The organism is Pseudovibrio sp. Tun.PSC04-5.I4 (genome assembly GCF_900104145.1).
In the GTDB taxonomy this organism is placed as follows: Bacteria; Pseudomonadota; Alphaproteobacteria; order Rhizobiales; family Stappiaceae; genus Pseudovibrio.
The window spans coordinates 3,780,172-3,837,842 of sequence record NZ_FNLB01000006.1; the positions used below are offsets into that span (position 1 = coordinate 3,780,172).

The 57,671-nt window shown below is 50.4% G+C and carries 49 protein-coding genes and 1 tRNA gene (2 of these 50 only partly in view); 35 read left to right on the forward strand and 15 right to left on the reverse strand.

Annotated elements, in window-relative coordinates:
* From BLS62_RS22855 to BLS62_RS22865, 3 genes are all read right to left on the reverse strand, one after another.
* On the reverse strand, positions 1-76 hold the start of the coding sequence (locus BLS62_RS22855) for an ABC transporter permease (protein ID WP_093186616.1). It extends 644 nt beyond the left edge of the window; 76 of the gene's 720 nt are visible here — the first part of the coding sequence; its start codon is at positions 74-76; its stop codon lies off the left edge, out of view.
* An 87-nt stretch (positions 77-163) separates the two neighbouring features.
* Positions 164-967, reverse strand: a complete 804-nt coding sequence (locus tag BLS62_RS22860) for a transporter substrate-binding domain-containing protein (RefSeq protein ID WP_093186620.1) — start codon at positions 965-967, stop codon at positions 164-166.
* A gap of 19 nt (positions 968-986) precedes the next feature.
* Positions 987-1,781, reverse strand: coding sequence for an arginine deiminase family protein (locus BLS62_RS22865; RefSeq protein ID WP_093186625.1), 795 nt, complete (start codon positions 1,779-1,781; stop codon positions 987-989).
* Positions 1,782-2,217: 436 nt separating this feature from the next.
* Between BLS62_RS22865 and BLS62_RS22870 the strand changes: the two genes are divergently transcribed.
* The 9 genes from BLS62_RS22870 (at position 2,218) to BLS62_RS22910 (ending at position 10,575) form a co-directional block, all read left to right on the forward strand.
* Positions 2,218-2,931 (forward strand): Crp/Fnr family transcriptional regulator, encoded by a 714-nt coding sequence (locus tag BLS62_RS22870; RefSeq protein ID WP_093186629.1) that lies wholly within the window; start codon positions 2,218-2,220, stop codon positions 2,929-2,931.
* A 170-nt stretch (positions 2,932-3,101) separates the two neighbouring features.
* Positions 3,102-3,554 (forward strand): c-type cytochrome, encoded by a 453-nt coding sequence (locus BLS62_RS22875; RefSeq protein WP_093186633.1) that lies wholly within the window; start codon positions 3,102-3,104, stop codon positions 3,552-3,554.
* Positions 3,555-3,565: 11 nt separating this feature from the next.
* Positions 3,566-4,957, forward strand: coding sequence for a cbb3-type cytochrome c oxidase subunit I (locus BLS62_RS22880; protein ID WP_093186637.1), 1,392 nt, complete (start codon positions 3,566-3,568; stop codon positions 4,955-4,957).
* Entirely contained in the window at positions 4,957-5,754 is a 798-nt protein-coding gene (locus BLS62_RS22885) for a CbbQ/NirQ/NorQ/GpvN family protein (RefSeq protein WP_093186641.1), read from the forward strand. Before BLS62_RS22880 ends, BLS62_RS22885 begins: the two co-directional genes overlap by 1 nt.
* Before the next feature lie 5 nt (positions 5,755-5,759).
* Positions 5,760-7,703: a nitric oxide reductase activation protein NorD gene (locus BLS62_RS22890; protein ID WP_200798563.1), complete on the forward strand. Its 1,944-nt coding sequence runs from the start codon at positions 5,760-5,762 to the stop codon at positions 7,701-7,703.
* Positions 7,704-7,706: 3 nt separating this feature from the next.
* Positions 7,707-7,898 carry a hypothetical protein gene (locus tag BLS62_RS22895; RefSeq protein ID WP_093186650.1) on the forward strand — a complete coding sequence of 64 codons (192 nt, stop codon included), beginning with the start codon at positions 7,707-7,709 and terminating at the stop codon, positions 7,896-7,898.
* Positions 7,895-8,143: an NnrT protein gene (locus tag BLS62_RS22900; RefSeq protein WP_093186653.1), complete on the forward strand. Its 249-nt coding sequence runs from the start codon at positions 7,895-7,897 to the stop codon at positions 8,141-8,143. The genes BLS62_RS22895 and BLS62_RS22900 overlap by 4 nt, the downstream gene beginning before the upstream one ends.
* Positions 8,144-8,294: 151 nt before the next feature.
* A complete protein-coding gene (locus tag BLS62_RS22905) occupies positions 8,295-9,503 on the forward strand; it encodes a carbohydrate porin (protein WP_208991043.1) in 1,209 nt (402 codons plus the stop codon).
* Positions 9,504-9,810: 307 nt separating this feature from the next.
* Positions 9,811-10,575 carry an SDR family NAD(P)-dependent oxidoreductase gene (locus tag BLS62_RS22910; RefSeq protein WP_093186656.1) on the forward strand — a complete coding sequence of 255 codons (765 nt, stop codon included), beginning with the start codon at positions 9,811-9,813 and terminating at the stop codon, positions 10,573-10,575.
* A gap of 12 nt (positions 10,576-10,587) precedes the next feature.
* On the opposite strand, the gene BLS62_RS22915 is transcribed toward BLS62_RS22910, so the two are convergent.
* Positions 10,588-11,166: a hypothetical protein gene (locus BLS62_RS22915; protein ID WP_093186660.1), complete on the reverse strand. Its 579-nt coding sequence runs from the start codon at positions 11,164-11,166 to the stop codon at positions 10,588-10,590.
* Positions 11,167-12,201: 1,035 nt separating this feature from the next.
* On the opposite strand from BLS62_RS22915, the gene BLS62_RS22920 reads away from it, so the two are divergent.
* The 4 genes from BLS62_RS22920 to BLS62_RS22935 all read left to right on the forward strand — a co-directional run bounded on the left by BLS62_RS22920 (position 12,202) and on the right by BLS62_RS22935 (position 22,379).
* Positions 12,202-17,064: a beta strand repeat-containing protein gene (locus BLS62_RS22920; RefSeq protein WP_093186663.1), complete on the forward strand. Its 4,863-nt coding sequence runs from the start codon at positions 12,202-12,204 to the stop codon at positions 17,062-17,064.
* A gap of 77 nt (positions 17,065-17,141) precedes the next feature.
* Entirely contained in the window at positions 17,142-19,085 is a 1,944-nt protein-coding gene (locus BLS62_RS22925; RefSeq protein WP_093189462.1) for a hypothetical protein, read from the forward strand.
* A gap of 22 nt (positions 19,086-19,107) precedes the next feature.
* A complete protein-coding gene (locus BLS62_RS22930) occupies positions 19,108-21,009 on the forward strand; it encodes a type I secretion system permease/ATPase (RefSeq protein WP_208991044.1) in 1,902 nt (633 codons plus the stop codon).
* Positions 21,010-21,038: 29 nt separating this feature from the next.
* Entirely contained in the window at positions 21,039-22,379 is a 1,341-nt protein-coding gene (locus BLS62_RS22935; protein ID WP_093186665.1) for an HlyD family type I secretion periplasmic adaptor subunit, read from the forward strand.
* A gap of 166 nt (positions 22,380-22,545) precedes the next feature.
* On the opposite strand, the gene BLS62_RS22940 is transcribed toward BLS62_RS22935, so the two are convergent.
* The 3 genes from BLS62_RS22940 to mnmA all read right to left on the reverse strand — a co-directional run bounded on the left by BLS62_RS22940 (position 22,546) and on the right by mnmA (position 25,593).
* Positions 22,546-23,814 (reverse strand): COG3904 family protein, encoded by a 1,269-nt coding sequence (locus BLS62_RS22940; RefSeq protein WP_143521590.1) that lies wholly within the window; start codon positions 23,812-23,814, stop codon positions 22,546-22,548.
* Between the two features lie 204 nt (positions 23,815-24,018).
* Positions 24,019-24,095 (reverse strand) — tRNA-Met (locus tag BLS62_RS22945).
* A gap of 295 nt (positions 24,096-24,390) precedes the next feature.
* Positions 24,391-25,593, reverse strand: a complete 1,203-nt coding sequence (mnmA, locus tag BLS62_RS22950; RefSeq protein ID WP_093186671.1) for a tRNA 2-thiouridine(34) synthase MnmA — start codon at positions 25,591-25,593, stop codon at positions 24,391-24,393.
* 463 nt (positions 25,594-26,056) lie between these two features.
* Between mnmA and BLS62_RS22955 the strand changes: the two genes are divergently transcribed.
* The 11 genes from BLS62_RS22955 (at position 26,057) to BLS62_RS23005 (ending at position 38,989) form a co-directional block, all read left to right on the forward strand.
* Positions 26,057-28,441: a flagellar hook-length control protein FliK gene (locus BLS62_RS22955; RefSeq protein WP_159436562.1), complete on the forward strand. Its 2,385-nt coding sequence runs from the start codon at positions 26,057-26,059 to the stop codon at positions 28,439-28,441.
* A gap of 23 nt (positions 28,442-28,464) precedes the next feature.
* Positions 28,465-29,121, forward strand: a complete 657-nt coding sequence (locus tag BLS62_RS22960) for a flagellar hook assembly protein FlgD (protein ID WP_093186677.1) — start codon at positions 28,465-28,467, stop codon at positions 29,119-29,121.
* Positions 29,122-29,246: 125 nt separating this feature from the next.
* Positions 29,247-29,522: a CtrA inhibitor SciP gene (locus tag BLS62_RS22965; protein ID WP_093186682.1), complete on the forward strand. Its 276-nt coding sequence runs from the start codon at positions 29,247-29,249 to the stop codon at positions 29,520-29,522.
* 396 nt (positions 29,523-29,918) lie between these two features.
* Positions 29,919-31,565 (forward strand): flagellar basal-body MS-ring/collar protein FliF, encoded by a 1,647-nt coding sequence (gene fliF / locus BLS62_RS22970; protein ID WP_093189465.1) that lies wholly within the window; start codon positions 29,919-29,921, stop codon positions 31,563-31,565.
* 1 nt (position 31,566) lies between these two features.
* A complete protein-coding gene (locus tag BLS62_RS22975) occupies positions 31,567-32,631 on the forward strand; it encodes a flagellar motor switch protein FliG (RefSeq protein WP_093186685.1) in 1,065 nt (354 codons plus the stop codon).
* 36 nt (positions 32,632-32,667) lie between these two features.
* Positions 32,668-33,348, forward strand: coding sequence for a FliH/SctL family protein (locus BLS62_RS22980; RefSeq protein WP_208991045.1), 681 nt, complete (start codon positions 32,668-32,670; stop codon positions 33,346-33,348).
* Between the two features lie 65 nt (positions 33,349-33,413).
* Entirely contained in the window at positions 33,414-33,752 is a 339-nt protein-coding gene (gene fliN / locus BLS62_RS22985; RefSeq protein ID WP_093186694.1) for a flagellar motor switch protein FliN, read from the forward strand.
* Positions 33,753-33,783: 31 nt separating this feature from the next.
* Positions 33,784-35,157, forward strand: a complete 1,374-nt coding sequence (locus tag BLS62_RS22990; protein ID WP_093186698.1) for a sigma-54-dependent transcriptional regulator FlbD — start codon at positions 33,784-33,786, stop codon at positions 35,155-35,157.
* Positions 35,158-35,174: 17 nt separating this feature from the next.
* Positions 35,175-37,349 (forward strand): flagellar biosynthesis protein FlhA, encoded by a 2,175-nt coding sequence (flhA, locus tag BLS62_RS22995; protein ID WP_093186702.1) that lies wholly within the window; start codon positions 35,175-35,177, stop codon positions 37,347-37,349.
* A gap of 99 nt (positions 37,350-37,448) precedes the next feature.
* The gene (locus BLS62_RS23000; protein WP_093186707.1) at positions 37,449-38,060 is read left to right on the forward strand and encodes a GNAT family N-acetyltransferase; all 612 of its coding nucleotides are present in this window, start codon (positions 37,449-37,451) and stop codon (positions 38,058-38,060) included.
* 299 nt (positions 38,061-38,359) lie between these two features.
* Entirely contained in the window at positions 38,360-38,989 is a 630-nt protein-coding gene (locus BLS62_RS23005; protein ID WP_093186711.1) for a hypothetical protein, read from the forward strand.
* Between the two features lie 43 nt (positions 38,990-39,032).
* Here BLS62_RS23005 and BLS62_RS23010 read toward each other — a convergent pair whose 3' ends face one another.
* Complete coding sequence (locus BLS62_RS23010) at positions 39,033-39,968, reverse strand: metallophosphoesterase family protein (RefSeq protein ID WP_093186714.1); 936 nt, start codon at positions 39,966-39,968, stop codon at positions 39,033-39,035.
* Positions 39,969-40,428: 460 nt separating this feature from the next.
* Here BLS62_RS23010 and BLS62_RS23015 point away from each other — a divergent pair, with 460 nt between their 5' ends.
* Both BLS62_RS23015 and BLS62_RS23020 read left to right on the forward strand, forming a co-directional pair.
* Entirely contained in the window at positions 40,429-40,899 is a 471-nt protein-coding gene (locus BLS62_RS23015; RefSeq protein WP_200798564.1) for an NUDIX domain-containing protein, read from the forward strand.
* A 323-nt stretch (positions 40,900-41,222) separates the two neighbouring features.
* Positions 41,223-41,798: a GNAT family N-acetyltransferase gene (locus BLS62_RS23020; RefSeq protein WP_093186718.1), complete on the forward strand. Its 576-nt coding sequence runs from the start codon at positions 41,223-41,225 to the stop codon at positions 41,796-41,798.
* Positions 41,799-41,830: 32 nt separating this feature from the next.
* Here the strand turns inward: BLS62_RS23020 and BLS62_RS23025 are convergent, their stop codons facing one another.
* The 4 genes from BLS62_RS23025 to BLS62_RS23040 are packed head-to-tail and all read right to left on the reverse strand — an operon-like array spanning position 41,831 to position 48,725.
* Positions 41,831-43,915, reverse strand: a complete 2,085-nt coding sequence (locus tag BLS62_RS23025; protein ID WP_093186721.1) for a hypothetical protein — start codon at positions 43,913-43,915, stop codon at positions 41,831-41,833.
* Positions 43,916-43,951: 36 nt separating this feature from the next.
* The gene (locus tag BLS62_RS23030) at positions 43,952-46,765 is read right to left on the reverse strand and encodes a DUF4159 domain-containing protein (RefSeq protein WP_208991046.1); all 2,814 of its coding nucleotides are present in this window, start codon (positions 46,763-46,765) and stop codon (positions 43,952-43,954) included.
* A complete protein-coding gene (locus BLS62_RS23035) occupies positions 46,762-47,688 on the reverse strand; it encodes a DUF58 domain-containing protein (protein ID WP_093186725.1) in 927 nt (308 codons plus the stop codon). The genes BLS62_RS23030 and BLS62_RS23035 overlap by 4 nt, the downstream gene beginning before the upstream one ends.
* Before the next feature lie 23 nt (positions 47,689-47,711).
* The gene (locus BLS62_RS23040; protein ID WP_093186728.1) at positions 47,712-48,725 is read right to left on the reverse strand and encodes an AAA family ATPase; all 1,014 of its coding nucleotides are present in this window, start codon (positions 48,723-48,725) and stop codon (positions 47,712-47,714) included.
* A gap of 71 nt (positions 48,726-48,796) precedes the next feature.
* On the opposite strand from BLS62_RS23040, the gene BLS62_RS31095 reads away from it, so the two are divergent.
* The 7 genes from BLS62_RS31095 (at position 48,797) to BLS62_RS23070 (ending at position 53,435) form a co-directional block, all read left to right on the forward strand.
* Positions 48,797-48,973 carry a hypothetical protein gene (locus BLS62_RS31095; protein ID WP_159436563.1) on the forward strand — a complete coding sequence of 59 codons (177 nt, stop codon included), beginning with the start codon at positions 48,797-48,799 and terminating at the stop codon, positions 48,971-48,973.
* A 221-nt stretch (positions 48,974-49,194) separates the two neighbouring features.
* On the forward strand, positions 49,195-49,764 hold the full coding sequence (locus tag BLS62_RS23045) for a DUF1285 domain-containing protein (RefSeq protein ID WP_093189473.1): 570 nt from the start codon (positions 49,195-49,197) through the stop codon (positions 49,762-49,764).
* Between the two features lie 29 nt (positions 49,765-49,793).
* Positions 49,794-50,414 (forward strand): CoA pyrophosphatase, encoded by a 621-nt coding sequence (locus BLS62_RS23050; protein WP_093189476.1) that lies wholly within the window; start codon positions 49,794-49,796, stop codon positions 50,412-50,414.
* Positions 50,414-50,686 carry a DUF6111 family protein gene (locus BLS62_RS23055; RefSeq protein ID WP_208991047.1) on the forward strand — a complete coding sequence of 91 codons (273 nt, stop codon included), beginning with the start codon at positions 50,414-50,416 and terminating at the stop codon, positions 50,684-50,686. The genes BLS62_RS23050 and BLS62_RS23055 overlap by 1 nt, the downstream gene beginning before the upstream one ends.
* Positions 50,683-51,909 carry a CCA tRNA nucleotidyltransferase gene (locus BLS62_RS23060; RefSeq protein ID WP_093186731.1) on the forward strand — a complete coding sequence of 409 codons (1,227 nt, stop codon included), beginning with the start codon at positions 50,683-50,685 and terminating at the stop codon, positions 51,907-51,909. Before BLS62_RS23055 ends, BLS62_RS23060 begins: the two co-directional genes overlap by 4 nt.
* Complete coding sequence (locus BLS62_RS23065) at positions 51,906-52,343, forward strand: DUF1284 domain-containing protein (protein ID WP_093186734.1); 438 nt, start codon at positions 51,906-51,908, stop codon at positions 52,341-52,343. Before BLS62_RS23060 ends, BLS62_RS23065 begins: the two co-directional genes overlap by 4 nt.
* A gap of 69 nt (positions 52,344-52,412) precedes the next feature.
* Complete coding sequence (locus BLS62_RS23070) at positions 52,413-53,435, forward strand: TIM44-like domain-containing protein (RefSeq protein ID WP_093186738.1); 1,023 nt, start codon at positions 52,413-52,415, stop codon at positions 53,433-53,435.
* Positions 53,436-53,510: 75 nt separating this feature from the next.
* Here the strand turns inward: BLS62_RS23070 and BLS62_RS23075 are convergent, their stop codons facing one another.
* Positions 53,511-53,942 (reverse strand): organic hydroperoxide resistance protein, encoded by a 432-nt coding sequence (locus BLS62_RS23075; RefSeq protein ID WP_093186741.1) that lies wholly within the window; start codon positions 53,940-53,942, stop codon positions 53,511-53,513.
* A 189-nt stretch (positions 53,943-54,131) separates the two neighbouring features.
* On the opposite strand from BLS62_RS23075, the gene BLS62_RS23080 reads away from it, so the two are divergent.
* Complete coding sequence (locus BLS62_RS23080; RefSeq protein ID WP_093186745.1) at positions 54,132-54,599, forward strand: MarR family winged helix-turn-helix transcriptional regulator; 468 nt, start codon at positions 54,132-54,134, stop codon at positions 54,597-54,599.
* A 58-nt stretch (positions 54,600-54,657) separates the two neighbouring features.
* Here the strand turns inward: BLS62_RS23080 and BLS62_RS23085 are convergent, their stop codons facing one another.
* Positions 54,658-55,650, reverse strand: coding sequence for a translation-associated GTPase (locus BLS62_RS23085; protein WP_093186748.1), 993 nt, complete (start codon positions 55,648-55,650; stop codon positions 54,658-54,660).
* Between the two features lie 2 nt (positions 55,651-55,652).
* Positions 55,653-56,777 carry an AAA family ATPase gene (locus tag BLS62_RS23090; protein ID WP_093186751.1) on the reverse strand — a complete coding sequence of 375 codons (1,125 nt, stop codon included), beginning with the start codon at positions 56,775-56,777 and terminating at the stop codon, positions 55,653-55,655.
* 140 nt (positions 56,778-56,917) lie between these two features.
* Here BLS62_RS23090 and fumC point away from each other — a divergent pair, with 140 nt between their 5' ends.
* Positions 56,918-57,671: the 5' portion of a class II fumarate hydratase gene (gene fumC, locus BLS62_RS23095; protein ID WP_093186755.1), read on the forward strand. It continues 653 nt past the right edge of the window; the window shows 754 of its 1,407 coding nt (coding positions 1-754); its start codon is at positions 56,918-56,920; its stop codon lies beyond the right edge, outside the window.

A 57,671-nucleotide genomic window follows, 5' to 3' on the forward strand; every position in this document is an offset into this window, starting at 1 on the left:
GCAAGAAACCGGATGCGAATTCATCGCCCCACCCTGCGTCACCAAACGACAGTAATGTCCAGATTGATTGATCCATGAGACCCTTAGTGGTGCTGAAATGTGTTGGGGAAGAGCAAATGAGGCTCACGCTGGGCGAGCCTCATCATTTTGGTATTTCAATAGGTTACTTGCGAACTGGGAACCACTTAACAGTGATTGCTTCCAGCTTGCCGGATGCTTGGAGAGCAGCAAGACCTGCGTTGAGTTTGCCCATCAGCTCAGCGTTGCCTTTGTTGACTGCCATGCCGATGCCATTCCCCAAAACCGAGTTGGAAGGTACAACAGCTTTAACAGCGTAATCTGCGCCATTTGCTGTCTCAAGGAACGGACCAACGTAGGCTTCTGGCAGCAGAGCATAGTCTAGGCGGCCGGAGGTTAGGTCCGCGACAACGTTGTCTGCTGTGTCGTAGTATTTTGTGGTCATCTCGGTCAGGTATGTGTCCGCATATACGGACTGCACACTTGCCGCCTGCGTGCCAAGCAACATGCCAGACAGGTTTGCATCGTCGATGACTTTACCTGCTGCGTTGTTTGGATCAGCTTTGACTGCAACGTCTGTGCTGTCGGATTTCATGCCGACGACAACGGAGGCTTCAAAGACGTAAGGCGTTGAGAAGTCGACGACCTTCTGACGCTCTTCATTGATGGAGAATGCACCAACGATGAGGTCGAGCTTATCTTCTTTCAGGGATGGGATCAGGCCGTCCCATGCAACTGCATTGAAGCTGCATTCGATCTTTGCTTCATCGCAGAGTGCGCGAAGAAGGTCTGGCTCAAACCCCTGCCATTCGCCTGCTGAAGTCAGCGTGCTGAATGGAAGGTATGGTTCTGGTGCAATACCAACACGCACTGCATCAGCAGCGTTTGCAACGGATAATGTGGTGAGTGCGGCGACGCCAAGCGTGCCCAAAAGAGCTTTAAGTTTCATAGTTTCCCCTCTCTATGATCTATTTTTTAAAATAACGAAGCGACATGCAGGACAGGCCCGCATCAATTTTTGCAATCTGTGAGGTTGCCAGTGGCACAACGGAATAACCAGCCTCCTGCAGCATCTTGATAGTCTGTGGGAAATCTGAGCCGACAAACACCACATCATTCACGCGCAGAGCGTTTGCAGCGCCTTCTTCTCCATCAGGCGTATGCAGCACGTTCAGGCCTTCAAACACGCCGGAAACGGACAGGCGCTTGGTGGAGAGCATGGTGTTGTCATCCAGCAACGAACAGTCAGACTTGAAGTGCAGGACGTTTGCAGGTGTTTCAACAATCACGCCTTTGCGACCGATCTGGGCAAGGCATTTGATCAGTGCTTCTGCACCTTCACGCGTGGTACGAGCGGAAAGGCCGATCATGACAGCTTCTGGCGTGTTGAGGATATCGCCGCCATCTACGTAACCAGCGTCGATTTCCAGAACCGTATCGAACAGCTTGCGAATGTCTTTCGCAATGGCAACGGTCTCACCTTCACGCGTTGCAGTGCCCGGACGCAGCAAGATAGCGCCTTCTGTGAAAACGAGTGCGGGATCTTCAACAAAAATGGAGTCTGGGAACTCTTCCATAGCAGGAAGGACGTGCAGATTTACGCCTGCTGCTTCCATTGCAGTGATGTAAGCGTCATGCTCGGCCAGCACACCCTCGTAAGTTGGATTTCCGCGGTCGTCATCGCGCAAGCCATTTACAACAGATTTGGATGGGCGACGCAGGATCGCATTATTGAAATTATATACCTTAACGTCAGTATTCATTAGCTGCATGATCCTAGATATGCGTAAAACTCCGCAATAGAATTCCATAATTATTTCAAACAAGTCAATTGTAATGTTGCAGAGTTTTTACTGCTTCAATGTTGAGCTGGTTACATGAATTAAAATAAGTGACTTTGGGGCCAAATGGGGAGGTGTTCCTTCGTCTATAGACCTGTCCTACCGTTATGTTGGCTGCTGATTGTGTGAACAGAGATGAAATCGTCTGGAGGCTGGTTCTCGAGTAATCGCGGGCAAGCGAAGCGAATGAGGACATGCAAAGTGCAGTGCAGATTCACAACGGAAATAAATTCAACTGCACCAATGAGTTCACTGTGAAATTTTTAAAGTTTTCTGCTATAACCAACCGATTGTTTCCCGGTAAACAAATCAGTGTTTATCGGGAGCGCTGACCATTGTGTTTTACTTCTGATTTACGGTGCTTTCTTTGAGAAGTCTTGACGAAAATCTTATTTCGCATATTCCTCCGTTCCGAAAACTGGAACGTGTTGAAATTAGAGAGATTTTAGATGCTGCGACGCCTAAGCGTTTTAGCGCTGGACAGGCTATTTTTGAAGAGCATGAACCGGCGGAACTTTTCTTTCTCTTGCTAGACGGGCATGTGCGGGTCATTCGAACAACCGCTTCGGGAGATCAGGTGATTGCACGTCATATCGTCAGCGGTGAGCTGATGGGTATCGCGACTGCGATTGGGCGAACGCATTATCCGGCGACTGCAGTGGCAATTGACGACTGTCTTGTGCTGTATTGGCCACGGAATCTGTGGCAAACTTTTGTTGAAAAATACGACGGTTTCGCGACCGAGACCTACAAAACAGTTGGGCAGCGGATTTCTGAAGCTAACAACCGCATTCTTGAGCTTGCGACACAACAGGTGGAGCAGCGCGTTGCGCGTGCATTGCTGAGATTAGCGCATCAAAGCGGACGTCAAACGGGTGAGGGGATCGAGATCGATTTTCCCCTGACACGCCAGAATATCTCCGAGATGACTGGAACCACGCTTTACACGGTGAGCCGCTTGCTCAGTGCCTGGGAAAAGCAGGGTATTGTAACCAGTGGGCGCAAAAAAGTTAGCGTGATTGAAATGGGTAAGTTGAAAGCACTTGCCGAATTTGATCCTGAAACTGAATAGTTTCAGGATATTGTGATAAATGTCACTCAGCGCACAATTGTAACTATTTGAAATTAAACAATATTATTTTTTCAATGCGTGTATTACCGAATAAGTTGTTCTACCGCAAACTTTGCTGGTGGCCATAAAATTATTATTGACGGGACCGTAACCTCGATAGGATTCCGTAGATGTCAGAATTCCTTACAAAATCGCGGGCACGAAATATCTTTTATGGGGGATCGTTGTTCTTCATAGGCATATTTGTGGTGCTCACAATAGATAGCCACCTTTACATCGTGAATGAATCGACGGCAAAGGCTCCGCTTACTGACGAAGTAATACTTGGGAAGCACGTTTGGGAAAAGAACGCTTGCATTAACTGTCATACCTTGCACGGGGAAGGCGCTTACTTTGCTCCTGAACTTGGTAACGTGATGACACGTTGGGGCGTTCTGGATGACCCAATTGATGCAACTGAGACCCTTGGTTCCTGGATGGAATCACAACCAAGCCGCATCCAAGGTCGCCGCCAGATGCCTTACTTCAAACTAACTGAAGAAGAGACACGCGGCCTGGCTGAGTTCTTGCGTTGGGCTGACAAGACCAATACGCAAGACTGGCCGCCGAACGACGCTGGTTAAGGGGTGGTACTATGAAATACAGTTCTCAAAAAGTCGCGTATGCCTATTTCATCGCTGCGCTAGGCTTATTCGCAATTCAGGTGCTGGGCGGCTTGCTCGCAGGCTGGATTTACGTTGCGCCTAATTTCCTTTCGGAAATTTTGCCGTTCAACATTATCCGTATGATTCATACAAACGCATTGATCGTCTGGCTTCTGCTCGGCTTCTTTGGTGCTGCTTACTTCCTCATTCCTGAGGAAAGTGAACGTGAGATTCATTCTGTCAAACTGGCTTATCTTCAGCTGATCATTCTGGTTGTCGGAACGCTAGGTGCTGTTGGCAGTTACTTGATGGGCATCCACGAAGGCCGCGAATTCCTTGAGCAGCCGCTCTGGGTTAAAGTTGGCATTCTCGTTGCTGCGCTGATCTTCCTGTACAACATTTCAATGACTGTGTTGAAAGGTCGTAAGACTGCAATCACCAACATCTTGTTGATCGGCCTGTGGGCACTTTCCCTGCTGTGGCTGTTTGCATTCTACAACCCAGACAACCTGAGCCTTGATAAGATGTACTGGTGGTACGTTATTCACCTTTGGGTGGAAGGTACTTGGGAATTGGTGATGGCAGCTATCCTTGGCTTCCTGATGCTGAAACTCACCGGTGTTGACCGTGAGGTCATCGAGAAGTGGCTTTACATCATCGTTGCAACAGCATTGTTCTCCGGTATTTTGGGTACAGGCCACCATTATTATTGGATAGGCACGCCGGGCTACTGGCAGTGGATTGGATCAGTCTTCTCCGCTCTGGAAGTTATTCCATTCTTCCTGATGATGACATTCTCCTTCGTCATGGTCTGGAAAGGGCGTAAAAACCATCCAAACAAAGCAGCGTTGCTGTGGTCTCTCGGTTCTGCGACTGTTGCCTTCTTCGGCGCTGGCGTATGGGGCTTCCTGCATACTTTGCACGGTGTGAACTTCTACTCACACGGTACACAGATCACTGCTGCGCATGGACACCTTGCCTTCTTCGGTGCTTATGTGGCTCTGAACCTTGCGATGTTCACTTACGCGATGCCAATGCTTAAGGCTCGTAGCCCTTACAACCAGGTTCTCAACATGGCCAGCTTCTGGCTGATGACCGGTGGTATGGCGTTCATGACCGTCGTGCTGACATTTGCTGGAACGATCCAAACACATTTGCAGCGTGTTCTTGGTGAAAACTTCATGGACGTTCAGGATCAGCTGACTATCTTCTACATCATGCGGTTTGCTGCTGGCGCCGCTGTTGTCATCGGAGCTCTGCTGTTCATCTACTCCTTGCTTGTTCCACGTAAGGAACTGTTCACAGCAACATCAGAAACCACCACTAAGCCAGTATCTGGCAGTACACCTGAAGCTCAAGCAGTTCTGGAAGGTGGTCGTTAATGACTGTACAGAACCACGTTTTTGACGTGCCCTATTATCAGCCTATCGCCGATGAATGTGCATTGTTTGAAACGGCTTTTAACAAAGGTCTGCCCCTTCTTTTGAAGGGGCCGACGGGCTGTGGCAAAACCCGCTTTGTGGAACACATGGCCGCAAAGTTGGGACGCCCCCTTTACACAGTGGCGTGCCATGATGATCTTTCTGCAGCTGACCTGATTGGTCGTTACCTGCTTAAGGGCGGTGTGACTGAATGGGTTGATGGCCCGCTTACTCGCGCTGTTCGTGAGGGTGCGATTTGTTATCTTGATGAAGTGATTGAAGCACGGAAAGATGTTGCGGTTGTTTTGCACCCGCTGACTGATAACCGTCGCCGTCTCATCATTGAGCGTACTGGTGAAGAGCTGAAGGCTCCTCCAAACTTCATGCTCGTGGCCAGTTACAACCCCGGCTATCAGAATGTTCTGAAGCAGATGAAGCCGTCTACACGTCAGCGTTTCCTTTCAACCACCTTTGATTTCCCTGATGCGGAAACTGAAGTGAAGGTGATTGTCACTGAGAGTGGGTTGGACGTTGATCGTTCAAAGTCTCTGGTGCGTCTTGCTGGACATATCCGCGGACTTTCCGGTCTTGATCTGGAAGAGGGTGTTTCCACTCGCTTGCTGATCTACGCAGCCTCCTTGATTGCTGGTGGAATGCCAGTTGAAAAAGCACTGCAATATTCTGTTGTTGAGCCGTTGAGTGATGAGCCCGACGTTCAGATTGCTCTGCGTGATCTGATTGCTGTTGTTTACGGGTGAGTCTGATGAAAGAGCATTTGCTGGAGCTTTTGGAGCCTGAAGAAGCCGTCGGGAAACTGTGGCATGATTATGCTTCAAGTCTGGGTGCTCCAGTGCCCCATGGTGATATGGAGGTCGAGCTGGCGAAGCTTAGAACCTCCGTGCAAATGGTGTTTCGCGGATTAGGCGGAGATGCGAAAGTGGAGGTCACTGCGGCTCCTGCTACGGCTTCCTCCTACCGCATGCCTGTGAAACGTAAACTTGGGAACTTTGCAGAAACGGTCTTTCTGACAGAGTTCGATGGTGAGCGCTTAAGATTACCCCCGGTTCTTGGTGTGTTCCCAAGCGCGCAAATGAACCGGGTACATTATATTTGGCTCGCAGCTTTTGCTGCCAGTTGTGAGATTGATCACCTACCTGTTGATCCATTGCAGGCTGATGTGCTTGCGCTGGCAATGGCGAAACAAGCTATTGAGCGCGTTTGGAAAAACTGCAGTGGTTTGCATGAGTTCTTTCGGCAAGCCTGTGATTTCATTTTGCAAACCAGAAAACGCCCGAGCTTGCCTGAATGGGAAGCGGCGATTGAAGCCATCATACTGGAGTTGCTTGGTGGTCCTAAAGCGTCAACCAGCTCCAGCGCAGCAATTCGTGAGGCGATGGACAGCGTTGAGGGGCGTGAAAAACTCCTTGCTCCGCGTGGATATTGTACCTTTGCGCCAGTTCCGATTTGGATAGCCTGCGAGCAAGTGTCTGGAGAACGTGGTGAAGAGCGCTCTGACGAGCAAGCTCCGCCAACTCCACAAGGGGCGAACGTCAACTCCAAGCGTAAAGGCAAGCGCGAAAAGCGTGAGCAAGCTGATCGGACCGACAGTTTCATCGTACACCGGTTTGAGGCAATCCTTTCCTGGGTGGAAAGCATGAACCTCAATCGTGATGTTGATGATGATGATGAGAAAAATGCACAAAAAGCTGCTGATGATCAAGATTACATCAGCCTTTCCAAGAATAAGAAGAAAGCCGCGACGCGATTGCGTCTGCATTTGGATTTGTCTCCAGAAGATGCAGACCACGAACGGCTTTCTGACAAATACACGTATCCTGAATGGGACCACCGCAAACGCACGTACCTGGAAGACCATTGCCGTGTTCTGGAAAAGGATGCTGTGCCTGACTTTGATAGCGTGCTGTTGACCGATCCCTATCATAAGCGCCGCATCCGGCAGGTGAAACGCCAGTTTGAAGCCCTGCGTCCCAAGCGGATTATGCAATTGCGCCAGGCAGAAGGCGCAGAGCTGGATCTGGATGCTCTTGTTACGGCTCAGGTTGATTTGAAAGCGTCCGGCTATGCATCAGATCGGATTTTTCAGGATGCCCGTGCTGTTGAGCGTGATCTTTCCGTTGCCATGCTTTTGGACACATCCCGCTCTACGGAGAGTTCCGTTGGGAATTCCAGTGTGATTGAAATCGCCGGGGCAGCTCTTGCAGCCCTTGCGGGCGGTGTTGATGCCAGCGGCGATCATCTTGGAATCTGGGGGTTCTCGTCTTTGAAGAGGGACCGGGTCTTTGTGAATAAGGCCAAAGGCTTTCAGGACCCGATGAACAATGAAGTTATTGCGAAAATTGGGTCCCTGAAACCTTGTTATTACACCCGTTTGGGCGCTGCGATCCGACATACCACCGCTCAGCTTGCCTTGCAGCAAACACAACGCAAGCTGCTGATTGTATTAACGGACGGAAAGCCCAACGATCTTGATCATTACGAGGGCATTCACGGGATTGAAGACAGTCATATGGCTGTTCGTGAAGCGCGTAAATTGGGCATGAGCGTTCATGGTGTGATTGTTGATGAGGACGGGCAGGATTGGTTTGCTCGTATCTTCGGCAAAGGCGGTTTTACTTTGTTCCCGAATCCGGAGCGACTTACACGTGCGCTCCCAGATATCTATAGAAACCTGACAAAGGAGTATTAAATTATGAAGTTCCTCCATATTTTACTGGGCTTTATGGCAGGTTTGCTGCCTTTGTCCGCAATGGCTGCGCTTTCTGAATATCAACGTCCAGTGCCACAGCCGCAAAGTGCGACTGCTGAATTCTGGTTTCTTTTTGCAAGTATCACGCTGTTTGCTTCTCTTTATGCGGTGCATTGGATGGTTAATCGCAAATGAGCGAGGAAGATCACAGCAATCGCATCAGTGTGGTGAGGTTGGCGCTGTATCTCTACCCACTTGGTATCGGAGCAGTTGGCATTAACTTATTCTTCTTGTCGCTGATTTTTTCCTGGATAGGGTGGCCGGTTATGTCGCCTTACCTTGCTATGGCAGGTGGTGTTGTCCTTGGGTATCCGTTTGCCTATCCCTTTGCACGACACATTCGCTACCTCATGGATAAAGCGGATGGTTTGTTGGATTAGACGGCAAAAATAGTGTTGAATTTTGAAGCGCAGTTGTAAGAACTGCGCTTTTTTTGTGCGCAGAGTGATTTCATTGTCTGTGACTGATAGTTCTGCCAATTCAGCAGCAAAATTTATTATGCCAGCATGTGGTCAGTAGCTGGAGTTGTATGTGCGTTCCTTCCAGTTTTGTCTGGAGACATGGTTGTTGAACGCCTCTGCTAAACCCAACATGATTGCAAATATGCTGAGCATTGGTTTGTGGGCTGGTATTTTATTGCAATTAATGTGGATTGACGAAGCAGCTGCGCAAAGTTCGCGTTGGCCGCTGGATTGGGGGGATTGGCAAAAAGGATCCGGTGATTGGGGCGGGTATCGTACAAATTTTGAAAAGCAGGGTGTCGAATTTAATTTCAACTTCACCAGCGACGTTTTCGCAAATCCCAAAGGTGGGCGAGAACAGAGTGCTGCGTATGCAGGTAGGCTGGATGCCAGTGTTGATCTAAATCTGGAAAAGCTGTTGGGCTTTAATGGTGGGATCTTTAGTTTTGGCCTTGCTCAGGGCTCAGGGCAAAATCTTTCAGAAGAGGCAATCGGCAACATATTTGGTGTAGCTCAGGTTTTTGGCGGTGACATTTTGATTGTGTCAGAGCTCAAGTTATCTCAAACCCTCTGGGGAGATAGCATTAATTTTGAGATCGGTAGGTTGGCGGCGGCAGAAGCATTTGGTGGCAGTGAAGCCCTTCAATACTACGTCAACAATGGTACGAACGGGACACCTTCCCAGTTTTCGATCAACTTACCTTCCTATACATCATTCCCTTCCAATCAATGGGGAGTTTATGCTCGCTATGAGATGGGGACATCCTCCTATGTTTCGGCAGGGGCCTACAATGCTTCTCCGAATGCACAGATCGATGGAAATAGCGGGTTCAACTTCAGATTTAACCCGGACGATGGCATTTTGTATATGGGCCAAACCGGTTTCTTCGTGGGGCAAGAGGGAACCAACTCCGGTTTGCCGGGGAGTTATCAGCTGGGTGGGTTTTATGACAGTAGTGACTACAGGCCGTTTGTTGATCCCAGTTCCACAACTGCGGGCAACTGGGGGTTTTATGCGATTGCGGACCAGATGGTTTATCGCGAGAAGGAAGATCAGGGCCTGACCCTGTGGAGTGTGGTGATCGCTACTCCGCGTCAGAGCATCAACACGTTTCCATGGGCGTGGAATTCCGGGCTCTATTACAAAGGACTGCTCCCAAACCGGGATGACGATATAACTGCTGCTGCTGCGGTCTGGGGTCTCTTTAGCGAAGATCTGCCTGATCAAAGCTTTGAGCTGGTATTTGAGGTAAATCACAGATTTCAGTTTACACCCTGATTCTATGGAACAATGGATTTTCAGTACATCATCAATCCCAATGGGTTGCAGGATATTCCAAATGCTGTCGCGGTTGGAGCAGAATTTTCTATCGATTTCTGATAGCAATTTGAACAAATTTGGTTGGGCGTTGATGAATGAGTTAAGCCGGATCGAATTGATAGAACCTACCTTTTTTGAGGAGTCAGAAAGGTGGGTTTTTTATTGGCCAATGTCTGAAAGTACTCTCGTAAATGTCAGTGGCTTCCCTATTGGTTATGTGTTCTGATCTTCAGATGCGAATGTGAAAATTCTATGTGGGGGCAACATGGCTGAGCAAAGCAAATGCGTTTGGATAATCGGGGCGACTTCCGGAATAGGAGCTGAGCTGTGCAGACTCTATGCCGAGGATGGTTGGCAGGTGATTGCAAGTGGTCGGCGCGTTGAAAAGCTTGAAGGCTTGAAGACTGCACATGCTTCTGTGAGGGCGTTGCCACTTGATGTGACCAGTAATGACCAGATTGCTTTTGCTGTTGAGCAACTGCATGCTGATGGGTGTCTACCTGACCTCACTGTATATTGTGCAGGCGTCTTCCACGTGGGTGGGCTTTCAACTTTAACCAATGAGGTTTGCATGAATGCCATGGATACCAACTACTTTGGGGCGGTGCGTACCATTCATAATATGTTTCCGTTGTTGAAGGAGCGTGGTTCTGGGCAAGTCGCTATCATCTCATCGCTGAGTGGGTATGGCGGATTGCCGTATGCAGCCAGTTATGGTCCTACAAAGGCAGCACTAATCAACCTTTGTGAAGCGCTGAAGCCTAGTTTTGATAGGGCAAACCTTTCGCTTTCGGTCATCAATCCTGGATTTGTGAAAACCGCAATGACAGAAAACGGCAAACTTTCCATGCCGTTCATCATTACAGCTGAGCAGGCGGCGAAACGGATTAAAAGCGGGCTGCACAAAAAGAGGTTTGAGATTGCATTTCCATTCCCTCTGGTGGCCGGTCTCAAAATGCTAAAGCTCGTGCCGTACTGGGCCTATTTCCGGTTGGTTGGGTTGACCGTGAAAAAAGGCAGCTCCTCGTAATGTGGGTGGAACCTATGCGGGAAGGAGCGGGGCTGGTTCGTGATTTGACAGCACCTTTTGCAGATCTGGGAGAAAAGCCCAGATCTCGCGATTGAGCTTCACCAGTTTTTCGATGGCATTGCCCATTTGCGCTATTCTGGCGTCATCAAGTGGTTTCGTTTCGCCCAGCTGAATTTGACCGTTTTTCTTTTGAATCCGCATGGAATGGGTATGAGTGATCTCGCCCTGCTGGTTCTGCTTGAAAGTGGCGTGGCTGAACTCGTTGCGGAGCCGGGTGCTCTCGTTGAATATCCGCAGGATGCGTCTAAGTCGCTTCTGAAGATCTTCGTCTTTAAGCTTTGCATCGGCAAGGCGTTCAATCAGTTCCAGCCGTGCTCTTGTTGTGTTCAATGTTCCAAAAACGAGCGTGGCTGTAAGCTCGTCTGATCCCATCAGGTGCTGAAGAATGTAGATGAACATGCTCTCATTGTTGGACCAGCTGTAGTTGATATTTCCAATGAGAGCGAACAGGAGATTTCTTCGACCTGCTTTGTTTGGGGCAATTCTATCCAGCTCATCAAAGTCCGGTGAATGAGGAACCTGTTCTTCCATAGTGCTTACCCACCTTTGAACACTTTAAGAGCAACCTACAGCATGGTCTTTCTAAGGCTAGGGTAGCAAACGTGTTGGGCATTTAATAGGCATTGAGGTAATTGTGCGTCGAATTTGTTTTAGTTTGCGAAGTGATTGAAGCTAGGAGAAATGCGTCTCTTCTATTTGGTTAGGTATATATTGTAGTATCTATAAATATTACTCAAATTATCTGTGAAGAAAATATTCAGTAAGTTGTTTTGTTTTTTGCAGAATATGAGTTTACAGGACCTGATTTCTGTTGGCTTGGAATTAACGCACAATTTTGTTTTCCGAAACAAGTAGATCCTTTGAACCGCCTTTGGAGGGGGGGGTGTTATGACAGAATATTTCATCAATTTCAGAAATGTCAGTTATTGATCAACTGAGTGCTTGGTTTGAATGACGAGCTCATTATTGATACAATTTGGCACTACCCTGTGAGAGCTAGCCAATTATTATTCAGTAGTATTTAAAACGCCAATTTGCAAATATTAACGTTAACTATTTATTAATTCATCAAAATATTATAGATGTATATGCCTATTATATTCTAGTAAATTGTTCATTTCAACCAGTTATTACTCATAGTTGTTCTGATGAATCTCCATGTTATAGCTCGCGTTACTTGTATGAGGGTGATTTTTGCTTTTCCCTTAATAGAAGTTAGCTTGAAGGAGTACCGTCAATTCGTCTTAGCGTCAGCTATTAGCTCGTATTTGGTACGGGAATCCTGAGTTACAGTCCATTTTGTCGGTCTTTTGTTTTCTGAAGCCGTAATGCCTGTTTATCGCGCAAATTCTTCGTTTGTGCGTCTTGGACTCTTGCGCCTAATTTTGGGGTTCCCTCTTGAATACGTGCGATGCGCTTGGGTCTTCCTAGGAAGCTCAGTTAGTTCGGAAAGACAGCTCTCAAATATCGGAATGAACTTTTTCAATCCTCAGGAGAGCCTGCGGCAACTTGCTGACGTAGATGATCGGCTTTTTGTAGGCAGTTCTCTAAATTTTTGGAGACCGCATGTCTAATTATAATCCCAGCAGTTTTGGCACAGATACAAGTATCGTCGGGCAACAAGATAATGATCTCGTTGAGGAGGATCGCATTGAGCACAATGGTGTTAGCAGTGCTGACGTTCTCAATAATGATAGCTTGGAGCAAACAGTCGAGGTGAACCAAGATGCGGCTGTTGATGCAATAGCCGAAGCTGGAAATGGTATTGACGATATCAATGGAGCGCTTGCTGTTGGTGATGACCTTACAATTGATGCGAGTTCATCTGCGTCAGCCAACGGACAAGGTGTTGCCCTTGCATTTGACCAGGGCCTTGCGACGGGTGCGAACCAACAGAGCAATGATGTTTCCGGTGGTGTGACAGGTGGAAATTTTGATGCCTCCTCCATTGGAGGAGATGGTTCCGGTATCAATGCTCATCAAACGGGAGTAGGTGGTTTTGGAAACGATACGGATACTCTTGTTGACGTGACCCAATCCAATATCGCTACTGATATTGACAGTCTTGAAAATGTGACAGTCACAAATATTGGGAGTGTTACTCAGGACGTCGACGTTACAGCTGGCGATGCCGATTCCGGCAACGGCATAGTCTCTGGCCTCCCAATTGGCGCTGGAGGAGCTGGTGGAAGTGTTGGTGATGACGAGAACATTAGCGGTTCAACTGCTGCACAAGCGGATGCTGTTGGTTTAGCGAGAAGCTTTAATCAAACACTTCAGACCGGCAACAATATGCAAGGCAATAGCGTTGACTTGTCGATCACTGGTTCAGATGTGGATGCCTCTGGCGCTGGCGGATCTGGTGCAGCTGCTGTCGTCGGCGGAGCAGACTTCACTTCCGGGAACTCTGACACCAATACCCTAAGCACTGTAGAGCAGTCGAATGTGCTGAATGATGGTGTTTCCAGCAGCTTTGGTGGCGGTAATACTGATGGCGCGATTGATACTCCCGAAGTTGCTAACTTTGGTGGTGTGGAGCAGGAAGTAACCGCAAATGCTGGTGATGCGGAAAGTCAGGATGGGATTTCCTCTGCGACCCACATTGGGACTTCTGGCCTCGTTTCTGGTGACGGTAATGTTGCGGGCAGTTCAGCTGCGTCTGCGTCTGCCAGTGCTGTTGGTGTTAGTTTTCAGCAAGATATAACAGTTGGCAGCAATGTGCAGTCGAATGCAGCGAGCCTTGATATTACTGGCACGGGCGTCGGTCAGGCTACTTCTGGTGAAGATGGGGCCACTGCCAGTGTTCAGGTGGGAGTTGGAATTGGTCCGTTTTTGCCTGAATCTGAAACTGATAGTACGGCAGATTTTGACCAGACTAACACTGCGTATGACCGCGATGCTGTTCTGAAACCAGATGTCGCCAATCAAGGGGACCTAACCCAAACTATTAGCGCACTCGGCGATACTGCGACGGCTGGTGATGGCATCGAAATGACCGGAGGAGCTCTTGGAGCGACTGACGTTCTTGATGACAGTTCCGTAACTGGCTCTACGTTTGCCAAGGCAGACGCATTGGGTGTCGCTGCCGGTTTTGAGCAGAACATAACAACTGGTGGTAATGCGCAAGGCAATGCTTCGGAACTAAATATTACGGGTGCAAATCAGGTCACTGCATCCGCGGGTGAAGACGGTGCAATTGCCACTCTGGATGCGAGTGCTGATACCTCGGTACCGTTTGCAAGCGGTGACCACTTAACCGACACCAATACTGAGAGTAATCAGAGCAATCGGCTTGGTGATAGAGACACTGTACGTGATGCAGATGTGCGAAACCACAATGATAGCACTCAGGAAGTTACCGCGGATGGTGGCAGAGCCGAAGCTGGAGATGGCATTTACTTAGATTCAGGCTCTTCCGGGACAGTTGGCAGCAACTATGAGCTTGGTGGTAGCGCAGACGTTTCTGCAGATGCACAAGGCGTTGCTCAGTCCTTCAACCAGTCACTGACAACGGGGGCAAACTCACAGGGTAACTCTGCAGAGGTCTCCGTGACGGGTGCGGAAATGACAGCAGCTGTCGCTGGTGAGGATAATGCAGGTGACCCGCTCAGCGTGAGTTTGATGGGCGGCAATGGTGATGTTGATACCAATTCGGACGTCTCTTATTCTCAAGAAAATGAGATGTTTGAAGGGGATCGGTTGCTCAACCCTGCTGTTGTCAATCGTGGCGGAACTGAGGCCGAGCAGACTGTAACAGTTGTTGGTGGTGATGCGACTGCAGGCGATGGAATTGAGGCACTTGGTGGAAATCTTGGTCCTTTAACAGTAGGTGACGATAGTTCAATTTCTGGCAGTACATCCGCTAGTGCAGATGGTATGGGTGCTGCGAACGCCTTCAGCCAGACACAGAAGACTGGTGGAAACGCTCAATCCAACGCTGTTGATGTTGAAATTGCTGGCGGGAATAAAGCCCTTGCTGTGGCGGGTGAAAGCGGAGCATCAACTGGATCTACTGCCGGAACGTCTGCGGACCACGAAACCACAACGGTTTCCCTTGGCGAGCAAAACAACCTGTTGGGTGACGTAGACAGCATCCGTCAAGCAAAAGTTACCAATAACGGCGACAGTTCTCAAAATGTGGACGTCGATGGAGGAACTGCCAGTGCAGGTGCTGGTATCATTCAGTCAGGTAGCAGCTCTGGTGAAATTGGTGGAAATGAGAGTATTTCCGGTTCAAGCTCTGCGTCTGCAGACGCAACCGCCGTTGCACAATCCTTCACTCAGACGCAGCTCACTGGTGGAAACGTACAAACGAACTCCGCCGCTGTTTCGGTGACGGGTGCCGATGTTAATATTGCATCTGCTGGTGAACACAATGCGGCAGTAGATGGTGTTTGGGCTGGAACGACGAACACCAATAGCCTTTCAGGCGGATTACAGTCCAACACAGCCTATGATAACGATACTCTCCGGAATTCTGATGTTAGAAATAATGATGTTTCCAAACAGGATGTAACTGCCGAAGGTGGTAGTGCAACTGCTGGAGATGGCATTGCATCCATTTTTGCAGGTCAGGTTGGTGCTGATGGAGGACCTGGTGTTGCGGAAGACAGCAGCATTAGTGGTCTTTCAAACGCTGGTGCGGATGCAGCAGCAGCTTCCTCCTCTTTTGAGCAAGTTATCAGCTCAGGCAGCAACGGGCAGGGCAACTTTTACGATACCAATATCGTGGGAGCTAACTCTGGAACCGCTGTTTCTGGTGAGAATAATGCTGAGCTTGGGCAATTTGGTCAAGCAGTTGCAGCTGGTCAGTCTGATACAGACACTGCTGCTGGAGCGTGGCAAGAAAACCTACTTGGTGATCAGGATACTCTGCTTGATGCGGATGTCATTAACAACGGTGAAGTTGAACAGATCGTTACGGCCACAGGTGGCACAGCAACATCTGGAGCCGGCATAAGTGTTGATGATGCCGCTGGTGATGTTGGCACCTCGCATGTTGGGGATGACAGTTCAATCACCGGAATTACCAATGCCAGTGCTGATGCTTCGGCGTCTGCATCTGCCATGAACCAGAAACTGTATTCTGGTGGGAATGTACAGAGCAATGACGTTAATCTGAGTGTGACTGGTGGGAGCAGTAATGTTCAATCTGCTGGTGAAGACTCTGATGTGGTGTTCGCATCTGTAACTGGTTCTGGTCCTTCGGGAAATGGCGGCATTGACTCTACAAACTCGCTGCTTGGTGGGTATCAGAGCAACACCATTTATGATGGCGATACCATTACAGATGCTGATGTAGTGAACAATACTGATGACGTTTATCAGGAAGTCACTGCAACAGGCGGCACTGCAAATGCTGGTTATGATGGTGGGGGCCATACTGGCGGGATTGACGGAGCTGATCTGAACGGTGCTGGTGATGTTGGTGACAACGCCTCTGTAACCGGAAAGGCTTTGTCGTCTGCTGACGCAACAGCCGAAGCCTCCGTTTTCAATCAGGTGATCTCCACTGGTGGCAACACTCAGGTTAACAGTGCCGATGTTGAGATTGTTGGAGACAACAAGAACGTCATCTCTGTTGGCGATGACAGCAGCAATACAGCTACGAATTCCATCCGTACTGGTACAGTTGCCGGCAACGCTGATAGCCTCGCTTTGTTCTCACAAACCAATACTGCCGGTGACGTTGATCTCATTAATCAAGCTGATGTCGAGAACTTTGGCGACTTTGAGCAAACCGTCTCTGCTTATGGTGGAGAAGCAAACTCAGGTGATGGTATTGCTGATCATTCAGGCAATAGCTCCAGTGTTGGTGGCGATGTTGGTGATGATTATACAGTCACCGCTGAAGTTGTAGCATCTGCGGATGCCACGGCGACAGCGTCGGCCTTTAATCAGAACCTGTATTCAGGTGGTAACAAGCAGGTCAACTCTACTGAGCTGGATGTAACTGGCCAAAACGATACTTTTCTCTTTACGGGAGAAGATGATGGTCTTGGTGCGCTGGATATTACTCCCACAGGTACACCTGATCCAATAAGCGGTGGTCCTTTTGGTGTCCTGGACGCTAACGGAACCGACACCATTTATGGGGTGGAGCAAGCTAACGCATTGTATGATCAGGATACGATCACAAATGTGGGAGTGCATAACCAGGGTGAGTTCACTCAAACCGTAACCGCAGAAGGTGGCGAATCCTTTGCGGGTGACGGCATCTATGATGCAGAAAACATTTACGACTTCGGCACAGGTGATGATTACAGCGTGACAGCTTCTACAGCTGCGACTGCTGATGCGCTGGGTGTGGCAAATGCCTTCAACCAGACAATCGTTATGGGTGCGAACGTTCAAGCCAATGCGGTTGATGTCAACGTCGTCGGTGGTTCTTCCACGGTCAATGTTGTTGGTGAAGACGACCTCGCATAACGCTTCCAAACAAGACCTGCGCGGAGAGTTTCGCGTAGGTCGTTTTATATATCCACATGACATTGCTAGGATATTTCATGCTTTCGCAGGCTATAAATGAGTTGAGCTGGCATTTCCTCGGTTACATGAAGTTAATCGAGGCCCTTGCTACTGCTGAACAGAGCTACGATGAAGCCTGGTTTGCTAAAGACACGATCGTGATTACGCCGATTGAAGTGGTTTACTCACGAGCTGCCGCTGCTGATTTGCCCTATGAAAAATTCTATAATCTCCCTTCTTTGTTACCCGAGTTGGGAGTGTCACACTTACCTAGCCTTCCATACTCAATTGAAGCGTTTCTCAATGCGCCAGATTTTGCACTCCCGCCCGATCTATCTCTGTTTAATGACGCAGGCGGACCGGAAAATGTGCAAGGTGGAGATCTCTCGCTATCTCTGGACTTCACATATTCAATTACGCTCACCTACCAAGATATTTTTGCTCCCAACATGGAGATAAGGCTTTCGCAGGCGAATGCTTTGACAGATGATGACTTGCTTCTTTCGAAGAGTGAGTTTGGTGACAGTATCCCAGAGAGCGTCGCTGATGCGCTGCTGGATCAACTTCTTGAAGTTGCGAATGACATCAATCTTGAGCTTCTGGATCAGGTGTTTGAGGGTGATGCCCAAAGTGCTGCGGATGCAATTGGAGAAGAGCTGGTTCAACGCTTTGAGGATGACGCTCCCAATCCATCCTTCACGCTCGGTGAGAATATTGGAGAGCTGCCTGAAAAAAAGGTTGATGACGACAGTTCTGAAGAAGATGAGCCTACATCTGACAGCAGTTATGTAACCACGGGTGATAATGAGGCGGTCAACGTCGCTTCCATTGTTGATCTGAGTGAGTTGCAATGCTCGACTGTGGTAATGGGCGACTACTACGCCACAAATTCGATTATTCAAACCAACCTCTATTATGGCCCAACTGATCAACCTTCTGAGGTTGCGACAGGGCAGGGATTGGCTGAGACCATTGTTTATAATGATGCGGACGTTACCACTGAGGGTGAGTACCTCATCTCTTCCAATATCACCTCTGACAATCCTGATTATTCCTTTAGCGTGGATGTGGTGAACGGCAATTTTTATGATCTCAATATTATTAGCCAGCAGAACTATCTTTCAGATAATGACAGTGTTTCCTACGAGTTAAACAGCAATGGCTACTATGTGGGAACGGGTGATAATACACAGGTCAACGCCGCTCAAACTATTGATAGCATTCAGAATTATGATGTCATTGTGGTTTTAGGAAATTATTATGACATCAACTACATCAGTCAGAAAAACATTCTGCTGGATTCCGATTTTGTTTATGCCACGGGTGCCCCTATTGATGCTATCGGCCAGCATAATATCTTGACCAATGAAGGCACCATCAAGAACATTGGTGGTGGTTCATTGATGAAGCCTATGACCTCCGAGGTTAACGGGTTGGTCGATGCAATGGGCGATAGAGATAGCGAGTATGAATACACTGCCTCGTCAGCCTCTGACGGCCTACCAATTCTTCCAAGTACTGATCTGAAAGTCCTCTACATTACTGGTGATTATTACCAGATCAACGCTATTGAGCAGCTGAATATTCTCTCCGATGCTGATTACGTAAAAATCCTTGAAGATCAAGGGAGTGACGGTACGGTCACTCAGGTCATAAATGGTGAGGAAGTTGACGTTGATGGCAATGGATATTTGGACACATCCAGCAACAAAACGGCCAATGAAGCAACAATCATTGATTACGACAGTCAGTCAGGTTTTCAATATCTGGATGGTGCGTACTCGGAGGAAGACATCGTGATCAAGGTCAATGTTGTTATCTCTGATGAAGACGATCTTGAAACAGCTTTGAATGGCAATACGGATTTTGTCACTGAAATTGTAGCATTTACCGGCGGTGATAGTGCTGTCGATGCCGATATTACTCCTGCATTTATTCCGTATGCGGGAGAAACGGACATGTTCTCCGACATAATTACTTAATAGAGGTTTATAGAGAGAATAGATGTTTAAATTTCGTCTAGCCAATAAGAGAAGCGACCAGAAATCTCGGCAAATAACTAGAGTGTTGTTGGCGAAAGATGCACTACAGGGGCGTCTGAAAGGTGAGTGGTTCACCAAACAAATTGGAAGATTTACGCCAAAGAAAAATGATGGTCCTAATGAGGATATCGATTTCCGTAGGTTGATGCAGAATGGGCTTGGGCAGGCGAAGTTAAACCTGATGTTTGTTGGCTTTTTTTCCTTTTGTGCCAGCCTTCTCATTTTATCGGTACCGATTTATTTATTCCAGATTTCCGACCGTGTTCTCACAAGCAGAAGTATTGATACGCTCGTCATGTTGACCACTATTGTGATTGGCTTGGTCCTTGCTCATGTCCTGTTGGATATGTTTCGGCGCTTCATGCTGATGCGTGTTGCTGTTGATGTTGAAACGCGCCTTGGCGGACCGGTTTTAAGTGCTGCGGCTCGCGCATCCCACAACGGAAGTAGTCAGGAGTTTCAAGCGCTTTCAGATTTACAACAGCTGCGTAGTTTTTTGACTGGCTCGGTTCTGCTGACCATGATGGATGCTCCGGTCGCTCCAATTTATCTTCTGGTTGTTTATTTGGTACATCCTCATTTGGGGCTGATCGTCACCACTACAATTTTGCTGTTGCTGGTCTTGGCTCGTGTGAACCAAAAACTGACCGCTATTCCATTTGCAAAAGCAAACGCCTTTTCTTCGCGTGCCAATTTGCAGGCGGAAGCTATGGCCAGAAATGCGCAGGTCATGAATGCCATGGGTATGATCCCCGAGGGGGTTATCATTTGGGGCAAGGAGACTGCGGAATCTCTGAAGGCGCAGATCATTGGTCAGGACCGGAATGTCCTGATTTCCGCGGCGTCAAAGTTCATTCGCCTTTCCACGCAAATCACCATGCTGGGGTGGGGCGCTTGGCTTGCGCTTTCCAATGAAATTACTGGCGGCATGATTATCGCTGCCTCGATTATTGGCGGGCGTGCTTTGGCTCCTGTTGAAGGTATTATTGATGGGTGGAAAAGCTATGTCGGCGCCAAAAGTGCTTATGCGCGCATATACAAGCTGCTGCACACGTCTCCACTCAATGTGCATAGGCTGAGACTGCCTAACCCAATTGGGCGGTTGAGTGTTGAGCGCTTGTTGTACGTTCCACCGCCAAACAAGCGGGTTATCTTAAACGGTGTTTCATTTCAGCTGACACCGGGAGACTCCCTAGCCGTAGTTGGCGCATCCGGCTCTGGCAAAAGCACCCTTGGCAAGATGTTGGTTGGTTCCCTTATTCCAACTGCCGGTAACGTCCGTTTGGACATGATGGATTTGAGAAACTGGGACAGTCGGCAGCTTGGCGAGAATATTGGTTACCTACCGCAGGATGTTCAGCTTTTTCCGGGGTCGATTAAAGAGAACATCGCTCGCATGAATAAGGAGGCTAAGGACGATGATGTCTTCAAGGCCGCTCAAATGGCCGATATTCATGAGATGGTTTCGCAATTCTCACAGGGCTATGAAACGCAGGTCGCCATGGATGGAGCGCCTTTGTCCGGCGGGCAGCGTCAACGCATTGGATTGGCGCGTGCGTTCTATAATAGCCCGCGGTTGCTGGTGCTTGATGAGCCCAACTCCAATCTTGACACTACTGGAGAAATTGCGCTGGCGCAGGCACTGGAGCACGCCAAACAAGATGGCATGACGGTTATTGCCATAACTCAGCGGCCAGCTCTGCTGCGGTGCGTTGATAAAATCATGATGTTGAAAGACGGAACCGTGTCTGCGTTTGGCAGCCGGGATGAGGTGATGCCGTTGATTACCGGGAAGCGACCGGAGCTGACACGCCGCCCGACTGTTGCGGGGCAAAACATGCCCGTGGCTCAGCCTGCTGAATAGATTCTATCCATTATTGTTTGGTGATTTTAATGTCTACAAGAGCGCTTGTCCTTGATGGAAGCTGGTATGAGGATGTGCCCCGCACAACTCGTGCTCCTATATTGGCTAGCTTTGTAATTGTTGCCCTGACCTTTGTTGGGTTCGGCTATTGGGCTTCCAGTGCGCCTATGGCCGGCGCTATCGTAGCATCTGGGTCTTTTGTGGCCACTGGTCAGAATAAGATCGTACAGCATTTTGAAGGCGGTATTATCAAAGAGATCCTCGTCAAAGAAGGGGATGTTGTTTCTGCTGGTGATGTATTGGTTAAGCTGGATGAAACCGCAGCAGAAGCAAATCTTGAACGGTTAACGATCCGGCAGGCGCGGTTGCAAGCCATTCAGGCCAGATTGTCTCAGGAAGCAAATGGGTTGAAGTCGCTTGAGCTGCCAAAGGATCTTTTGGAAAACTCTGGTGAGGCAAAGATTAAAAGTATCATCCTCAACCAATTGCTCACCTTCAAAGCTCGAATGCGAAAATTACAAAGTGAAATTGACATTCTAACGCAAGGGATTGCAGCGCTTAAGGAGAGGATCAAGGGCGGCAAATCGCAGCTTGTCGCTGTGAAAAGACAGGCGGAGTTGTTTCAGGAAGAATTAGACGCCAAAAATAAAATCCTCAGCAAAGGATTGATCAGAAAATCTGACGTTTTGCGTATTAAGCGATCCTTGGCAAACCTTGGCGGTGAGCAAGGGCGAATTCTTTCTGAGATCGGTGATGCCACAGAACGGATTGCGCGGGCTCGTGCTCAAATAGCCAAGGTGGAAAATGAAGCGTCTCAATCAGCTGTTGGCGAGTTGCAGGTTGTGAACGCAGATCTGGATGATGTTCGTGAGCAAATTCGTGCCGCAAAAGATGTCTTGAAGCGCGTGGAGATTCTCGCGCCCGTTCGAGGGATTGTGGTGCGTATGCGATATCACACTGCTGGTGGTGTCGTTGAAAGTGGGAAGGATCTCATGGAGATATTGCCGTTGCAGGATGAACTCATCATCGAAGCTTCGATCCAGCCCACTGAAATCGACAATGTGAAGAAAGGGCAAAAAGCGATGGTTCGATTAACTGCTCTGAACCAGCGTATTACGCCCATGCTTGATGCCAAGGTGATTTACGTGTCGGCGGATGCTCTCTCAAGTGATAACCCCATGGGACCCGCTGGAGATGTATATAAGGCTCATATACAGTTAGATCGTGAGAAGATGCCGAGTTATCTGAATTTCAAGGCAACGCCTGGCATGCCTGCGGAGGTCTATATAACAACGAGAGACCGGACCTTCTTCGACTACTTGATGGAACCTGTGCGAGACAGCATGTCGAGAGCCTTCAGAGAGCCATAAGTGACTGTTGAAGGATGCCTGCTGAAGTCTTCGGGTAAATGATCCAACAGAGTTGCTTATGAGCCTGATTGTCTAAACAGTGTGGTAGCGAGAGAGGGACTTGAACCTCCGACACGCGGATTATGATCTTGATGGAAATTGTTGATTTTTATGAGGTCTAGCTGCCTTATCGATACGATTGATACGTACATTTGTGCCATTGATGCTGATAGCCATATTCATTTTTCTTACCGTAGCACCAATCGATGAGACTGAGCTTATCTTCCAGTATTTCCCGACGGATGCACGCAGCTTCGGTTGCCGGTTCGTCTCCGATACCTCCCCTGCAAGCGCCATTCTCCTCATGCCATTGTTCAATGACTGATACCGGTTTGGTTGCCTTTCTGTCTCGCTTCAAAACAGTGCTGTTTTCTGAAGAAATAAGGCCAGTTTGGGGATTCCATGTAAACTGGACGGACGCGGCTCCAGATGCATGCTTCTTGCGGCTAGGGCTATACGCGTACCAGTCCATTATTGTACTAATCTCGCAGTTGGCTGCACAAGTGATGGTCTGTGAGCCATATCTCGGGCTGTAGATCCTAATAGGCCAGCGGTCAGTAAAATGGGCTTTCTCGTCAAATACGTCGTTAGCGGTTCTCACTGTGCCATAGTAGTTTACGTTGTTTGAATAGGCGCCGCGGACAAAACGAAGAGCGCTCGTGTTCTCGGATGACCATTTATCAAACAAATTTTGCATGAATGCCCAAGCCAACTCTTCACCTTTGGGTGAACGTTGGGGTGCGGATGCAATCGGAGTAATTGGCAAACTTAGCACCGGCAGTGATGAACGTGGTTCAGATCCAACAGTGGTAATGTTGAATGCGGCCATCTCCTTTTTTGTCAGATATCGGATATCATCAGCTGCAATTGCCAGGCTCAGTTTGAGTAGCTCTGGATCGACGCCCATTTCGATCAAATAGATGATGATCTGTGAGGTTAGCACCTGTACAGATGCGACAGCCGTTTGGCTATCTATGTCTACGTTCCTTGAATACGAGGACTGATGGACACCAATTGATCCTGGTTCCGCATATCGGGAAACACCACCAATAAATGCAAGCGAACATGCTGAGGCGCATTCGAATGAGCGCAACTGTATAGTATTCATCTGGAGGGAACGTATGAGTGTACCGTATTCAAGTGCTTTCGTGATGTTCCCACCGGGAGAGTTGAAAATGATTGTGTCAACATTCAACGTCTGCACAACTGATCTAAGCTGTCCAATATCGTCATTTCTTTCGAAACTTCCGGATAGCATCAGGGCTATTTTGCTCTCAGAGATTGAGATTGGTGTAATCTCAATTTTGGCGTTAGCAACCAGTGTAGAGAACAGAAGTAGCAAACATGAAATGCTTGCGAGAACAGATGTCCTCAAATACTTTTTTACTAACTTCATGAGTGCGACCAATTCGATAAAGAGCAATTATGTAAAATTAGCTAGATTGTTGGTTTGGCTCAATACATAATCTGCAAGAACGTCTGGTAAAATTTCCCTATCATTGCTTGGTAGCGAAGGGCCTTGCAGGTTTAGGGGTGATGCACGATAACAAAAAAGGCACCTTCCGGTGCCTTGTCGTCTCAATCTTCGTTAGAAGAGAGATGGTAGCGAGAGAGGGACTTGAACCCCCGACACGCGGATTATGATTCCGCTGCTCTAACCAACTGAGCTACCCCGCCATACGGTACGCTATGTTGCGGTGGTGACCGCCGCGCCGTGAGATGGGGGTATAAGGGTCTTGCCTTGTGTCGTCAAGCCTTCTCATTTAAGTTTTGTGGAAATCTCCAGAACTGTGAAAAACTGCGTGAAAACCACGGGTTATTCCGTGGTTTGGCATCAATATGTTGATTTGAGTCACCTCCAAAAGTGAGGGGTATTCCTAGTGTTGCTGTCGACATTTTAAACTGATTTGAAAAAGAAAACCTCGCGAGATCGGAAAGACCTGCGGGGTTTTCGTAAATACATTTGGCGATGTTAGCTGGAGGGGAAGCCAGCTGCTTCCCAGCTTTTACCGAGAAGCCCCTTAAGGGTTTCTTCTGCAGCCTCTTGCTTTTCAGCGCGCTGAATCCAGCCGCCTCCTAAGACACGGGCATCCTGACCTTCTTTATCGAAGAAGACGCAGGCTTGCCCCGGGGCTACGCCCATTTCACCAGCCACCAGTTCTACCTGAATGGTTTCACCGAGCTTGCGGAGAATGGCCTCAATTGGTGGTCGTGTGGACCGAACCTTTGCGTAAACAGTCAGACCTTCCTCTGGTAAATCATCCAGTGTGCCTGAACCGATCCAATTGACTTCGCGCAGAAGCAGGTTGTGTGTTGTAAGAGCTTCCTTCGGACCCACGATCACGCGTTTGCCATCTGCATCCAAATGGACAACATAAAGCGGATCTGCTGAAGAGATGCCAATGCCGCGTCGCTGCCCGATGGTGTAGTGAATTATGCCGTTGTGCGTGCCGAGTACGCGACCATCCATATGGATTATGTCGCCAGGTTCAGCAGCATGGGGGCGAAGCTTGGCAATGACGTCTGTATAACGTCCTTGCGGTACGAAGCAGATATCCTGACTGTCGTGCTTGTCTGCGATCTCTAATTCAAACTCGCGAGCCAAGTCACGAACTTCTGGCTTTGTCATGCCGCCTAGCGGGAAACGCAGAAAATCGAGCTGCTCTTGCGTGGTGGCAAACAGGAAGTAGCTTTGATCGCGACCCAGATCAACTGGACGGAACATGGCAAGCTGGTTGCCACTCATGCCTGTGCGAACATAGTGACCTGTGGCCAGAACGTCAGCGCCCAAATCCTTGGCTGTTGCCAGAAGGTCTTTGAACTTTACAGTCTGGTTGCAAGTTACGCATGGAATTGGAGTTTCGCCGTTGATGTAACTGTCGGCAAAACGCTCAATAACCTGCTCTTTAAAGCGGGATTCGTAATCCAGTACATAATGAGGAATGCCAAGCTTTTCCGCTACACGGCGCGCATCATGGATGTCTTGGCCGGCGCAACAAGCGCCTTTGCGTTGGATGGCCTCACCATGATCGTAAAGCTGCAGCGTGACACCAACGACATCATAACCTTCACGTTTCATCAAGCCAGCAACGACTGATGAATCCACGCCGCCTGACATGGCAACAACCACCCGGGTATCTTCCGGGCGGCCGGGCAGGCCAAGACTGTTTAGCATTCCAAGTACCTCATCCTGTAGGCGCGTTTTTCATTTGAGAGCCATATCTATAATGTCACGAGCAGGTTTCAAGCTTGGGAGACGCTGAAGTCTGCAGTGAAGATTATTTTCTTTTGCTTGCTTGGTGCTTGCTACGCTTTGGCGGTGGCTAAACGCAAGGCTCTCATTGTTTAAACGCTGCACATTCGTACGCTTTGAGCGCGTTTGTTGACGGGAATATACCTAAAACTCAACGGAAGGCCAATGCTTTTGATGAGCGCATTTTGTCTTGCGGGAATTTATTGCCTATTGGAGGGAAAAAACTGATGGGTTGAAGCTCATGAAGAGCGTCTGTGGTTTATGCAAGTATCTGAAATTGAAAGGTTATTATGAGAAATTGATTTGGCCCAATATTTGCTTGTTAGCGCATGGACTATTGAAGCCACTCTCGTTGGTGGTGTGTGCTGCGTTGTTTGAGGAATATATGTCGCAATCTGCTTTGCTGGGTTTATCGGGCTCTGTGCAGCCGCAAACTACTTTTGCCTCTGTTATAGGGCAGAGTGGTAATGCGTTGCTTGGCACTGGTGTGCAAGGTAGCGGCCAGAGTGTGTTCGGCAGCCTTCTGGGCGCAACCTCTGCGGTCTCTCCGTTGGTTTTGCAGGAACTTCCAGATGTGGCTGGTGTTTCCAAAAAGAATGTGAGTGCTGTTCCAGTCCTGAATGCAGACCTGACAACTGAGGTTGCCACATCTGAAAATGGCGAGAATGCAGTTGTCGGATTGGCAGCAAGCTTGCCTGTTGAGGTAGTTTCTGCGCTTTCCAATGCAAACATAACACTGAAAACAGCGCCGCAAACAACTGCTGCTAATCAGATTTCATCTGGAAATGCTGCGCCAGATGTCGTGCTCCAAGGGGTAGTGCAGAATAAGGCCAAGCAATCTTTTGTGCCGGTTCCAACAATTCCTGTTGGTGCGCCAATCTCGAACCTTGCTTCCGATAGATCTGTGGTTCCTCAACCAGATACTGGTCTTGCGGGGGAGGTTGCTGAGCAGATTGATGAAACGTCGGTTCTAAAGGCGGCTCCAGATAGTGTTGCGCCTGTAACTACGACCAACGTCAAGCCTGCTCAATCTTCTGCTTTGCCTCGTGAACTTGTTGATGTTGATAGTCGGCAGGATTTGCCGGAAATTCCTCAGCAATCAAGCACAGGTGTTTCAACTCCTCTCAGTGCTGAGAGCGAGAAAACTGCTTTGGTTTTGCCGAACGTGGGCCGTAAAGAAACTGATCCTGCCGTTCCTCTTGTTCAGCCTACATTCTCAACTGAAACCGAAAATCGGGAGGTTGAGCTTGCAGAACCTGTGGCATTTGTTCGTGCGCCGGAAAAAGCCAGTCTCACTGTTGATGTGCAAATGGCATCCGATGGAAAATCTGAAGTTGTTGATGTAGTCGCAAAAACACAGAATTTGAATGTGCAGCCGGCAGTGCATAATTCGGAAGAGGTGGAGCAGGTTGATGCACCATCTAGGAATGTTGTTGATGCTGGGTTGAAGAAGCAGAGCTCAGAGGCACCTGCTGTGAACCCCGCAACTAATGTCAGCAATGCCGAGGTTACTGCGGAAGTTGGTGGTCAGAAACCGCTCTCGGAGTTGGTTCGCACACCTGATGTTCAAAGCATCGCTGTTGAAGCCAGTAAACCTAAAGGCAATGAAGTTGTAACTGCCGCGCCGATTGCTGCTGCGTTGCGTCCTGTTGCTGATGCAGTGGTTGATGTTCCAGTTTTAGTTAATGAGCAAAGTCTTCAAGTTGAGCAACCAATTGTACGGCGTGCAAATCGACCTCGGGTTGATTTTGTCGGCACTCAAACATCAGTGCAGCAAAGTGCTCGTTTGAGTGATGAGCCGCAATTGCTGTTTCCTAACGTGACGCTAAAAGCTTCTGAGACCGTAGATCAACAGGTGATCAAAACCACGGCTGCGGCCCAAATTACCCCTCCAGTTTCAGGCAGCCCTGTCAAGGTGAGCAATGATGTTGTAGATATTGTTGTCCGTACGACTGCTCCAACGGTTGTTGCACCTCAAGTGCGAGAGCTTGCTAAGGCTGCGCAGGTGTCGCCTGCCGATAGTACTGTAACAGGTGCGTCTTTAGTTGGATTTGAGGAGGTTGAGCAGTCCGTTGCGAGGCAAGTAACCGAGCATACCGGTACAAAGACGCAAACTAAATCAGAAGCGCCTGTAACTGTTCAGGTCAAAGTGGCTTCTGCTCCTGAGCAAGCTAAAACGGAAACATCTATTGGATGGGGCACCGCATTTGGTGGGTTGGAAACTTCTGATCTGAGTGCAGATTGGGAGACGGCAGATTTTGTTGCTGGTTCCACAAGCAGTTCTGAAGTTGCCGCACGTCCAGTATCCACATTGCCGACTTCAACACTCCGCAATGTGGCAAGTTCAGTATGGCCAGAGATCGCGCGTCAGGCCAATGGTGGTGCAACTCGATTTGAAATCCGTCTCGATCCGAAAGAACTCGGCGGCGTTGATGTGTCGCTTGAGTTTAGCAAAGACGGACGTGTTCGCGCTCACTTGATTGTTGAGCGGCCTGAGACGCTTGAACTACTCCAAAGAGACCAACGCGGTTTGGAAAAAGCCCTCCAGGACGCTGGGGTGGATAGCGACAAGAGCTCACTCCAGTTCTCCTTACGCCGTGAAGGCGGAGGATCGCAAAACCGGTTTGAAGAACACCGAGATAACCAGCAAGACGCTTTTGGTGAACCAGAGAATGCTTCAGGGGAGGCATCTTTGACCGACCTAAGTGCTGCTGCGCAACAGAATATAAACAGGTCTTCCAACGCTAGCGGGTTGGATATCTCCGTTTGATGTCGATTACGAGGTAAGTGACAATGACAACAATTAATTCTCTATCGCCTAGCGCTGATACGTCGACATCAGGCACTCAAACTCAGATCAATGCGAATTTTGACTTGTTTATTTCCATGTTGACGACACAGATCCAGAATCAGGATCCGTTGGACCCTATGGATTCGTCGGAATACACGAATCAATTGGTTCAATACTCCATGGTCGAGCAACAAGTTGCGACAACCTCGAAATTAGATGAACAACTGACTCAGTTGAAAACGCAAAGTGCGAGTCAGTTTGTAAACTATATTGGCAAGGAAGTGACTGCGCAGGGAGCCACAACACAGCTTAAAGATGATGCTGCGGCTTGGAATCTCAAGGCTGCCTCTGCAGGGACCGCAACTGTTTCTGTGAAAAATGACGAAGGCGCTGTTATCTATGAGAGAGAGGTTACGCTGGTGGAAGGTGATAACTCATTTGCATGGGATGGCGTCGGCACAAATGGCACAAAACAGGCAGATGGCGCGTATTCTATCGATATTGTCACCAAGGATAAGGATGATGCTCCTTTCGCCGTTCAGACTGAAATTAAGGGCAAGGTCGATGCCATTGATTTTAGCAGCGGGGACGTCATTTTGAAAATGGGCGATGTCGATGTGCCTGTCGGGAATGTCACCGGCGTTAATGGAATTATCTAGTAGTTAATATCCACTGAAATACCCGGTTATGAATCTTACCAAAACATTGATGGGGGCTTAGCCAAATTTTAAGCGCCTTGTTCTATTCTCATCCTCAACTTGGTCATGGTTTGTGTGAGAGTAGAATGACCGAACATATTCGTTCAAGAGTAAAGTACGTTATCGGCCCCGATGGGAGCCCACTAACGATAGCAGATCTTCCTCCTACCTCTACTAAGAGGTGGGTGATTAGAAGAAAAGCTGAAGTTGTTGCCGCTGTACGCGGTGGATTGTTGTCTCTTGATGAGGCATGCAACCGGTACACTTTGACGGTCGAGGAATTTCTGTCTTGGCAGAGCTCGATTGACCGGCATGGGTTAGCTGGATTGCGAGCAACTCGCGTGCAGGATTATCGCAACTGAATCGCTTCAGGCATCTATGGGCAAAATGCCCGGATAGGTTTGAGGTTTTGAAAAGGCCGGCTCTTGTAGCTGGCCTTTTTGTTTTTCCGTCGTTCATTCAATTTTTTGCCCTATAAAACCGAGATCTTAATCAGCAGGGTAATATCTGCCGACTGCCGTGATCTGGATTCACTTGAGTCTTCAACAGTCTAATAAAAGCGGTTTCCTATCTTATTCCACAGAGCTTCTTTGTGGGCAGAATGACTGTTTACGGAAAATTAGGAGTTTATTAACCATTTGTTAACCCTGAGATGGGCAATTTTTACCTATCAGCAAATCGTAGTAATTCACGCCTAATTTTAGGGTGTTGAGAGTATTGCCGGGCCATTTGAATGCTTGAACAACGGGGCGGCGACAGTGAACGGACTCCTTGATTTTCTTAAAGGACTCGGACCAGCGCGACTGGCAGCGATGGGCGCAATGGCTGCCCTGCTGATTGGTCTCTTCGCCTTCATTATTGTCCGTGCGACGGCACCTCAAATGGTTCCGCTGTTCACTGATCTTACCTTGGAAGATGCTGGCGCAATTGTCAGTCAGGTTGAATCTCAAGGCATTACCTATGAACTTGGTTTGAACGGGAGCAGTGTTCTTGTTCCTGAGGAGGACGTTTATCGTCTTCGGATGAGCCTTGCAGAAGCTGGTCTTCCGTCTGGCGGTGGTGTTGGCTACGAGATTTTTGATAAGACTGACACCCTTGGCGCAACCAGTTTTGTACAAAACATCAACCGTCTTCGCGCTCTAGAAGGTGAGCTGTCACGTACAATTCGCAGCATTAGTCGTATTGTCTCAGCGCGTGTTCATCTTGTTCTCCCTGAGAAGCAGTTGTTTCAGCGTGATAAAGAACCCCCGACAGCCTCTATTACTATTAAGGCTCAAGGTACGTTGACGAATGGCCAAATTCGAGCAATTCAGCATTTGGTCGCAACTGCAGTTGAAGGCCTTGAGCCTTCGTATGTTGCTATCGTCGATGAGCGCGGCAGTTTGCTTGCCAGCGGAACCGGCGATAAAGAAGGGCTTGTTGGAGGCTCTTCGCTAGACGAACGTCGTTTGACTATGGAGGCTCGCCTGCGGCAACAGGTAGAGGAAATCCTCAACAACGTCGTTGGTGCAGGTCGGGCGCGCGTACGGGTCGCAGCCGAGATCAACTTCAACCGCAAAACTGAAACGCAGGAGCTTTTCGATCCTGACGGGCAGGTTTTGCGCTCCTCACAGAGCAAGGAAGAAAATGCTTCTTCAGCAAATACCGAGGATACGGTTTCTGTTGCAAATCAGTTACCAAACGCTGCTGCCAATAATGGAACTGCCGGCACCAAGGAAAATTCGAATATTTCCGAAGAGATTTTGAACTACGAAATCTCCAAGAGCACTGTGACCGAAGTGTATGAGGCTGGCGGGCTTGAGCGCTTGTCTGTCGCTGTTTTGGTAGATGGCACATACATAACAAACGAGGATGGTACTCAGGCTTATCAAGCTCGCACTAAAGAAGATCTGGAGCAGATCGCGACGTTAGTTCGTACGGCCGTTGGTTTTAACAAGCGTCGTGGTGACACTGTAGAAATTGTAAATATGCGGTTCGTGGAAGCTCCGGTTCAAGACCTTGGTGATAATGAAGGTGGTTTGTTTGATTTCACCCGCGCTGACATTATGAAACTTGCTGAGCTGGGTGTTTTGCTGGTGATCACCATTTTACTTTTGATCTTTGCAGTATCCCCTTTGATGAAACGCATTTTGGCTAGTGAAGAACGAAAAGATGCGACAGCTGAAAACGGCTATCAGGTTCTTCCTGACGGAACTGTTGTGAGGGATGCCCCTGCTCAGATTGAAGGTATCGTTGGAGAGATGGAAGGGGTCCCATCAGAAATTCCAACGGCTGAATGGATTGAGGACGCTAAAAACCAGGCTGCTCTCCATCAAAGTTCGATTAAACAAATCAGTGAAATGATTGATGAATCTCCTAGTGAAGCCGTGAATATTGTTCGCGGTTGGCTGAACGAGGCTGCATAGGATGAGCGACGAAGTTTCAAGCCAAGATCAAAACCAACAAGGTCTTTCTATTAATACTGAGATAGCTGAGAGAGAACTGGGGGGTGCAGAACGGGCCGCAGTTCTCCTTCTTGCGCTCGGTCAGGAATATGGCAAGGCAATTTGGGATGGTTTGGACGAGATTGAAGTCCGGCAAGTCTCAAGTGCAATGGCGAGTTTGGGTCCGGTGACGCCAAGCATGTTGGAAGAGCTGTTTGTTGATTTCCTGAAGCGTCTTTCCACACGTGGCGCGTTGAACGGAAATGTGGATGTAACAGAACGGTTGTTGAGCTCATTTTTGTCAGACGATCGCGTCTCCATTATTATGGAAGAGATCCGCGGTCCGGCTGGTCGTAACATGTGGGAAAAGCTATCTAACGTTCCCGAAAATGTGCTGGCCAACTACTTGAAGAATGAATACCCGCAGACGATTGCTGTTGTACTTTCCAAGATCCAAAGCGATCATGCTGCGCGCGTTTTGTCGTTGCTTAATGAAGAGCTTTCTCTGGATGTGGTGAACCGCATGTTGCGGATGGAATCCATTCAGAAAGATATTCTTGAGAAGGTTGAGCAGACCTTGCGCGTTGAGTTTATGTCCAATCTGTCTCAGACCAGCCGTCGGGATAGTCATGAGATGATGGCAGATATCTTCAACAACTTCGACCGGCAGACTGAGGGGCGTTTTCTTGCCGCTCTTGAAGAAGATAGTCGTGAGTCCGCAGAGCGTATTCGCAACCTGATGTTTACGTTTGAGGATTTGCTCAAGCTGGATTCAGGTGCATGTCAGACATTGCTTCGGAACGTGGAGAAAGATCAGTTGGCGATGGCGCTGAAAGGTGCCTCTGATACCGCTGTTGCTTTCTTTACAGCCAACATGTCCTCCCGCGCAGGGAAAATGCTGCAGGAAGATATGGACAATATGGGCCCGGTTCGGTTGCATGATGTTGATGAAGCGCAGAACGGCCTGGTTCTTAAAACGAAAGATCTGGCTGCTTCTGGTGAGATCACCATTAATAGGAAAAAGGGAGAAGACGAATTTGTCTACTAATCCTCCCTTTTCTCAGACCTTCTTGGAGGCATGCTGATGGTTACAGTTATGCCTCAAGGTGCCGTGCGCCAACGTTTCATGTTCAATACTAAATCAATTGATGAACTTGAAGGTGCCGCGATTGTTGAGGATGTGCCGCCGCCGGAACCAACTATGACGGTTTCTGAGCATCGGCAGCTTTTAAAGGCTGCGGAAGACGCGGCTTTTATCCGAGGGGAATTGCAAGCACGGCAGGGGATTGCTGAGCAACAGAAGGCAAGTGCGCAGGATGAACTTGTTGTGTTGCGTGAAAGTCTGGAAGCTGCGCTGGGTGAGATTGAGAAACAGTTGCGTGCTCAGGAACGTAATCTGGTTTCCATGTGTTTTATGATTGCGCGCCGGCTTTGCGCTCATCTGCTCGCCAGAGAACCTCTTGCTGAAGTTGTTGCTCTCCTTTCTGAATGTCTCGCACCTCTTCGGAAAATACCGCAGATCCTAATTGAAGTGCCTGCGAAAGACAGCTGCGCTCTTGAAGGTATGGTCGAGCAACTCGTCATGAACAACAGCTTTGAAGGCAAAATTCATGTGTTGAGATCAGAGACTATGTCTCGCGGTGATTGCAGGATCGAATGGCCAGAAGGCGGACTTATTCGTGATCGCCGGAAGACAGTTGAACATATTGAAGAAGTTATCCAATCTCACTTTGATGCACGGGATCGTGCGAGCAAAACTGAGTAGAAAATCAGGCTTGCTGCCTATGAATGCACATAGTTACGGCGGATGCCGGTTCTGAAAGGTTTACGATGAGTGGTGATGAAAAAGAGATGGTTCTAGACCAACACAGAAGTACTCAGCGCGCTGGGGACTCCGGTGGAAATGGTGAAGGCGGCCTCAAAGTCGCTGCCGATCTTGAAGCTGTTTTTGACGTGCCTGTTCAGCTGTCTGCCGTGTTGGGACATACCAAAATGAAGGTGTCTGATCTTTTACATCTGGACACCGGTATTGTGATGGAACTTGACCGTAAGGTCGGTGAGGCCATTGATGTCTACGTGAATAATAGGCTTATCGCTCGCGGCGAAGTGGTGCTGGTGGAAGATAAGCTTGGCGTTACCATGACCGAAATCATCAAGACTGATCGATGATTGGCATGGGGCGTACTAGAAAGGAACTGACATGCGGCTCTTGATCGTCGGCACACTTGGTGGGCAGCTGACCGTTGCTACCAAGATCGCGATGGATCGTGGTGCGTCCGTTACTCATGCCGCCGGGGTTACAGAAGCGATGAAAGTCTTGCGCTCCGGGCAGGGCGCAGACCTTCTTATGGTGGATGTAAACGAAGACATTGGCCAGCTTGTGGAGACCATCGAGCGGGAGCGCATTCATGTTCCGTTGGTGGCGTGTGGTTTAGGTACCGACGCGCGTGCGGCCGTTTCGGCTATTCGGGCAGGCGCGAAGGAATATATCCCGCTGCCACCGGATCCAGAGCTGATTGCTGCTGTGCTGGCTGCTGTAACCAACGAGCGGGAAGATCTGATCTACCGTGATGCAGCGATGGCCAGTGTTATTAAGCTTGCGGAACAAGTAGCGCCTTCTGATGCATCTGTTTTGATTACGGGTGAATCTGGTAGTGGTAAGGAAGTCATCTCCCGCTTCCTGCACAGTAAATCTAACCGTGCGAAAAAACCGTTTATCTCCATCAACTGTGCAGCGATCCCTGAGCATCTTCTGGAATCTGAACTGTTTGGCCATGAGAAGGGCGCATTTACGGGGGCCGTTGCGCGGCGTATCGGCAAGTTTGAAGAAGCCAACAGCGGCACGTTGATGCTGGATGAAATCTCGGAGATGGATGTTCGGTTGCAGGCAAAACTGCTGCGTGCCGTTCAGGAGCGGGTGATTGATCGCGTTGGCGGCAGTCGCCCTGTCCCCGTTGATATTCGTATCATTGCGACGTCCAACCGTGATCTGGCGGAGGCAGTACGGAGTGGAACATTCCGCGAGGATTTGCTGTATCGCCTGAATGTTGTGAACCTGAAGCTTCCTGCGCTCAGGGAGCGGCCTGCTGATATTCTGGAGTTGGCAAACCACTTCATCGAGATTTACGCAAAAGCCAATGGCGTAAAGCCCTTGCCAGTGTCTCAGGAAGGTCGCCAGCTTTTGTTGGCTAACCCGTGGAAGGGCAACGTGCGTGAGCTGGAAAACACCATGCACCGCGCTGTTTTGCTTTCCTCTGGTGGTGAAATTGATGCTGAGGCGATCCGTATGCCGGATGGATCTCCGATTGCAGTAGGCGCCAGTCAGCAAACAGCGGCTCGTGCTGCTTATGCGGCGGAGGCAGCTTCTCGTACTATGGTTGGCCGTACGGTCGCTGATGTGGAGCGTGACCTTATCCTGGATACGCTGGACCATTGCCTTGGCAACCGGACCCATGCAGCAAAGATCCTTGGGATTTCCATTCGTACATTGCGCAATAAGCTGAATCTTTACACCAAAGATGGTGTTGAAGTTGCTGGCCCCGGTGATGTGCGTACCAGCACCGCTGAAGTTTAAGAGCAGGCGGAACCGGGATGGCTGAGGAACCAACTACTCGAGGCAAACAAGGTGGGGCAGATGCGTCCCCCTCTGCCAAGGGTGTGCTCGGCCTTGGACCTCCGGGGAGTAACTCCTTTTTTCAAGATCTCTGGGGTGCTCTTAAGCAGGGTGACCTAGGACTTGCTGCCGGTGTGATGGTCATCCTTGTGATGCTCATTGTGCCTATGCCAGCCCTTTTGCTCGATATGTTCCTCGCTATTTCAATCATCTTCTCGGTTATGATTTTGATGGTTGGCTTGTTCATTCAAAAGCCGCTGGAATTCTCCTCTTTTCCTACTGTTTTGTTGATTGCCACCATGCTTCGGCTGTCGTTGAATATGGCATCTACCCGTTTGATTTTGGCGAACGGGCACAATGGCGGAGATGCTGCCGGGCACGTTATTGAAGCGTTTGGCAGTTTTGTAATGGGTGGTAATTTCGTTATCGGAATTATTGTCTTCTCGATCCTAGTGATTGTGAATTTCATCGTTATTACAAAAGGTTCTGGTCGTATCGCAGAGGTCGCGGCGCGTTTTACACTGGATGCAATGCCCGGTAAACAGATGGCAGTTGATGCCGATCTGGGTGCTGGTTTGATTGATGAGGAGACGGCACGGACCCGCCGTAAAGAGCTTGAATCTGAATCAACCTTCTTCGGGTCGATGGATGGTGCCTCCAAATTTGTGCGTGGTGATGCTGTTGCAGGTTTGATGATTACGTTCATCAACGTGATCGGCGGTATTGTTATTGGTGTGATGCAGCAGAACCTGACGTTCTCGCAGGCTGCTGAAAACTATACCTTGCTGACCATTGGTGATGGTCTGGTTTCGCAAATCCCTGCGCTTATCGTCTCAACCGCTGCTGGTATTCTCGTTTCCAAGGCGGGTGTTGAGGGAGCTGCTGATAAAGCTCTGGTGAGGCAGTTTACCGGCTACCCAAAAGCGCTTGGCATGTCCTCGTTTGTTATGGTTGTGCTTTCGTTCTTGCCGGGTATGCCTATGCTGCCGTTTTTGGCACTCGCGGCCGGCGCTGGGTATCTGGCACGCCGGGCCAGCCAGCGACAAGCTGTGGTGAAGGCTGAAGTGGTTGCCGCTGAAGTGGTTGCCGCTGCGCCTGAAGAGCAACAAGAAGCGCCAATCTCTGACAGTTTGAAGATGGACGTGCTGCGCATTGAACTGGGGTATGCGCTGCTGCCGATCATCAATGGCCGGAACAAGCAGGAAACGGATCAAGTTACGGAGCAGATTAAAGCGCTTCGTCGTCAGATCGCGACGGATATGGGCGTGATTATGCCCTCTGTTCGTATCCTTGATAACATCCAGCTTGGTGCAAATGACTACATGATCAAGGTGAAGGAAGTGGACGCCGGTGGCGGCTCTTTATTCCCAAACCAGTTTATGGTGATGGACCCTGCTGGCGGGCAGGTTCGTTTGCCAGGTACGCATACCAGTGAGCCGACCTTTGGGTTGCCTGCGACCTGGGTTGAGGCGCAGTATCGCGAAGAGGCCAATTTGCTTGGCTACACGGTGGTTGATCCTGCGACCGTGATTTCAACCCACCTGACTGAGACCATTAAATCCCATATCTCGGAGTTGATCACGTACGCGAATGTTCAGGTGCTGCTGAAGAAGCTGGATGAAGAGCAATCCAAACTGGTGGAAGATATTGTTCCGGCCCAGATTTCCATCTCGGGCATTCAGCGTGTTTTGCAGGCGCTGCTGGAAGAGCGGATCTCCATCCGTGATCTAGGCACTATTTTGGAAGGTATTGCGGAAGCGATCGGCTCAACTCGTAACCCGAACAGTATTGCTGAACACGTTCGTACACGTCTTGCGCGCCAGATCTGTGCAGCCAACCAAGCGCCCGGTGGGTATCTGCCGCTGATCAGCCTGAGCCCCATTTGGGAATCTGCTTTCCTTGAAAGCATCATTGGCGATGGTGATGACAGACAGTTGGCGATGGCGCCCTCTAAACTGCAAGAGTTTGTGGGGCTGGTTCGTGATGCCTTTGAGATTGCTGCTAATCAGGGGGAAGTGCCTGTTTTGTTGTGTTCAGCGCAGTCTCGCCCGTTTGTGCGCTCCATCATTGAGCGTTTTAGAGCGCATACCTTTGTTATGAGCCAGAATGAAGTTCACCCTCGGGCGCGCCTGAAGACTGTGGCTTCTATCTAGAAACACCCCCTAAATTAACTCAATAGTTTTGAGGGACCAGACAATTGTCTGGCCAAGTCAAATCTCCTATTGAGGTGAGGTCTTTATTGCAGGTGGACCATGACGACTATTCCTCTCAGCCTCGACGGCTACACAGAATTACCTTCTGATAAGATCGCTACTGTTGTGACTTACCTTGAGATGCATAGGAAGCCGCAGGACCGAAAGGTGATTGAGCGACCTGATCTGAGCCTCCACAAAGTAGAGCAGGTGGACCTTGCGGTGTACCGGCACTTGTTTCGGGCAATCGGGGAGCCTTGGTTGTGGTTCGGGCGTCTTGTGATGAGTGATGCGGAGCTTACTCAGGTGCTTCAGGAAGAAACCCGTGATATCTACTTCGCGATGAAAGAAGGTGTGGCTGTTGGCCTTCTTGAGCTGGATTTCTCGTTTGGCGATAATGTTGAACTCGCCTACTTTGGCTTGGTTCCAGACCATATCGGCGGTGGGTCCGGGCGTTGGTTGATGAACCACGCCATTGATCTTGCTTTTGCCAAGCCCGGTATCAAGCGTTTCTTCGTGCATACATGTAATGGGGATAGCCCGCAGGCCCTGCCATTTTACATCACCAGCGGTTTTGCGCCTTACAAACGCGCGATTGAAGTGGCGGATGATCCTCGGTTGATGGGCGTGCTGGATAAGGCAAGCGCTGCTCATATTCCGGTTCTGTTATAACCTCCGTACTTTGCCAGTAGTTATGTTTATTCCCGCAGTTATGGGGATCGTGGCACACACCTTTAGAATTCAGTGGTGGGACCTATGGGGTTTGGAAGGCAGGTTGGGGAAACTGCCCCAAATCGAGACAATTGATGAGGTTTCGTTAGAATTTTATCTGGGATGTGTTAGTTTCTTTTTACTATATCAACGTGATTACCCGTGGAAGACGTGTGCGGGTTGCACCTGATATAATAGGTTGTGTTTAGGTGGTGTGCGGTTGGATCGGGGTTGGCCCAGCCGGATATTCGGGAGCTGCTATGTCAGAGTTACACGACAACGTTGTGCCGCATGAAAAGGTGCGGTCCTTGAGAAATGCCATCCGTAATGTACGCATTGCGGGAATGGAGCGGACAGACGTTGTTGTGGCCCTTCAGGAGAGCGAAAAGGCTCGCCTGGAGATGCTCAGCGAAGAACTGATTGATGTCTTTAAGGAAATTCCTGAGGATGATGATCAGTTTTCCTTCCAGATCGTTCCCGGAACGCAGCCACGCTTATGGATTGATATGACCAGCCATGTGCTTATGGGTCGTGATAAGCACTCCTATCGCTTTGTAAAAGAAACCCGTCTTGGCCGTATGGTGTTGCTGGAAACAGCGGATATTGACGATATGGCCGATTGCATCACTGAATACATTGCTGAACGGATTATTGAGAAAGAACGCACGTTGGAAGCCGACTGGATGCTTAATCGTATTCGCCAGCAGGACGTACCGTTGGGTAAGGGGCTGGATCAGCTGAAGGAGGATGCCGCCGCAAAGGCTGCTCCTAACAAGCACAACAAAGGCCGCGGTCTCTTTATTTTATTTTGCGGTGTGGTAATGGGCGCAGTGATGGGCGCCACCGGGCTGATTGCCTTCGCCCTTTATGCCAACCCGTTTGGTGGTTAGAACCAACTTCAATAAGTTTCACAATATAACAGTCTGAAATTGATCAGGCTGCTTGTCTTAGGCCGGGAATGGTGAGGTCGTGCTGGGCGATATGCTGTACGCCCTTCATTGCGGTCACAAAGCCGCGCTCTTCCATAATGCAGGACCAGCCATCGCCATCTCGTTCAATGCTGAAGAGGTTGTAGCGGGCAGGTGGCTTGTGTCCACCAAGGCCGTTGGAGGCGGAAGGTACACAGATGACAGGTACAGCTCCGTCCGGACCATTTATTTCCATGCGAGTAGCGCGGTGGGTATGTCCGTGCAGGATCAGCTCTGCCCCGCATTTTGCGATGACATTCCTAAACCGGCTGGAACCAACGAGACGTTTGTACCAGGATGTTGCGCTCCGAACTGGCGGGTGATGCAACATGACAACGCGGAAATCTCCACGGCGCTTGGCATGTTCTAGCTGATCTGCCAGCTCGCGGAGTTGGTTGTGGTCTATATGGCCGGTAGCCATAAACGGCCCTGTTGCTTTTGCGGAGGACAAGCCAATAATGGTGATGTTGTCTCGTCTGCGGACAAACGGGAAATGCAGTGCGTTGCCCAATGGGGGCGTTATGCCCAACTCAGGGTCACTCTGCATATACGGGCGCCAGGCACTATAAGCCTGCTTGAGCGCTCCGGGCACATAAGCATCATGATTGCCGGGTGTCAGTGAAACCTTCTTTGGAGATCCCACAGTTGCGAGCCAGTCCTTGGCTCCAGCAACTTCTTTGGGAAGGGCGATGTTGACCAGATCCCCACAGAGCGCAATATGATCAGGCTCGTGCGCATGAATATCGCTAATAAGCGCATTCAAATAGGAGTTGGTCATGGCATGCGCGCGATTGCGCTGCCAATTGATATAGCCCAGCAGACGCTTGGAGAAAAGCTGAACAGGTTGAACGTTCGGCAAAGGACCAAGGTGCGGATCAGATATATGTACAAGCTTAAACATGGCCTGCGCATCATCACCGCATTGGGCATAAGGTCAAGGTAATTTCCTCAAAATCGGCAATTACCCTCAAGCGCCTTTAACAGAACGGCAACGCTGACGTCCAAATTGCCTTAAAGACAGGAGGATGGACGCAATACAGCGGTGTCGTGGTTGTTTTGAGTGTTCACTGCTGGAGTCCAGTGAAAGCGTTTTGTGCGGCGGAAATGTGTGAGAATTGCGGTAAGCATTATATGTTTCTCCTGCGATTCGAGGAACGCGGATAAGATGACTAATATATGTTGGTGATGGGGCCGCCCTGCTTAATTTTTGGGCGAATGCTTAGTATTTGCACTCTTTCTACGCCTATCCTGAGGGTTGTGTAGTGTTTCTTTTGCAGGGGTGCTATGCAATTTTTGCATAGGTGATATTTCAATAATTTACCTATAGGTATCAGCTAGTTAACTTGATTGTGAGGTTGAATTTGGCAAGCTTGAAGACACAATTGATCAATCGAGTGGTCCAATCCGGTGCCCTGTTGACACGTGGAATGACGTTAGGTGTGCGTGTCGCAGCTTTTACAGCTGATAACCGAGTCCTTTTGGTTCGTCATCAATACTTGCCGGGTTGGTACTTTCCCGGCGGTGGCGTCGATACTGGTGAAACACTAGCAGAAGCTGCCCGGAGGGAACTGATGGAAGAAACCGGCTATGGGTGCAAACCTGATGTGGCTCTGCTTTCTATGTACTTTAACCGTGGTGGAACCGGGCGCGATCATGTGGGTTTCTTTAAGGTAGAGCTGACAGAGCAGGATTATGCGTGGAAGCGACCCAAACTGGAAATTGCGGAGGTGCAGTTGTTTGCGCTTGATGCCTTGCCTGAAGGCGTGAGCCCTGCGACGCTGCGTCGGTTGGAAGAATTGGCGGGTCGCGTTGTCCCTGATCCCTATTGGTAGCGGTTTATCAGGGGCCTAAATTGCGGGGCTCTACGCTCTATAGCTACGCATCTGCACCTAGTTTTGGACTTTACGACACAATATTTGCGTGCTAGGTAAAACATCGAAATAATATTTCGTGTGCGCAGCATGCGGCAGACTGAGATTTTTTGGGGACTGGCCTTATGGCAATTTGCTGGGAACAGCGACGACGAATGAACGCGCGGGATTTATTCTCGCGTGGTGCTTCGTGCCGTCCTTCCCCCAGTGTGCTCCCCTTTTCGGTCTAGATGCCGGAGCCGCACGGATCGACGGTCTTCTCCTTCGATTTGTGGTGTACTTAAATGACTTCTTCAACGTGGTTGCTTCGGCAAGAAATCTCCTCAGACTATTTTCAAATTGAGCAGATGCAGGATGAAGCTTTTGGCCCTGCGCGGTTTGAACGAACTGCCTTCAAAATCAGAGATGGTGTGAAGCAGGAAACTAGCCTGTGCCTCGTTGGTGAGCTGGATGGCAAGATTGCCGGTTCCGTGAAGCTGACCCCGATTGTGATCGGGGATAGCCCGTCCATGTTGCTTGGACCGTTGACTGTTCACTCTGCCTTCAAGGGCATGGGGCTTGGCGGATTATTGCTGCAAACCGTGGCTGCAAAGGCCAAAGAGCAGGGCGTGCAATCCATTTTGCTTGTTGGAGACCATCCGTATTACGGCCCGCATGGATACGAGCAGATTGCCCATGGGCATATCACCTTGCCCGGACCTGTTGATCTGGACCGGTTGCTGGTGTTGATGCTTGGCAAGGGGCCTGTACCGCAAGGAGCGGTTGTTGGTGGGTACAGAAAGCCTGCGCTTGTTGCCATGAAGCGAGAAGACGGATTGTTTCACGATATGCAGGAGCCGACTGCTGCGCTGGCACCTTGATACTCGTTGCGCAACGGACTTCGCATCCTGATTTAATGTCCTTCTCGATACCATGTGAAGGAGAATAGCCCGAGCAACAGCGCAAGGCCGAGGAAGCCGATGAGAAGCGGATAACGGTCTATACCATTGAGAATGCTGGCGTCAGTCCGTTTCACTCCGATCCATCCATTGCCATGATACTTAGTGGTGGCCTGCTGTGCGATGATGTTTGGCACGGACAGGTTTTCCCCATCATCCCCGCCAATGCGGAGGACAGCCCCACCGGTTTGCTCGGAAAGGTCTTTGAGTTTTTCCGGTGTGGAGATGACCTCCAGAAACTCACGTGGATTCGGCGGACCCACATTGATGAGTGCGGTATGTGCACCATCACTTGCAGAATAAAGCCCCAGCTCTTTGGCCTTGACTGCGGCGGTCCAAAGACCTGAGGCGTCTTTTTCCAGCTCAAGCTTTTCTGTTTTGCCTGAAGGCGTTGTAAGTGTGATCGGGTCAACAATTGTGGTCAATGTCTGTCGCTCAGTGATGAGGCTTGTACCTCGAAGCGATAAGCGCAGGGCTTCCTCTTCCAGATCCGGCTCCTTCATCAACCAGTGGGCTAAACGGCGTAGGAGAGGCACGTGGGGTCCACCGCCTTCATACCCTCTTGCCCAGAGCCATACATGATCTGAGAGCAAGGTTGCGACGCGGCCTTTACCAACGCGACTGAGCACTAGCAATGGCTTATCCCCCAGCGCCGTCATTATGGGTTGGCCCTGCTGCACTTTGGCGTCTACCAACCGGTACCATTTTGCCCATTGCGGTGGGCTTTGATCTGCTCCAGGCAGCTCACGGGTCACGGGATGGCGCATGCCAAGTTCCGACACCTTGGCGTAGAAGGGTTCCTCGAAGATCTTACCTGAGGGAGCGGCAGGAAGAACGCGGCCCAGTGGTGTTCTGAAAATACTGTTGGCCTCCGCGTAATCAGGTCCTCCAGCTATAAGCACAGCACCACCATCAGTTACATAGCGAGCAATGTTATCGAAATAGAGCAGAGGCAGTACACCGCGGCGCTCGTACCTATCAAAGATAATCAGGTCGAATTCGTCGATTTTGACGGAGAACAGTTCCCTCGTTGGAAATGCGATGAGAGAGAGCTGATTGATGGGGGTGCCATCCTGCTTTTCTGGTGGTCGCAAAATGGTGAAGTGAACCAGATCAACCGAGGCGTCAGACTTGAGAAGGTTGCGCCATGCGCGTTCGCCCGCATGCGGTGAACCGGATACCAGAAGTACGCGGAGGTTTTCGCGGATACCATCGATGGTCACCAAAGCACGGTTGTTGAGCGGCGTCAGTTCACCTTCCAGTGCTTCCACCTCAAACTCGTAGATGTTTTGACCGCCATGTTCGATCTCGACAGCGATCTCGGCAGGATAACCGGAGGCGATGAGCTGCTTGGAAAGGATGTCTCCATTCCGGCGCACCGTTACTTCGGCGCGGTTGCCAAGCGGTTGGCTGGTGCCTTCTTCAATCATCTCCAGCTGGACAACTTGTGTAGAGCCGACAAGACCGAAACGGGGTGCCTTTGCGACTTTCAGGCGGCGGTCATATTCGCCTTCGCGGCCTGTAATCAATGCATGGATCGGAGCTGTAAAGCCGAGTTTCTCGATAGATTGGGGAACATCATGGATTTGGCCATCTGTGATGATGACAGCACCTGCAATCCGCTCGGGTGGTACATCTGCCAGTTCGTTGGCGATTGCGGTAAAGGCGCGGGTGCCGTCTCCGCTTTCCATATCTGCTTCGCTGAGTTCGACTTGCCGCAGGTCAATACCTTCCAGTGACTGCAGTTGAGCTGTGAGATTGTCACGGGCGGCACGGGTAAGGTCTGCACGATCCTCTAACTGCTGGCTTTGGCTGTTGTCTGTTACCAACACCACAGTGCTTGGCAGGTATTCTCTGTCTTCCCGAAGGACAGCCGGGTTGAGCAGAGCAATCACCAGTAAAGCCAAGGCAAGCGCGCGCAGGGATGCGCCTCTCATGCTAACGTAAAAGAGATAGGCGCAGGTCAGCGCGATGATCACACTAAGTACAATCACTGCCGGTAATGGCAAGAGCGGGTCTATGGAAAGGGACCATGTCATATGTGCTGCTATGCTCCGCGTCGTCAGTGATAAGTGTTATTGGCCAATGCGTTCCAGCAGGGTCGGGATGTGAACCTGATCTGCCTTGTAGTTGCCTGTCATGGTGTACATAAGGATGTTGATGCCCACCCGAGCAGCCATCTCGCGTTGGTTACTATCCGTTGGAATGGTGGGGTAGAGATAGTTGCCCTGCGGATCTATCGCCCATGCTGCCGCAAAATCGTTGCCACTGATCATGATGGGGGAGACACCATCGCTGGCCCGCACAGGGCGGCTGCCGTCAGATGTTGTGGTGGTCGCCTGCACCCATAAGGGGCTTTGGTCATAGCGGCCCGGAAACTTTTCTAAAATGTAGAAGGTTTTGGTGAGCACATGATCCTGCGGGACGGGCTCAAGGCTGGGGACATCCAACCCTTGCAACAGTTGCTGTAGTTTGCGTTTGTTGCCGGAATTCGTTCCTGTTGTTGCATAGGCATCCCGTGTGTCAAAGAGGATGGTGCCGCCGTTGCGCATATAGGCACCGATCCGGGACATAACCTCCGGGGCTGGTATCTGCATTTGCGGGTCGATGGGCCAGTAGATCAACGGGAAGAAAGCGAGTTCATGCTGTTGCAGGTCCAAACCTATCGGTGCTTCCGGCTCCAGCGCAGTGCGGTCTGACAGCAGACGGGTGAGGCCGAATAGCCCGGCGCGGCTGATTTCATCCACCTCGGGATTACCTGTGATGACATAGGCAAGGCGTGTGTCCAGTGAGGCATCCAGTGCGAACTGCTCGCTTGTGCTTTGAGCCATGGCGCTGTCAGGGATAAGCGGATTGATGGCTGATACAGCAAAGATTATCAGTGCAGCATGGGTAAAGTTGGTGCGTTGCAATTTGCCAGAGAGCCAGAGCAGGGCAAGGGTGTCCAGCAAGGCGAGCAGAATTGCAATGGAGAAGAACCAACCGCGTAGATCCATCGGTTTTTCTGAGGGGTAGCCTAATACGGTCGCCATGCTGAGTGGTTTCAGGTTCAAGGGGGTCAGCTCGTCTTCGTCTTCCAGCAAGTTCAGGGCGCGCGCTGCTTCTTCTGTTCCATAAAGGCCGGGAGGTGTTTCTCTTGATGGATGAGTGGTTGCAAAGTCGCGTTCTAAAATTGGCTGGTGGTTGATGGAGGGCGGGGTCAGTTTGCCATGTCCATCCAACATCTTCAGCAGAGGGAGAGCTGAAGCGGAGGTTGTGCCGTCGCTTTCCTCTGCATTGCTGTAGGAGGTTGTTGACGAGATGTTGGTGATTGCTCGCAGCATATCAACGAAGCCGCCGGACAGAGGCAGGTTGGACCATTTGGTATCCGGCGTGACATGGAACAGCACGATGGTGCCATTGCCCTGTTTTTTTGCGGTGACCAGAGGTGTTCCGTCTTCTAAGGATGCCCATGTACGGTCTGGAAGATCGGCTGTGGGTTCAGCCAGAATCTGGCGATTTACGACCACATCTTTGGGGACATTAATGGAGCGGAACGGGCTGTTTTCTGAAAAGCTCTTTAGAGCTTGTGGGCTTTTCCAAGAAAGGGAGCCGCCGAGCTTTCTATCACCCAAACGCAAGCCAACAGGGATGAGGGAATCTTTATTTTCCGGCAGTTGCGGTCCAGCGAAGCGCACAAGTGTGCCGCCCTTGGAGACCCAGCTGGAGATATCTGCTTCTGTTTGTCTTGGGAGGGTTCCAACTTCGGCCAGCACCAGAACAGAAATGCCCTTATCAAAATAATCTGAGACTGACGTGCTGATGTCAGTGCTCTTTGCTGGGGGAAGGTCCGCAAAGGGGGCAAGGGCGCGTTCCAGATAATAAAGCGGCGACAGCAGTGGTTGAGATCTGTCTGCGAAGCCGCCCGCGAACAGGCCAATTTTCCGCCTGCGCCAGCGCTCGTCAACCAGAACTGTGCTGCCTGCGCTGGATTTGCCAAGGATGGCGAGCTTTGCAATGTCGTTGCGCAGTTCGGAAGGCAGGTCCAGCGAGATTTCAGCGGTTGATTGTCCGGCACTCATCTCGACTATTTGTTCTGCAATGGTTCGCTGTTTGCGGTCATAAGCACGGACTGTGAGGGTTTCCGGCAGCGGGGCTGGGTGACGTAGAACTGTTGTGGTCATCGCTCCGGCATTGTTTTGCAGCTTTTTCAGCGCATAGACCGGCGTATCTGATTGATAAATAAGGAAAGAATTTTCTTTGGTGTCTGCTGCATTGGCAATGCGGGCCAGACCTTCAGCAAAACTGGTTCTTGTTGGCTCTTCCAGTGGAGAGGAGAACCACAGGATTGCGCCGGGAGGGTTTTGCTGGGCTTGTTTGCGCAGGGCGGGGAGTAACTCAGAACGGGCAGCTTGCCAGCCTTGCGGTGTTAACGCCCGCAGTTGGTCGCCCACTTCCTGAGCGCTGGACAAACGCATGGGTTGCGCTGGGCCATCTGCTGTGGTGATCAGCATGACGGTTCTGTTGTTTTGTGCTGCGCCTTCTACCATGAGTTCGGCCATGCGGATCTGACGATCCCAATCGGCTGATGCATCCCAGCCATTGTCCACGATGAGCCAAAGCGGGCCAGTTTTGGGCTGGGCAATGTCGAGTGGTTTCCAGACAGGACCAGCCATGGCGATGATGAGGATCGCTGCCAGAACAAGACGGAGAAGGATCAGCCACCATGGTGTGTGTTGTGGTGTTTCTTCTCTATTCCTCAATGAAAGTAAGAGGCGGAGCGGGGGGAATTTAACCTGCGCGGGTTGCGGCGGTGTGGTGCGAAGCAGCCACCATAATGCGGGGAGGACCGCAAGTGTTGCCAAAACCCAGGGTGCGGCAAATCCAATTGGGAGAAGAGACCCGATCATACAGCATCTCCCCTCATCTTGTGTTGAGGAGCATTTGCCAGTCGCGCATGGAGCAGCATTAAAGGCTCAACCGCTGGGCGGTCTGTGTGATGCAGGGTGTAATTCCACCCGAACTTGCGGGCCAGTGTGGTTATCTGGTCTTTGTGGGCGGCCAACCGGCTCAGGTATTCCTGTTGCCAGGATTGGGCTTTGCCTGCCTTTAGCTTTTGGCCGCTTTCGGGGTCTTCAAACTGAGTTGGACCCGTAAACGGGAAGCTTTCTTCAATCGGATCAAGGATCTGAACCAGATGACCTTTCGCGCCCGTGCTGGCGATGGTGGACATCCATGTTCCCAGTTTTTCTGGTGGATCCAGCAGATCGGAGATCAAGATGACTTCAGAGAACCGGCGAATGCCTTCTGGTTTGGGCAGAGTTGTTTCCGGTTGTTCGTGAACCAGCGTCTCGGCAATGGTTTGAACGGCGTTTCTGTTGGCCAGAGGGCGGGTGAGCCCGGCAAGGCCAACACGTTCTCCGCTTTCGTTGAGCGCATAGGTGAGGGCGAGCATCAGCAATAAGGCACGGTTGCGCTTTGTGGTTGCCGCTTGTTTGCTTTGGAACCGCATGGACGCAGAAAGATCCGCCCAGACCCAGATGGTTTGGGCGGCTTCCCATTCCCGTTCGCGCACATACAAGTTGTCATCTCGTGCAGACCGGCGCCAGTCGACCTGCTGGGCGGCCTCGCCCGCTCGGAAAGGGCGGAATTGCCAGAAGGTTTCGCCCGGACCAGCGCGTCGGCGTCCATGCCAGCCTGCGGTAACATTGGCTGCAATGCGACGTGCCTCTACCAGTAAGTCCGGCAGGGAGTTGGCAAGGTTTTGCGCTTCGCCAGTTAAGCCGAAGATGTTTTCCTGCGTGTCTTGAGGAGTGGTCCTCGAAGATAACATGGGCGATCCTGTCCAACTCGTGGTTAGGCGATGCGTTCTTTTATGTCTCGCAGGAGCTGGGGAATGGTTTTGCCATCAGCTCTGGCCGCAAATGTGAGGGCCATTCTGTGTTGGAGGACTGGTTCGGCCAGTGCCAGCACATCATCCACGCTTGGCGACAGTCTGCCATCTGCCAATGCACGGGCGCGCACTGTTAGCATCAAAGCCTGACTGGCTCTCGGGCCGGGGCCCCACGCGATGTATTGCGCCAGATCCTCAAAGCCATCGGCCTCGCCGGGGCGGGCTGCGCGCACGAGTTTCAAGATTGCATCCATCACGGATTCGCCAACAGGGATATGCCGGACGAGTTGTTGCATCTCGATCAGCTCTTCTACCTGCAAAACCTGTTTGGATTTGGTTTGAGTTGCGCCGGTGGTTTCAATCAAAATGCGACGCTCGGCGTCGATATCCGGGTAATGAACGTCAATTTGCATTAAGAACCGATCCAGTTGAGCTTCTGGCAGCGGGTACGTGCCTTCCTGCTCAAGTGGATTCTGAGTGGCCAGTACATGGAACGGCGCGGGCAGATCGTGGCGATGGCCTGCAATTGTGACATGGTATTCCTGCATGGCTTGCAGAAGGGCTGACTGTGTTCTTGGACTGGCGCGGTTGATCTCGTCTGCCATGAGAAGCTGTGCGAATACAGGGCCGGGAAGGAAGCGGAAGGAGCGTTTGCCGTCCGGGGCTTCCTCCATCACTTCTGACCCGAGAATATCGGAGGGCATCAGATCTGGGGTGAATTGGATGCGGCGTGCATCAAGCCCTAAAACTGTGCCAAGCGTTTCCACCAGTTTGGTTTTTGCAAGGCCGGGAACGCCAACCAGCAGGCCATGACCGCCTGCCAGAATTGTTACCAGCGTGCGCTCTACAACGCTTTCCTGACCAAAAATGGAACGGGCAATTTCCTCTTTCGCTTGCCGGACTTTGTCGCAGGCCGCCTCTGTGCGGGCGACTATATCCTCTGGTTGCGGGGGCATGCCTGTCATATTGGTGTTCATCGCTGCTCTCTTTTCGTCGCGCTTTTTACAACCTTGCCTAGCTCATCTTCTCATCATACTCGGTTTTAAAAATGGCGATCTCTAGCAAATTTTTAGGCCTGTGCGTTTCTCCCACCTTTGTGGTACGCGCACGCAAACCTGTGCTGATGGCAGAGTTGGACCATATTTTACTGTGTGATGATGCGGTCGGGGTCAGAGCTTCCCTTGGTGTGCGGTTTGGGTTGGCCTATTGGTTGGGTCTACCCTAGCGGCATTTTTGTGAACAGATGGTGAGTCTCTGGCATGAGAACCGCTCTTCCCCTTAGATTTGAATGGTTATCGCAAAGGTATAACTTGGCGCAGCCTTGGCACGAGGGTAGCGTTGCAGCCTTTACAGCACCATATTACCCGTAAATACTCATTGAATGCATTGGTGGACCAAGCCGTGACAAGCGAACAGAAAGATAGCAGAATTCCAGAAATTAAGGAGATGCCGAAAGGCCTGCAGGCCCTGATTTCGCGGGCCGGGAAATCAAAGAGCCTGCCTCCTATCCATCTTTGGAACCCGGATTTTTGCGGAGATCTGGATATGCAGATCAAGCGGGATGGCGCGTGGTTTTACATGGGCACGCCTATCCTGCGCGAGGCGCTTGTCCATCTGTTTGCGACTGTTTTGAAGCGGGAAGAGGATGGCAAATACTATCTCGTCACGCCGGTTGAGAAGATCGGGTTGACGGTAGAAGATGCCCCGTTTGTGGCAGTTGAGATGGACATTCAGGACCGGAAAAATGGGCAGGTCATCACTTTGCGAACCAATTGCGGTGATGTGGTTGAGGCGAGTACCGAGCATCCCCTGCGATTTGTGCAGGAAGAGGACGGCGGCGGATTGAAGCCTTACATTTTGGTGCGAGACAGACTGGAGGCTTTGTTTGCCCGCCCGTTGGTGCATGAACTTGCAGCGCATCTTGAAGAGCGGGACACCCCGGAAGGCCGTGTTGTTGGCGTTGAAAGCCATGGCGCGTTCTTCATAGTAGATACGGTCAAGAACCTCGGCTTTTGAGTGATTACGAAATAGGATGGCGCAAGACCTTGGCTGATTTTACGGCAGAAAATTTTAGAGTACGGGCGTTGGACCGGCTTGCTGGCAGCGTGAATGAACCTACTGGCGATCATATTTTAAACCCTGATCTTGTTGATTACGGCGAACAGCTGGACCGGGTTAAAGATGCCGCTGTTTTGATAGGCATTGTTGATCGTGGCCCGGACACTTCCATTATTCTCACCCAGCGCACGGCTCATTTGCGCTCTCATGCCGGGCAAATTGCGTTTCCCGGTGGTAAGATTGATGAGGAAGATAAAGGCCCGGTTGAGGCTGCCCTGCGAGAAGCCCATGAAGAAGTTGGGCTTGATGCGGATCAGGTGGAAATCCTGGGAGACCTTGGTGACTACTATTCCGGGTCTGGATACCGCATTGTGCCCGTGCTGGCGACAGTTCGCCCACCGCTCATCCTCTCGCCCAATCCGGCTGAAGTCGATGAAGTCTTTGAGGTTCCTTTGTCTTTTCTCATGAACCCGGAGAACCATCACAAAAAAAGCGGAGTATTCAGGGGCCAAACGCGGTACTACTATTCCATGCCGTTTCAGCAGCGCAATATCTGGGGGGTTACTGCTGGAATATTGCGCGTGCTCTATGATAGGATTTATGCCTGATGATCCGTATGCTCCTTACCCATGGCCTTTTGTTCTTTGTCCCTTTTATCGCCTATGCCGTTTGGGTGATGACAGTTCGCAAGGCCAAAGAGGATAAGCGCTTTCGCGATGGCCCGCTGTTGTGGCTGAGCATTATTGGCATCGTTTTTGTCATTGCCAGTCTGGTTCTGCTCGCGGAAGTCAGCCGTGCTCCGCTTGGTTCTCAGTACCGGCCTGCACAGGTTATTGACGGTGAGTTTGTTCCCGGTGGTTACGAGATTCCGAAAAAATGACTGAATTGAAACAACGAGGTTGGCTGGATAGTTCGGCTGTCCAGCGGGCTTTTGATGTTCTGGAGCAGGAAGGTGATGTTGCGCGGGCCGTTGGTGGGACCGTGCGGAATTCTCTTTTAGGCGAAGTGGTTGATGATGTTGATATTGCCTGCACAGCCTTGCCAGATGTGGTGTTGGCGCGGGCAAAAGCTGCTGGCGTGAAGGCTGTTCCCACAGGTGTTGACCATGGAACCGTGACGCTGGTGATTGATCATTTGCCAATTGAAGTGACGAGCCTGCGGGAAGATATTGAGACTCATGGCCGTCATGCCACCGTGAAGTTTGGCCGTGACTGGACTAAAGATGCGCAGCGCCGTGATTTCACGATGAATGCGATCTATGTGGACCGGCATGGCAAGCTGTTTGATCCGCTGGGTGGGATGCAAGATTGTTTGCAGCGGCATCTGCGGTTTATTGGCGACCCTCACCACCGCATACGCGAAGATTATTTGCGCATACTTCGTTTCTTCCGGTTTTTTGCGACATACGGGCAAGGTGAAATTGATGCAGATGGGTTTGCTGCCTGCGTTGAGCTGAAGGACGGGCTTTCCGATCTTTCAAAAGAGCGCATCACCAAAGAAATTTTGCGCACCCTGACGGCTCCGCGTGTTTTGGATTCTCTGCGCCTGATGGAGCAGGGCGGTATTCTGGCGTTGATATTGGGCGACGGGGCGGACAGCTTACGGATTGAGCGGCTGCTTTCCCTTAAAGCAACAACAGGTGTGAATGCTGGTGCAGTCCTGCGGCTTTGCGGCCTTGCTGGAGCTGAGGCCAAAGCTCATCTTCGGCTCTCGAATGCACAAAAGAAGCAGATCAACATCTGCCTGGAGATCTGTAAACGGCTTCAATCATCGGGTCATGGAAATGTAGAGCTGAAAGCTCTGCTTGTTGGCTATGGCGCTGATGTGGTGATTGAGGGTCTTTTGACAGCGTGGATGTACGGTGTCCTTGAAGATGAGGCTGTTCTGGTTGGCCTGATTGGATTTGCCCGAAGCTGGGAGATTCCCGAGTTTCCGCTGACGGGTAAGCTGATGATCGCAAGTGGTATTCCGGCTGGCCCGCATATGGGCAAGGCTATGTTGCTGGCGCGAAAGCTTTGGGCGGATGCTGATTATCAACCTTCAGCAGAGGTTTTGCTTGAGCAGCTTAAAGCCGGTCTGGATACTCAGGTGAATGACTTATGAGCGTAAAGCTGCGTGGTCATCATTTGCTTTGTATTCTCACTTTCATGGGTCACGGGTATTCCCGCAAGTTCTCTGCCAATTATGGGCGTGTCGTAAAACGCCTGAATGCGGGAGAAGGTGTTGTTCTGGTTGATGGACCTGACGATATTTGCGATGCGTTGATCAAAGAAGAGGAAGAGCCACACTGCTTCAATTGCAGTGTGCTGGAGCGAGATAAGATCGCGCTGCAAAGCGTGAGCGAATTGTTGGGCCGTCCACTGGCTGTTGGCGATGAACTGGATTTAACCGGTGAAGTGGTGTCCACCTTGCGCGAAGCCTTCGCGAACGGGCCACTGAGGTCTGCTTGCTATGAGTGCGAATGGAGCGCGTTTTGCGATGGAATCGCAGAAAATGGGTATGAAAAGGTCCATTTACGCCCTCCACCAACCCACTAATCTTCCATTTTTATCAAAATGCCCCATATGGGAGGAAAATCTGAATTTTCTCGCCTATTACGGGGTTATATGCTCGCTTTTAATAAGTTCCCAAGACTACTGGTCTTGCTGGTTTTTTCTGTTGCTTTGATTTTTATCTCAGCAGATTTTGCAGAAGCTAAACGTGGCTTCAGTTTCGGTAGTCGCAGTAAGCGCAGCTGGTCTGCACCTAAAGCAACCAAGACAGCTCCTAAAACAACCCCTGTTCAGCGCACTATGACGCCAAACACTGGCACCAAAGCTGGCGTGCAACTGCAGAATACAGCCGCTTCTAAAGCAACAGCTGGTCAGCGCCGCGGGTTGTTTGGGGGCGGTTTCCTAGGGTCTATGTTGGGTGGTCTGGCTCTTGGTGGCTTGTTGGGCATGGTGTTTGGCGGTGGCTTTGGCGGCCTTGCTGGCTTCTTTGGCCTGATTGTGCAGGTCCTGCTGATTGGCGGGGGGATAATGTTGTTGATGCGGTTCCTCAAAAGGCGGCAGCAGCCACATGCGGCAAATGCCTATAGCTATGAGCCACAGGCACAGCAGAACCAGCAGTTTATGTTTAACAATGCGGGCGCGCAGAATGCACCGCGTCATCCTAGGTCTTTTGGCGGTCAACGGTGGCAGTCTGAAGAGGCACCTGTGTTCTCAACCGATGCGGGCGATGAGATCGGCATAACGGCCGATGATTTTGATGCGTTTGAGACTATGCTAACAACGGTCTGGACGGCGTATGGGAGCGAGGATTATGGCAAGATCCGATCCATTGCGACACCAGAAATGATGGGCTTCTTTGCTGAGGAACTGGGGCAGGCAGCTTCTAAGGGTCTTATCAACGAAGTGCGCGGTATCAAGCTTCTTCAGGGTGATCTGTCTGAGGCATGGCGTGAAGATGATACTGATTACGCAAGCGTTGCGATGCGTTATGAATCCATTGATGTGATGCGTGAGCGTGCCACCAACAAAGTGGTTGAAGGCAATCCTGATGCAGCCGAGGAACGTGTAGAGATCTGGACGTTCCTTCGCGGTGCAGGTGAAGACTGGAAGCTCTCAGCCATTCAACAAGCTGGTTGATCTGACGGAATGAGTTGACTGTAAAAAGGGGCCTGTGCGGCCCCTTTTTTTGGTGTGATGGGGTCTTGTGCTTTGTTAAACTGTGACGCTCAGCTGAACGTCGATGTTGTTGCGCGTGGCGTTGGAGTAGGGGCAAACTTGGTGGGCTGCAGCCACAACATCATCTGCAAGTGCTTTATCCATGCCGGGAACAGTTACGCTGAGTGCAACTTCCAAACCGAAACCACCTTCGGAGCGCGGGCCGATGCCGACTGTTGCTTCTACGTTGACGTCTGCTGGCAATGTTACATCAGTGCGCTGAGAGGCAACGAATTTCATCGCGCCAATAAAGCAGGCTGCGTATCCGGCTGCAAAAAGCTGTTCCGGGTTGTTGCCTGCACCGCCTGCGCCGCCCAGTTCTTTAGGTGTTGCAAGGGTGAGTTCGAGAGAACCGTCTTTTGTCTTGGCGGTTCCATCGCGGCCACCGGTTGCAACTGCGCCAGTTTCATAAAGAACATCTACAGACATTGACTACTCCATATTTCAAATTGTAATATAAATCGTTGAAGATTAAATCGCGTACGACTTTAATAATGAGAATCTCCCTCCTTTGTCAAGAGAGGACTGAATTAATCGTGTGCGATTTAATTTGACGGGTCAGATTTGCGGGATTAGAACAGCGTTTAGAAGGCCTATAAAGTTGGTTGAAAAATAGAAATGTCTGAAGATAAAACACAAGAATTTCAAGGCTTTGGATTGGATCAGCATTTGTGTTTTGCCATCTATAAGGCAAACCATGCTTTCAATCGCTTTTACAAATCATTGATGAAAGAGATAGGGATCACCTATCCGCAGTACATCACTCTTCTGGCTCTGTTGGAAAATGATGGTCAACGTGTTTCCCAGCTTGGGGAGACGTTGTTTTTGGAATCCAACACGTTGACACCGCTGCTGAAACGGCTGGAAGACATGAAGTTTGTGGTGCGGGTTCGCTCGAAAGAAGACGAACGGCAAGTGATTGTGAGTTTGACGGACGCCGGGCGCGGGATTGCCGATGGAATTTGCACTATTCAGCAGTGTGCGGTGGAGCATCTTAAGATGCCAGTCGAAGATATTTCGGATTTAACTGCGAAGCTGAATGAGGTGCAGAGCATTCTTAACGCGGCAAAAGCTGAGAAGAGTTAAAGTCGTTTGCACGTATCATAGACCAGCAAATCACTTTAACTCCTTATTTAACTGATACTTACGTGTATGCAGCAGCAGCCTTAATTTTGCGTTGGCGCGCCCAGAGAATGCCCAGTGATCCGCATGCCATGATGGTACCGGCAATGATTGCTGTTGGAGTTGGAAGGTTCTGCGGAATAAAGCCGGACCGATCTGCCAGAAGCTCAAACAGCAGGGATGCGAACGGTAAAGCTGCAATGGTGGCCACGTAGTTTTGACTACCAACCAGATTGATTGCCTGCATGGAGAGGAACATAGACACGCCGCGCATGGTGATGCCAACTGCTACAGCAGCGATCCACATGGTTGGACTCCACACCTGAGCCAGATCGAGCAGTGGAAGGCTTTGTTTCCAATCCGCAGCTGCTTGCGTCGCAGTGGTTGCTTGCGTTGCGCCGGTGAGGAGAGACAAAGCTGCCAGCGAGACCAGCATGACCAATGCGCTGGCAAGCAGCATGACACCGCTTAAGGAGGCGCGATCCTTCAGGTTAGTTCCCTGATTTTGCGGGTGATATTCGGCAATCATCACAGAGACGACCACGGCCAATTCTGAAAACATCATCAGGAAAACAGCTGGGTTGGAAAACGTATTCTCCAGTGAGGTGATCAGCAGCACCATTCCGCCAGCAATGACGATGTGGCCCGGTAATTCCAACAGGCTCGGCAGGCGGAAAAACAGCAGGGCAAAGATGAGCGCCGAAAACGGCACGGAAACAAGACCGAAGAACCCAGCATTGGCTGCGCTGATGTAAAGCAAAGATGCGGTGAAGCAGGACGCAGAAATAACCCGGACCACGCCATAGGCCCATGTATGGGGGCTCCTGAGTGCTGTCAGTGTTGCCGTGAGTTTTCCGCTGACTGCGATCAAAAAAATGCCGCCAAACATCAGCTGGATGATGGTGAAGATCCACGGATCAAGGTTATAGGCCAGCAACAGACCTTTGCTCACAACAATGAGAGCTGCCCAGCTCACCATGGTGGCGAGGCAGACCATAAGTCCTTTTGTGGTCAAACTTAGTACTCCTCTCCGACGAATTCGCCGGTGATTTTCAGGCCATCAATTCCGGTCTGACCGTTTTCTTTAAATATGCGTTTTGGATAGGCTCCGGCATGGTTTGCCAGATGCTCCGCCAACTGATCTGAATGGGTGACGAGCCAGATCTGGCTGCGCTGTGAGGCCTTGGCAATAACTTTGGCAAGCGGTTCCAGCAAATCAGGATGCAGACTTGCTTCCGGTTCGTTCAATGCAATGAAGGCTGGCAAACGATAGGAGAGCATTGCGCCAAGCAAGGCCAGATATTGCAGGGTGCCATCTGATAATTCCTGCGAGGGGAAGGGGCGTCTGATTTCCGGTGTTTGCAGGGCGAAGCGGCAATCTTGTCCGTTGGCCTCAATCAGCAGGCGGCTTTCGGGAAAGGCATCATCCACGGCGACTTGCAGGTCGTGATCATCCTTGCGGATTTCTTTCAGGGTCGCGAAGACGGCTGCCAGATCACTGGCATTTGAGGATAGGGTTGGTGTGGTTACGTTGGCGCTGGGTTTGCGAAGCGCGCTGTCCCGGTCTGTTCTGAAGGTGTGGTAAAAGCGCCAATCTGTAATGGCCCTGCGTACCATGTCGAGTTCCGGGAAACGGCTGCCATCGCGAATGCCTGCGAGTGCTGTTTCCGAGGGGAGGAGCTCGTTGTCATAGGTTACCCTTTCGCCTTTGCCCGCGCGCAAAAATACACTGGGGCCTTTGCGCTGCATGAGCGAGACGGAACGTGCGCCGGTTTTAAGCGTCAACTCCTCCTCTTTCACCATGGTCTCATAGGGCAAAGCGGGGTCTGAAATTGGATTTGGCAGGCCAAGTTCGATTTTGTAGGAGAGATCGCCCAGATCAACGCGCAGGATGATGCGTTTTTTTTCGTGAGTTTTAAGATCACCAGCCCACATAACGCTGTCTACGCCGCCATCCTCTGAAACGGAGCGGGTTATCCGGCCTAGTGCTGCTTGTTGTAGCAATTCCAATGACTTATAGAGGTTTGTCTTGCCCACGCCATTGTTGCCAACAAACACATTGACTGCGCCAACGCGCATAAACAGCTTATGAACGGACCGATAATTCTCGATGCCGATGGCAGAGAGAGGGGGCATGGACATGGATTGAAACTTTTTCTGAAATATCTTGGGTAAGTATGGTTGAGAATAAGCAGGTTGGATCACACTTGTAAATCAGCTCGTGCGGTTGATGCACCGTAAATTCTTGTTTTGTTCTCCTGCAATCAATGAAGGAAAGTTCGATGTCTGCTCATGAAACTGCTGGTACACGGGAAGAGTCCGATAGTTTTGGAATGCTGGAGGTGCCCAACGACAAGTACTGGGGCGCGCAAACTGCTCGGTCTCTGATCAACTTTCCCATTGGCCGCGAGCATTTACCGCCTGCGCTCATTCATGCCCTTGGTGTTGTTAAGCTTGCTGCTGCCAAAGTGAATATGAATGAAGGACGGCTTCCAGAGGAAATAGGGAAGGCAATTTGCAAGGCGGCTGAGGAAGTCATCTCCGGCAAACTGGATGCGCATTTTCCGCTTGTGATCTGGCAGACGGGATCGGGCACGCAATCCAATATGAACACCAATGAGGTGATCTCCAACCGAGCCATTGAAATGCTGGGTGGGCAGATTGGCACTAAATCTCCAGTGCATCCCAACGATCACGTGAACATGGGGCAGTCGTCTAACGATACTTTCCCTACGGCAATGCACATTGCTGCGGCCTGTGAAATCAACCATGTGCTGCTTCCTGCGCTTACTCATTTGCATGATGCGCTGGAGGTAAAGGTTGCTGCCTTTGCAGATATTGTGAAGATTGGCCGGACGCATACACAAGATGCGACCCCACTGACACTCGGGCAGGAATTTTCTGGCTATGTGGCGCAGCTGGAGTTTGCCAAGGAGCGGATTGAGCAGGGGCTTGTCGGTCTTTACCGTCTGGCGCAGGGTGGAACTGCTGTTGGAACTGGATTGAACTCCACACCCGGCTTTGCGGCGGAGTTTG

Excerpts from the sequence above, each read along its gene's own strand:
- BLS62_RS22860 (WP_093186620.1), bottom strand. The coding sequence starts at position 967 with ATGAAACTTAAAGCTCTTTTGGGCACGCTTGGCGTCGCCGCACTCACC.
- BLS62_RS22865 (WP_093186625.1), bottom strand. The coding sequence starts at position 1,781 with ATGAATACTGACGTTAAGGTATATAATTTCAATAATGCGATCCTGCGT.
- BLS62_RS22875 (WP_093186633.1), top strand. The coding sequence starts at position 3,102 with ATGTCAGAATTCCTTACAAAATCGCGGGCACGAAATATCTTTTATGGG.
- BLS62_RS22880 (WP_093186637.1), top strand. The coding sequence starts at position 3,566 with ATGAAATACAGTTCTCAAAAAGTCGCGTATGCCTATTTCATCGCTGCG.
- BLS62_RS22885 (WP_093186641.1), top strand. The coding sequence starts at position 4,957 with ATGACTGTACAGAACCACGTTTTTGACGTGCCCTATTATCAGCCTATC.
- BLS62_RS22890 (WP_200798563.1), top strand. The coding sequence starts at position 5,760 with ATGAAAGAGCATTTGCTGGAGCTTTTGGAGCCTGAAGAAGCCGTCGGG.
- BLS62_RS22895 (WP_093186650.1), top strand. The coding sequence starts at position 7,707 with ATGAAGTTCCTCCATATTTTACTGGGCTTTATGGCAGGTTTGCTGCCT.
- BLS62_RS22900 (WP_093186653.1), top strand. The coding sequence starts at position 7,895 with ATGAGCGAGGAAGATCACAGCAATCGCATCAGTGTGGTGAGGTTGGCG.
- BLS62_RS22910 (WP_093186656.1), top strand. The coding sequence starts at position 9,811 with ATGGCTGAGCAAAGCAAATGCGTTTGGATAATCGGGGCGACTTCCGGA.
- BLS62_RS22915 (WP_093186660.1), bottom strand. The coding sequence starts at position 11,166 with ATGGAAGAACAGGTTCCTCATTCACCGGACTTTGATGAGCTGGATAGA.
- BLS62_RS22920 (WP_093186663.1), top strand. The coding sequence starts at position 12,202 with ATGTCTAATTATAATCCCAGCAGTTTTGGCACAGATACAAGTATCGTC.
- BLS62_RS22925 (WP_093189462.1), top strand. The coding sequence starts at position 17,142 with ATGCTTTCGCAGGCTATAAATGAGTTGAGCTGGCATTTCCTCGGTTAC.
- BLS62_RS22930 (WP_208991044.1), top strand. The coding sequence starts at position 19,108 with ATGTTTAAATTTCGTCTAGCCAATAAGAGAAGCGACCAGAAATCTCGG.
- BLS62_RS22935 (WP_093186665.1), top strand. The coding sequence starts at position 21,039 with ATGTCTACAAGAGCGCTTGTCCTTGATGGAAGCTGGTATGAGGATGTG.
- BLS62_RS22940 (WP_143521590.1), bottom strand. The coding sequence starts at position 23,814 with ATGAAGTTAGTAAAAAAGTATTTGAGGACATCTGTTCTCGCAAGCATT.
- mnmA (WP_093186671.1), bottom strand. The coding sequence starts at position 25,593 with ATGCTAAACAGTCTTGGCCTGCCCGGCCGCCCGGAAGATACCCGGGTG.
- BLS62_RS22955 (WP_159436562.1), top strand. The coding sequence starts at position 26,057 with ATGTCGCAATCTGCTTTGCTGGGTTTATCGGGCTCTGTGCAGCCGCAA.
- BLS62_RS22960 (WP_093186677.1), top strand. The coding sequence starts at position 28,465 with ATGACAACAATTAATTCTCTATCGCCTAGCGCTGATACGTCGACATCA.
- BLS62_RS22965 (WP_093186682.1), top strand. The coding sequence starts at position 29,247 with ATGACCGAACATATTCGTTCAAGAGTAAAGTACGTTATCGGCCCCGAT.
- BLS62_RS22975 (WP_093186685.1), top strand. The coding sequence starts at position 31,567 with ATGAGCGACGAAGTTTCAAGCCAAGATCAAAACCAACAAGGTCTTTCT.
- BLS62_RS22980 (WP_208991045.1), top strand. The coding sequence starts at position 32,668 with ATGGTTACAGTTATGCCTCAAGGTGCCGTGCGCCAACGTTTCATGTTC.
- fliN (WP_093186694.1), top strand. The coding sequence starts at position 33,414 with ATGAGTGGTGATGAAAAAGAGATGGTTCTAGACCAACACAGAAGTACT.
- BLS62_RS22990 (WP_093186698.1), top strand. The coding sequence starts at position 33,784 with ATGCGGCTCTTGATCGTCGGCACACTTGGTGGGCAGCTGACCGTTGCT.
- flhA (WP_093186702.1), top strand. The coding sequence starts at position 35,175 with ATGGCTGAGGAACCAACTACTCGAGGCAAACAAGGTGGGGCAGATGCG.
- BLS62_RS23000 (WP_093186707.1), top strand. The coding sequence starts at position 37,449 with ATGACGACTATTCCTCTCAGCCTCGACGGCTACACAGAATTACCTTCT.
- BLS62_RS23005 (WP_093186711.1), top strand. The coding sequence starts at position 38,360 with ATGTCAGAGTTACACGACAACGTTGTGCCGCATGAAAAGGTGCGGTCC.
- BLS62_RS23010 (WP_093186714.1), bottom strand. The coding sequence starts at position 39,968 with ATGTTTAAGCTTGTACATATATCTGATCCGCACCTTGGTCCTTTGCCG.
- BLS62_RS23020 (WP_093186718.1), top strand. The coding sequence starts at position 41,223 with ATGACTTCTTCAACGTGGTTGCTTCGGCAAGAAATCTCCTCAGACTAT.
- BLS62_RS23025 (WP_093186721.1), bottom strand. The coding sequence starts at position 43,915 with ATGACATGGTCCCTTTCCATAGACCCGCTCTTGCCATTACCGGCAGTG.
- BLS62_RS23030 (WP_208991046.1), bottom strand. The coding sequence starts at position 46,765 with ATGATCGGGTCTCTTCTCCCAATTGGATTTGCCGCACCCTGGGTTTTG.
- BLS62_RS23035 (WP_093186725.1), bottom strand. The coding sequence starts at position 47,688 with ATGTTATCTTCGAGGACCACTCCTCAAGACACGCAGGAAAACATCTTC.
- BLS62_RS23040 (WP_093186728.1), bottom strand. The coding sequence starts at position 48,725 with ATGAACACCAATATGACAGGCATGCCCCCGCAACCAGAGGATATAGTC.
- BLS62_RS31095 (WP_159436563.1), top strand. The coding sequence starts at position 48,797 with ATGGCGATCTCTAGCAAATTTTTAGGCCTGTGCGTTTCTCCCACCTTT.
- BLS62_RS23045 (WP_093189473.1), top strand. The coding sequence starts at position 49,195 with ATGCCGAAAGGCCTGCAGGCCCTGATTTCGCGGGCCGGGAAATCAAAG.
- BLS62_RS23055 (WP_208991047.1), top strand. The coding sequence starts at position 50,414 with ATGATCCGTATGCTCCTTACCCATGGCCTTTTGTTCTTTGTCCCTTTT.
- BLS62_RS23060 (WP_093186731.1), top strand. The coding sequence starts at position 50,683 with ATGACTGAATTGAAACAACGAGGTTGGCTGGATAGTTCGGCTGTCCAG.
- BLS62_RS23065 (WP_093186734.1), top strand. The coding sequence starts at position 51,906 with ATGAGCGTAAAGCTGCGTGGTCATCATTTGCTTTGTATTCTCACTTTC.
- BLS62_RS23070 (WP_093186738.1), top strand. The coding sequence starts at position 52,413 with ATGCTCGCTTTTAATAAGTTCCCAAGACTACTGGTCTTGCTGGTTTTT.
- BLS62_RS23075 (WP_093186741.1), bottom strand. The coding sequence starts at position 53,942 with ATGTCTGTAGATGTTCTTTATGAAACTGGCGCAGTTGCAACCGGTGGC.
- BLS62_RS23080 (WP_093186745.1), top strand. The coding sequence starts at position 54,132 with ATGTCTGAAGATAAAACACAAGAATTTCAAGGCTTTGGATTGGATCAG.
- BLS62_RS23090 (WP_093186751.1), bottom strand. The coding sequence starts at position 56,777 with ATGTCCATGCCCCCTCTCTCTGCCATCGGCATCGAGAATTATCGGTCC.